Source organism: Paenibacillus sp. FSL R7-0026 (assembly GCF_038004485.1).
Lineage (GTDB): Bacteria > Bacillota > Bacilli > Paenibacillales > Paenibacillaceae > Paenibacillus > Paenibacillus xylanexedens_A.
The window spans coordinates 57672-115342 of sequence record NZ_JBBORG010000003.1 but is presented as its reverse complement, the minus strand read 5'-3'; the positions used below and the strand labels follow the sequence as shown (position 1 = coordinate 115342).

Sequence of the window (57671 nt, the reverse complement as noted above, 5' to 3'; positions counted from 1 at the left end):
TGTTGACTGTAAGCTTAATAGGTTCGGGAAACGAAGCAGTTGCAGCGGCAAGCACTCCGAAGCAAGTAGAGGTGTTGCTTAATACCGTTAAAATGAAGTTTCCAGATGCGAAGCCATTCCAGGATGGCCAAGAGTAAGTAGCTTGGATCTCTTCCAATATGGAAAGTTCGTAGAGAATTATGATTACACGAAGTTCAAGCTTTCTTCAGCAGATTATATTCTTTTAAGAGATGGAGATTTGGACGAGTACGGTGTGGCCATCATCAATCCATTCAAGTAAGGAGCTATGTTCTGAATGAAAAGACCATCAGTTCGACACTCCCCTATCGAATGGGGAAATGATCCAACTATTTCCGAAATGGCCACCCTTTTTTCAATGAGCTATCTGCAGGTTGCCAAGAAGCAATGTACGTTCTTCCGGCACATGATCAACCGGCACTCGATAAGCAACATGTTGAAGTAAGTAACCAGGATAACCGATAAATAAGGAGAGAACACAATTCATGAAAAAAATCTTAGTTACTCTTATTGCCGGGCTTACCGCTGTACCACTAATAATGGGAGGGTCATCCATACAAACAGCCACATCGTTTAAAGACGTTCCAAGCAATCACTGGGCTAAAACATCCATTGATTCAGCTATATCAAAAGGATACTTCAAAGGATATAGCAATGGGACATTCAAACCATCTGCTTCAGTTACACGTTCTGAATTTGCTTCGTTGCTTGCACGTGTGTCTAAAGCAGATCCCAACGTCGACAAATCCAATATATTTAACGATTTATCCAATCATTGGAGCAAAAAGGAAGTTGATCGTGCAGTTTCTCTGGGATTCATAAATCCTGCAGACTATCCAAATGGTTTTAAACCAAATACTCCTATTACCCGCGAAGAAATGGCTAAGTGGATTAGTTCCGGATTAGCAGCCGCCGATACTGACTTCAAAAAAGCATTGGAAGATACTAAAACAACGCTTGTACCAGTTAAGGAATCATTCTCTCCAGGGATTTCAGAAGCTAAAGCTCCATACATCTCAGTGGTTATCGGAACAGGAGTGATGACTGGATATCCAGATAACTCATTCGGGATGACCAAAACAACCACTCGCGCAGAAGCTTCTGTAATATTGCTGAGAATCGCAAATATGGAAGGTAAAAAGGCTTCTTCATTTTCTGATCTGAATGAGATTAGAGCCGTTGGGACAACTAAATCTAATTTGAGTCAAGTGACACCTTTTTCAACAGCAAATGATAAAACATATGCAGTGATTTCTGGGAAAACAAAAACATTATCAAATGGTGCGGGTAAAGTAGCCTTGCATCGAACCATCTATATTAATACTACTAATTGGACTAACAAAAAGAGCGTTTATGCACCGTTCTTTGTATCGGAAGAAAATAAAGATTTCTACATAGAAAACACTAATGTCATTCCGGTATTCCATGAGATTATTGTCTACCCTAAAGCGAAAAATTTTAGTTCTGATCATATCAGGACTGGACTTACTACTGCTTTGAGTGGTCAAAGGATTGCTCCTTCTTCACTACCTGAAAAATACGGTTACTTAACGCTACCAGTGTATAACACTGAACAGTTCTTTGCTAAGTATAGTGCTACTAATGGCGTGAAGTTATGGATAAAAGAAAATAAGAACGTAGATCGAGAAGGGTTAATTGGTATGTACTATATGGATGATGGATCTGCTTTGTCTCTATACAATAAATAAAAAGAGACGGTATTAATGAAATTAACAAAATGATTAACTGCCTTATCTATTCTACTGTTTAGTATCTCCATCTCAAGAATTGCACATGCCGATTTTGGTACTGATCCGGCTTATCCGTATCCTACAACGAACATTGAAAACTTGGTTCCAACTGATGCGGAAGGTAAATCCAAAGGCAGACAAAAAATAAAAGTTAAAATTGAAGGAATGGGTACACCTCGGCCCGAGATTGTCTGGACTCAAGGTGATTATGAAATTTGGCAGGCTACTGGGGTGAATTTCCGAAACTTTTGTATTTGAATTGCAAAGCTTTTATTCTTTAGATCTTCAAATTTCAGCTTACTATTTGCAAGTTTGTTTGATATTTTGGATGTTTTTAGACCTATGCGAAGAAAAAGATACTGGGAAGTGAAAGTGAGCAGAAGTACATATGGGAAGCAGAGGGAGTTAGATCATGAAGAAACTGTTATTAGCAGTATTAGCAAGTATGTTGACTGTAAGCATGATAGATACGGGAAACGAAGCAGTTGCAGCTGCAAGCACTCCGAAGCAAGTAGAGGTATTGCTGAATACCGTTAAAATGAAATTTCCAGATGCGAAACCATTCCAGGATGGCCAAGGTAGTGTCATGGTTCCGATCCGCTTTGTATCTGAAGCCCTTAGTGCAAAGGTGACGTACTCCAAAGAAGGCAAAGTTTCCAAGGTTGGGATGATCAGCAAAGATCATCAAGTGGACATGACGATCGGGCATACTTCAGCCCTCGTCGATGGCCTGAAGAAAGACTATGGCTCGCAAATCCTTATAAAGCAAAACCGGACTTTCGTTCCCCTACGTCTGGTGAGTGAAGGTCTTGGCCAGAAGGTAGAGTGGGACAAGATTGGCCGCTGGGTCTGGATCGGGAACAAAGACTTCCGTAGTACGGATGATAAGGCGTTTAAGTTAACCAAGTTAAGTGATTTTAAAGCATATACACAAAGTGAAGAATTCTTAAAAAATATGAAGCTTGAGAAATATAAGAATATTAAGATCATCAAGGAAAGTGATCTCCCCATCAAGTTAGGTGACGGACAAATTGTATATGACATTAACAAGACTAAAGATTCAATATTGGGCGATGGCGTTCAAATCCGTAGTAGCCAGAGAGGGAACTCAATTACATTTTTAGTGAAGAACAGCTATGCTCGTGGTCGTGGGGTAGTAGATGCTGCTTTTATCAATAATGACGATAAGACTGGTATGAATTTTTATCCCGTACTCAGCAGATTGGATAAATTTAGAAACGGTGAGTATCTGGATAACTACGAAGGATGGAAAAATTTCAAAATGAAACAAGCAGACTATATTCTTTTGCGTGATGGCGATTTGGACGAGTACGCCGTAGCCATTATCAATCCATTCAAGTAAGTGAAGTGATTCGATGAAAAAGACCATCAGTTCAAATACTGACAAGTCGATTAGCTAGTTTCGTAAAATGGGAAGACGAGAGGAGAAACACCATGAACGCAAGCAAACGCAGCAAAAATAACAAGCCGAATCGGGGAATCCGTCGGAGATCGGGGCGCAGGTGGGGAACCTGTTTGCTCGCCGCGGTCTTGGCACTAACGGTCGTTGTACCGATTTATCCGGCAGAACGCGCATCGGCGGCATCGACTACGACGGTCTCGCAAGGAGGATTCACGCAGGATCAACTTGACGGATTGGCTTATCTGAACGAGATTCGGGCGAAGGTAGGCGTAGGCCCATTGGAGCTGGATGCGAGATTGACGCAGGCGTCGCAGGCGCACGCGGCTTATTACAATACCACCCGCTTCGAAGGAGTGACGGCCCATCGGGAGGAACCGGGTACGTCAGGATTTACGGGAGTGACGCCGGGAGATCGGGGCAAAGCAGCCGGATGGCCAAACACTTCGGTAGCTGAAGTCATGTCTTATAATAATGCAACAACACGCGAAGCGATCGATTCCTGGCTAAGCACTGCTTATCATCGCGCAATTATATTGGACGACAAATATATATCGGTTGGCATCGGGTTGCAAGGTGGTACTGCGGTCATGAACCCGGCCTATGTGAAATTCGAAAAGAATGGTCCGGAAGCCAAAGTGTATCCGTATGACGGCATGAAAGGAGCCGACGTTGGATTCTACGGAAACGAGACTCCAAATCCGCTTGTCCGCTTCGGTGTTGAACACTCGGGTGGCATTATATCGGCTGCGGCAGGCTTCGCCATCGATTCGTTCGAAGCGAGCATCGTGGACTCGCAAGGGCAAGAAGTCCCGTACAACAGTGAACTGAAAGGAGATACGGTGTTCTTGTATCCGAAGGATGTGTTGGACGGATACAGCGTCTATAAGGTGAAACTCAATTATACGTTGTATAAGGAGACGCAGCTTCACAGTAAGACCTGGTCGTTCACGACAGGAAAAGGGCGTACCTTAAAGGGCTTATCTGCCCAATACGACGAATTGGTGCTGAATCCGGGAAACAAGTTGCCGATTCAGATCAAGGCATCTTACGATGATGGCACATTCGGAACCCCGAAAACGGCGGTCACCTACTCCAGCAGTTCGCCTGCCGGTCTGAAAGTCTCGGCGGACGGCACACTCAGTGGAGTTAAGCCCGGCAGTTACAAGGTGACGCTCAGCTCTGGGGCGGTTAGAGGAACGGTACCAGTGCGGGTATTTGAGAGCCTCAAGAGCAAGAGCTATCCAGCAACTGATCCGACCAAGGTCAAAGATATCGCAGGACGCGCCGATCAAGCGGCAATCGAGTGGGCGCTTTGTTCGGGCATCGCTGGAGCGGACGCAAACGGCAAATTCCGCCCGGAAGATTCCGTGAGCGAAGCGCAGTTCCTCATCATGCTGCTGCGCACCTACAAAGTCGATGACGAATCGTACGCTTCCAAGAAGAAGAAGCATTGGGCGGAAGGCGCCTACAAAGTGGCCACGGCCCGCAACCTGCTGCTGTTCAGTACAAGTCCGGGCAAAAGCGACTTCCGGGACAAGCCAATTAACCGTTATCGCGCGGCTGGCCTGATCGCGTCGGCGGACGGCGTGAATTTCGATTTTTCGAACGCGGAGAACTACGTGCTAGCTCATAATTACATGCGCGGGACCGAAGGCAATCAGAGCTGGATGTTCGGTTCCAACGATATCGTTACTCGGGCGCAGGCGGCGGTGATATTGATGCAATTGCAGTCCGGCATGAAGCAATTCGTCGGCGCACCGAAGTCGGTCACATCCGAGAAGAAGTTACCTGAACGTCTGTTTCCGGAAGTGTATATCAAACCAGCGCTCAGCAGCAAGACGCTGATCGTCGAATTCCACACGAACGGCACGCTGTCGGTGGAAGGACAATTCGCGGATCAGGCGAACAAGCAGTTGGAGATTCAGATTGATCAACACAAGGATAAAGTGCAAAGTGGGAAGATGCTAGAGAAAACTCCAGTGCAGACCGATTCGTCGGGGCGATTCTCTATTTCGGCCAAAGGCATGTATGGCGACGAGATCCTGAATGTATTCCTAAGAACGGAAGGTACGATCTATGCTATCGCGGTCAAAAGAGGCACTATGAACGCATCGGATTATTCAAGCTAAGAAAAAAGTCCCCACGAACGTGTTCGCAAACTCAACATCATAAGACGAAGCAGCCTCCGATCCGGTTTGGAGGCTGCTTCGTGTCTAGAAAATCCGACTTGGAGCATAATGAAAGAGCGTAGGCAGTGAGGGCAAAGAGAGTAATAAAATATGGATCTCAGCTACTATATGTCGAGGGACAAAAACATTGTCCCATTGTTTTGCTTTAAAACCTCTCGAGTAATCCTTTCTAACAGAAATAGAACGGGAAATTGAGTAAGAACATATTATAAACCAATTGGTTTTCAGGATCTTTCCCCAGGTCCATCCTGAATCGACTCCCTACCTTAAAAAAAGGAATAGCTATTCCCTATTTCCTTTTTATTGTACGAACTCAATAATGTTTTCAAACCCATCAATATAAGTACTCTTCCTTCTCCATGAATCAGTTATCCTCAAATTCAATTCAAAACCTCACCAGCAGTTTGTAAGAGTGTAAGAGGGAATCATTATGATTTTTGGCCGAACGCGCCTTCAGTTTGTTGAGTTGCAGAATGCTCTTGATACCAGTATATGTTAGCGTGAACCCGTCAACGTGCCTTTGGATATGTTAGGATATAGGGAGTACAACATATCTTGTCAAAGCCCATGGACTGGACTTTATTCTGGAGGAGATAGCGGCGAACAAGTACGGTGAAGTCACGGTTTGTGCAATTCATTTCATAATGAATGGTGCAGAAACCCATCCACTCTCTGCTTGGAAGAAATCAGTGCTCGGAGAGGCGACATAACAATTACTCTGTAAGCAGTGACTAAGATAAGAATAAAAATTATGCTATCCTTGCGATTGAAGTTTTGAAGAGCAAACCTGAATTATCAAAGGACAAGCTAGGTTTGTGGGGAGAGGTGATGAAGTGGGAACAACTGTCTCACGACTCACAGATGGATGTTGTATTAGCATTGTGAAATAACCATATGATAGATCGGAGTAAATAAGTGAACTTCTTAGAAAAATGGCTACATATCATTCGCAATTGCTCATTTGATAACACCTACAAAATGGCTTGGGCTAAAGCGATTACTGAAATTGCCGTAGAGCAAGAAGAAGTATTTCCAATGGAAGAAGTAAATCTAGTTGAAATCCAGTTAAGAAATATCGCAGAAAAGGTACTTCGCTATTATTTTGAGCAAACCATATTCTTTGCTCTTCAGCAAAGTTCAAATCCTGTAAAGCCACCTGTTATGGTGACCATTGCAAAGCAGCTGATAACGGATTATCAGGCTCGTACAGGCTCACTGAAGCCAGTTAAATGGTTTAGGTCTAATATAGAGTCCATATGCAGTTTAGAGTATGAGAAAGCTGTTTCTTCAACAGTGAAAGCACTAAAATCGGATGTAAGTTACCGCTTCTTACATGTGGAAGGAAAAGAAGTAGAAGGTGTTTATCAATATCAACAGAAAGCGGATAGTCTACTCATGCAAAGAGAGGATTTACTTACGCTTAAGAGGAAATACCTCATAGTGTTTGATGCCATCAATTATCGATGGACGCAAATGTTAGAAAACTTCAATCACTCGCCCAGATTGTCAAAGAAAGTACGGATCATTGACGAAGATCAGATACGCCGAAAACCGCTTGGTAAATTTGCGGAGTTAATTGAAGCTGAGAACATAGAGTGTCGTTGCTTTTTATGCGGTGAAATAATAGAAGCTGAAACACCTGCGATTGATCATGTCATCCCATGGTCGTACTTGTACTCGGATGATCTTTGGAATTTGGTATTTGCACATCAATCTTGTAACAGTAGTAAATCTAATGTGATACCGAGTGAGGACATGATTCTTCGACTAGAAGCAAGAAACCAAGTACTTCTAGATCGTTTGAAAGAGAATAAGAAGCTTAATAAACATGTTTCTGATCTGGAACTAGCTATAGAAAGTAATCTTGTACGAAAGTTTTGGATTTCATGCCAAGGCTAAAGAACATTAGGAGGACATTGGGATGATGACATATAACAAGCTTGTGCGTGATAAGATACCTCAAATTATTGAAGCAGACGGTAAGGAATGTAAGATGAGAGTTCTTAATGATGAAGAATATACGGTTGCTCTAAAGACGAAGCTACAAGAAGAACTGAACGAGTTCCTTGATGCGAAAGAAAGAACGGAGCAGATCGAGGAATTGGCCGATTTGTTAGAGGTAGTCTATAGTTTTGCTCGTAGTCAAGGTACTACGATGGAGGAACTAGAGTATATTCGCAAAACTAAACACGATGAGCGTGGAGGGTTTGAGAAAAGGTTTATGCTATTAACAACTAATTAAATTATATAATTGCCTAAGCATGAGGGATAACTCTATAAGCTTGATCCTAACGAAACAAATTATCAGAATTCAAGTGGTATTCATTATTTCCATGAATACAGCTGACGGAGGAAATTGAGATGAAAGAGAGTCCTATTGAATCGATGCTTCAGTATTCGAAACACGAGGCAATCCGCTGGCTCGAGAAGAAGATCGAGTTTTACAATAGTGGAAATTTGAGCAACAAGAATTGGCCGGAACTGGAATTTGACCAGATGCGTAGAGATTGGGGAGTCGACTTACTTCTGCTCCGATGGCTTCAAGGTTCCGTTATTTCAAGAGATCCGCGCCATCGGTCTGAGTTGGAACGTCTGCTTGAAGATTATAATACACAATATCCTGAAGCAAATTTACAATTGGACTCACTTCTTAGTCACGGAGTGGTAAGAGTTGTGTGGGACTCCTTCAGTGTGTCACGTAGTATCATTTCCAACCGGAAAATTCCTGATGTAACCACTTCACATTTGACGAATTTTCTTGAGCAGATTTCTAAGGTTCAATATTCCAGTCAAAGTACAATTAACCTATTTAATCCGGAATCAAGTTTAAATGCACACCGTTCCTATTATAGCCAAACGCCGGAGCTTACATGGTTTTTGGAGCAGGAGGTTTTGATCCCACATCAAGAGGGTTATGCAGTTAACCCTAGTTCGGGTCTAATTAGATATTTCGACGATTTTCTCTTATCTCGTATGTGGGAAGAAAAGATAGTAGGCCCTATCGATTTCAATGAGAGGCTGAACTGGTGGATTCGTTATGTCAATTTGATTGGATTTTCAACGGATTTGCTGAAGAGTTTTTCTCAAATAGGCCGAGAAGATTTGGTGCAGGCGTCTATTAATCGGATTCTACAGGAAGAGGATTTAATAGGTTGGGAGAAAGAACGAAACATATGGGTGAGCCAAAGAATTGACGATTATTCTGATCCTAGCTGGTGCCAATATGTTGACCAAATACCTCTCCCAGATGGTGAAATCGATAAACTATTCTGGTATGAAAGTACAGATGAGGCTGCTATTCATATACACCATCCACGCCAAACGCTGATAATGCTATTTAATTGGATTGTGAAGAGTGAGTCGTTTGAGGAGTTTAGATCGGATCGTCCTAAAATGCGAGAATTGCTCACTCATTTGGAAAATCGCCCTTTCCTTTATCACATGTTGAGTCATATCGATCCTGTGGCAATCCCCGTAATCCTCACTGATCCGGATTTGGCGTCAATAGGCATGGTGCTTCTGGCTAAGTGGGAATCGCACGACGGGAGATATAAGTATTTGGGATCGGAAAAAGAAACTCGGCAACCAGCGCTAAGCATTTGGTCTAATGCAATACCTTATTTTTCCCTTTCTATTCGTATGCTTCATCAACAGCCTGATCAAGTGGCTCGAATTCTCGAAAAAGTACTGACCTGGTTTGAAATCGAGATAAGGAGAAAAAGGAACGCAGAGGCAAAGCAGAAGCTCAACGCAAAATACGAAATTTTAAAGGATAGTCTGCAAAGGAAATTCTTGAATCGGGACACTTGGACCTGGGATACAGCTATTTTCACGCATTGGACGGATATCCTCCTGGCAAAAACGGAAAAATTGGATGTTTCTTTAGCACATCCTTCCATACCTCAATTACTATGGATAGGGCAATTGAGCATGTTGTGTGATTTAGCTGAGAACGTGGATAAAATCATGAGCAGATTGATTGAATACTACAAGGAAGCCTATCAAACATGCCGCGACGAATGGACTTGGAGCACGAAAGTCGACAGAACATTGAGAGCTAAAGGATGGCTGTACGTATTAAAATGGGCCGCTGCTCAAACTGATAATGGAAACCCGGAACATTTGATTAAATTGTTGAATCCTTTCTCTGTCTCATCACTTGCGACTCAGCAACCTCATAACGATGAACTCAAGTGGAACCGATCTGTTAGCACTGCTATTTCCGTCCATTTAAATCTCTTGACTGAATGGGTTCGAACGGCCAAAAAAGTGTTGGATGATAGAGGTACAAAAGAAGTTAATAAAGCTTTTGTTGAAACACTTGTGGAAGTTATAAAGCCACATCACGGTGTTTTATTCAATCCCTTCAGCCATTCTCTAGGTGATAATGTGGTCTATTTTAGTCAACCTGCGGATGTGGTAATTTCAGTGGGAGAAGCTCTAAATTTTTTGCCAGATAGTCTGCGCGAATCAACACTGAGCAAACTGATCGAAGCGGGCAGTAATATGGGCTTGTTGGCGAAGCTTTACAACCATTTGGAAAGAGAGCGAGACAAGTATCCTGTTATGAAAGCAATCCGCAAATTGAAGGATGAGACTCGGAAAGAAGAATATCCATGGATCAATCAAATCCAGGTGGAAGTCACAGAACTTCTCAATACGAGAAATCCTGAATTAGCCGAGATTGCACAGAAAGAGCTCGATCAAATATACATCATAAAGAAGCGTAGGCCAATCCTAGAAGATGACTGGGTACTTCGGGAGCAGCTCCGAATATATTTGGTTAAAAGAGAGTATGAGAAAATACAGAATTACGATCCATACAAAGAAGATTCCGAACCAAGACGTGACCTCATTAAATTTTACCAGGCGTTATCTTTTTTAGATTCGGATCCACCGACTACAGGCACCGCAATCAAAATTCTTCGTGGGCTACTGAATAAAAATCCGTTGAATGTATCCTATATGGTTAATCTGTATTATGCTTGCGTGTTGGCAACTATTCTAGCATATGAAAATGACACTGAATCTTACCCCCGCATGATTGAGGAAGCGGATGAGGTTTTGCGGGAATTTAGAAGTTTGCCCAAAACGCTTGCTGAGTCATATTTTTCTTACGTACAGACTATCCGATTGATGTTCTACCGAACCGTTCAAGATTCTAGCCGTTTCTGGGAGATATATTATTCACTTCCAGAGCAAGATAAGTATTCCTTTCCCATTGGAATATATGCCGTAGAGATGAAGATGGAAGAGAAAAGTTGGGAGGATGCATTACTGGTTTTGGAGGAGTTGAGGGAGTGGCATGGTCTGTTCGAGCAATATGATCAACTAAAAGAGGGCATTAAGTCGCAAGGACCTGTTGAGATGCTAGCCACTCCCAGAGTTGAGCTAATGTCGATGTTTAATCAATGGCAATACATTGGACAAGCTTTTCGAAATCTGAGTCATTTGTCTCCAGAAGACCAAGTTAACGCCATGAAACTTGGAAGCGATGTACGTCTAACAGAGTTCATACTGGAAAACACACTGGATGTCTGTCGTGAAGTACAGAAGTATTCTCCTATCATTACTCCATCTGAGGAAAAACAGGCTGAGGAAGATCGTTACACGGATTTGTTCGTGTTACTTTTCAATCAGAGGATGAGAAGCTTGAACTGGAAGGCGGTTTCTCAATCCCGAGGCGGATATACTGGAAAGCCTATGGGCGACCGAGGCGGAATAGGGGAGCGAGATATTGTTATTCAAAACGGAAATCAACAAGAGTTGATGATAATCGAGGCATTAAATTTATCAACTGCTGATAGGAAAAGCATCAATAGGCATTCCCAGAAAATTTTTGGTTACGATATTAACCGGAGCTACTCTTATTTGATAATTGTTTGGGGATTTAGCAGTAATGCTGATCAGCTCTGGAATAGTTATCGTGAAATTATCCGTTCTCAGACTGATGAACCATTTTCCCTAATTGAAACTGGAGAGGCAAAAGAATATTATCCGCAGCTCAATTTCAATGGTGTAAGAGCCTTTTATTCGATACATAATACTGACTTTGAGGAAGTGAGGGCAAACGTGGTCCACCTATATGTTGATATCAAGTCGGAGAAGTTGAGGGAGATTTCTAGGATTGCTCGTAAGTAAGACAATATCCAAGTATACTTTCCATCTGAGCCGGAAGATGCCGGCCGGCAATCATCAGACTGAGAGAGCTTCTAAAAAACTGTTGAGTAACCGAGGGACAAGAACATAGTACCATTGAAGTCGCTATTGTAGCGGCTTTTTTATTTTATCGGTACAAGTTCTTGTCCCAAGCCAAGGACAAGAACTTGTACCGATTACCGTATTGGACAAGAACATGCTCCCATTTCCCGATTAGGTAAACATCTAAGTGTAGAAGTGCTTCTCTTTTGAGCGATTAACAGATAACAGTATGATTAAGAGACTAGCTTCAACGCTATGAGGTATTTCTACTGGAACTGTAATCCCATTTGAAATAGAAACAAGTTCGTTAACAAGCACTTTAGCAAAGAAAAGGAAGCTGAATGTGATTTTGGATCAAGGGAGGGAAAAATATTTGAATATCGAACTTAGTGCTGATTTCATGTGCTTGTTATTTAATTGGAAATTTATAAGTTTGTGTGGAATGTATTTAATATATTTAGAAACATATGTGCTATAATAATAGCGCCAAACATGAATTTGACGCACTTTTATTTTGGATTGATTTTAATGGATGAAGTAGACTCCTTATAGGCGAACTCCCCTCTTCAAAATAACCTTTTATTTAAATTAATAGTATTAAATAGAGGTTCCGTTTTTTTGAAATCGTTCAACGAAAATTTTCATCTAAATTAATGTTTAAACGAGATCGGAGTGAGCGAAATGCGTAACCGATATGAACTCGAAGATTTATATAGCGAACAAATTCGGGCTTTTCGAATTTATCTAAAACAATCCGGATATACGGCATCAACTCAGAAAGAGTATATGAGAGAAAGCCTGATCTTTTTAGACTCGTTAAATGGATCGTTACCCCAAGATGCAGGGAAATTGCACATTATGGAGTTTCTAAGTGACAAGCAAGGTTCTGCTGGTGATAAAACACGTAATCGATCTCTTTCTGCCATTCGAACATTCTATATGGCACTGATTGATTTCGAACTTGCATCGAAAAATCCGGCTGCTGAAGTGAAAAAGTCTAAAACCGAAAAAAATAAGAAACCGATCTACCTGGAGGAAGAGGATCTATCCGAGAGCCTTAAATATATTGAGGGACGCTATAAGAACAGGAACACTGCGATATTTTTACTTATGGCCTATTGTGGATTGCGAGTAGGGGAAGTTCATAGGTTGAATTTAAAAGATTTGAAAAAAACTAGAGGAACAATCGAGGTGTTTGGAAAAGGGCGAAAGTGGAATGAGATACCTGTACCAGACGTATTACTGAAATATCTACTCGAGGTAGAAAAGGAGAGGATTTCTCCATACAGACTTCAGGAAGAAGCATTTTTTGTATCTCAGAAAGGGCGAAGACTCTCCATAAGGCAGATACAGAAAATCGTCAATCTCACATTTGAAGCATTCAAGAAAGGCAATCCAAATGTTAATGATATGAAACTTTCATGTCATAAATTAAGGCACTCTTTTGCTACCATGTTATTGAAAAATGATGTAGATATACGAGTTGTGAAGGAACTGATGGGGCATTCTTCGATTGAAACAACCATGATTTATACGCACGTTAATGATGAACAAAAGAAAAGGGCTATGGCTACTGTAAATGTTCCCTTAAACACTATTGGTGAATACAAACCTTATGCTGGCCAGGCATAAATAGGTCGATGCCTGCACGAAATTTGCTTTGAACGCTTTGATTTTTGGTACAATGGAAGTGTATAGAGAATGGAGTTGCTGTTATGGAACTGCTTGATCCCAGAGTAGATTTTGTCTTCAAACGTATCTTTGGCAGTGAGAATAATAAAGATGTTTTACTGGCCTTTCTGAATTGAGTCCTTACTGAAGTGGGAGATCTACCACTTACAGAGATCATTTAAACAGGTGCGAATGCCAAGCTCACATGATTTCCCTGGGGGATTCGCACCTCGAATTCTGTCGAAAAGCTCTAATTCATGACCTTTTGGCAATGAAATATAGCACGAAAACTAGAGGTCATGATTGTATAGTAGTAAAAATGCTGAAAATACGTTAATATCTGTTTATGAAGCATAGTTATTACGTCACTTTTCGCTGTCGCACTCTGTATGGAGTGCGTGGATTGAAATTATCTCGGGTCCTGGTCAGCACTATGTGCCGCTGGTCGCACTCTGTATGGAGTGCGTGGATTGAAATTCTGTCGACTTTCTGCCCAAATTTCTCCATTGTGAAGTCGCACTCTGTATGATTGATGTCGGGGGACAAGAATATATTCCCATTGTGGTCGCCATTTGAGCGACTTTTCTATATTTCGGTACAAGTTCGTGTCCCGAAAAAGGGTAAGAATATTGTTCAGTTCATAGTCGCCTAACAGGGCGTCTTTTTTATTTTATATGTACTAGTTCTTGTCTCAACTACAGGAAAAGAACAAATTCAGATTAGGAATTCCATGATATCTAAGTGTGAATAGTGCTCTATTTTAAGTAACTTACAATTTTAAGTTGGAATTCAGGCTGAAACTAACGTATAGTGCCAGCAATTTAGGAGAACGCTACAGAGCAAACCATTCTGAATTTTCCAGCGTAACACGAGAAGTTTGTCGATGTAATCAAAACCAACTCTGGAAAATGTAATGGGAACATACCAACAAATTTTTCATTAAAACTTTATAACTTCTAGAGGGGAGATTTAAAATGAAAAAAATCAAAGTCGAGCGAATTGCTAAGGTCGTCATTTATCCTGCAATTGGGATTGCCCGTGTAGGAGATAGTCCTGACGATTACTTCTTAGGACCTGAGATGCCAAATCAGAATATAATGGATCCCTCAGATTATCGGGACAAGTCCGGTCGGATCAAACGGCAAGCAGCAAGGTTCAGAATATATGGATTGAATGAGCAAGGGGAAATCATTAAAGAGCTTACTGACGAAGAAGCGAACATTGAGTGGCGCGTACACGTAGCAAATAAGAAATCTGCCTGGTATAAATTTGATCTTGCTTTTGACATTCCTGATGCACAAACAATTTCTAGTGAAAAACGCAATTCAAAGTATGTTCTTGAGGATCGAAAAAAGCTGGTGATTGATCCTGGAGAAAGGTGGATTTCCGGGGTAAATATAAACAATCATGGCGGAGAAAATGCTTACGCTTTTGACACTGGAAGTTTTGTCGGAAAGTCAGTTTATTTAGGAGAATTACGAACAGACGAGGCCGGACGCTTAATCTTTCTTGGCGGCCGCGGGATGTCTTCACCAATTCTCGATGAACCTTTGAGCGACTTTGCTAACAACGAAAATTGGCACGATGATATTAGCGACGGTTCAGTCGATGCGAAAGTGACTATCGATGGTATCACTCACGAAGCACAAGGTGCTTGGGTTATTACAGCTCCTCCTAATTATGCACCTAATGTGCAGTCACTTGTCACAGGTTACGACCTACTATTAGAAACTTCAATATCAATGAATCCAAGTAATGCTCCTTCTCGCCCCGAATTCCACACCCATATATTACCTATTTTTAAACGAATGAGTGATTATCAATGGGTAAATGCTGGTTTTGCATTGGAATTTGGATGGGGGAACTTCACAGATTTCTCAGACCCTCGCATAATTGAGAAGTTAAAAGATAAAAGCGTACGCAATCTACCTACACGTCAAGCTTTATTCAGAAGATTTAGAAGCCAGCCGTATAATTATTTACAAGCAGATAGCTGGCCACGTATTTATGGTGATGCTATGACTCTTAATGATTTGAATTCAAACGATCCAAGAGAAATGATGGCGCTTCTCGGCACCCAGCATCAATGGTTAAAGCAATGGGCAGAAGGTGACTTTGATATTAACGAAGAACTTTCGAGGATAAAAAAGTGGGAGGATCTTTCACCTTCAGAGCAAGCTTTAGGATTAACTCGTGCAGCACTGGAGGAAACTACTGGTGGGCCATTCCACCCTGGTGCGGAATTTACATGGAATATGAGGATTCCACTTATGTATGATGCACCATTTAGACTGAAGCGCCGTGCGTTTGATCAGATGGAATGGGGAGACTTGCTTGCAGCCGATGAAGTTCTTGCAAAAGACGGTCCACTTGATGGAAGCTGTCCAGGCGATATTACTAGATGGATGGCAGTGCCATGGCAAACAGATACGGCTAGTTGTTTGTCTTCTTACAAGATGTACACTGGCGAGTATTTACCGACATTTTGGCCTGCGCGTGTTCCAAATGATGTAATGACAGAAGAGCAATATGAGCGAATGATGGATAAGTCGGCTTCGGTTCCAGAAAGACTAGGTGCCTTGAATCCTAGAATAAGACCACGGTGGTTGAGAGATATCGTCTACAACGACAAAATTCCACCAGCTAATCTTGAATTCGAAGATGCAATAAAGAAATTCACGGAGCAGTGGTCGAAAATTGGTATCGTTGTGCAGCGTGATGGTCCAAGTGAAGACCTTTTTCCCAAGACACTGTGGGTCGAGACTGGCCGAAGGATCGAATCGGATGGTAGGGATCGATAATGATTCAGTCTAGCGATGAACTAGATGTACTGGTAATCGGTGGCGGCCCTGCAGGATTAGCAACTGCATTACGTTTACAACAGTATAGGTTGAAAGTTCAGGTGATCACCAAGAGAAAACAACATCGAGAACTGGTTGGGGATCATTTATCAGCCGAAACTTCGCGAGTGCTACAGCAGCTTGGATGCTGGAATAAATTCCTTGAAGCTGGACATTTAAAATCGAGTGGTACAAGATCAATATGGGGCAGCAACCTTATCGAATTCTCTGATGCAATCAATAGTCCCTCTGGCAAAGGTTGGTATATTGACCGCTTACGATTTGAACGTATGCTCGAGGATCAGGTGAAAGAGCAAAGCATCAAGATGTTCAACGGTAAATTAATCGATGTCACATCTGATTCTAAAGGATGGATTGTACAAACCGATGAGGCAATTAGACATGTTCGCATGGTAATCGATGCCAGTGGTAAAACATCTGCTTTTGCTCGCAAATTAGGCATCCCAAGAATTACAGAAGATCAACAGATTGCCCATTGTACCCTATACAAGTCTGAGAAACCGGCTGAAATTTACTCCATGATAGAAGCTACGGAGTCTGGATGGTGGTATTCATCCTACTTACCAGGCGGTTTACTTTCAGTCATTCTGGTAACGGATGCTTTTGCATCATCCCCTTGGTTATTGCATAAAAGTTCTGAATGGTTAGAAGATACCCTGTCCGCAACTTTACACACTTCTGCTCGTATTCGTCAACACTGTGGCGATGAAAGGAAAATTCTATCGCAAAACATTGTTCATCTATCAAGTGGCAGATTAGAAGTTTCAGCAGGGAAAGATTGGATCGCGGTTGGGGATTCTGCGGTATGTTATGATCCCATAGCCGCCCATGGAATATCGCAGGCACTTGTAACGGGGCGCGATGCTGCTGATGCTGCTGTTGACGCCTTGTCAGGGGACATGAATAGACTGAGTCAATACACCAAAAGGCTAGATTATTCGTACGCGTATTACACCAATCAAAGGAAAAAGCTTTACTCTGTTGAGAAACGCTGGCCTAAGTCTGTGTATTGGATAAATCGACAAAGAACAGAAAGAGACAGCTGAATAGTTACCTCTTTTAATATCTCAGAACAAGATCATTATTCTATTCAATTCGCTATTATAGCGGATTTTTTGTTTTAAGGAACCAAGTTCTTGTCCTCTAAGTTGAGGACAAGAACGTTGTACCATTGCTGAAACAGTTTCAGGCGGATACACCACGAACGAAGCTGACCACCGACATTACCTTTATTCGTGCTGGAGAACATTTCGTGTATCTTTCTGTCATTCAGGATTTATAAAATAACGAAATTGTAGCGTGGCATCTTTCTGAACGAAATGACCTTGCTTTCGCTCATGAAACGCTGGATAGACTCCGTCAGCACGTGAACCTTCGTAGCGTAATACTCCACTCGGATCAAGGATTTCAATATACCTCGAAGCAATTTAACCGTAAACTGAGACAACTCGGCATGTTAGGGAGTCACTCTAGGCGTGGAAATTTTCTAAACAATGCCTGTATCGAGTCCTTATTCTCTCATTAAAAAAACCGAGACGATATACTTGAATAAGGCGGCAGACATAGCAGAGCTCGAACAGCTAGTGAGCCAATACATATGGCTTTACAACTAAAACCGATTTCAGAAAAAACTAAACGACCGTTCTCCGGTAGAATACCGTGAAACGGTCGCAGCTTAATTTTGTCTTTTTTGTACTGTCTACTTGACAGGGGTATGACCACATAACTTGACGGATTTTTTATTTGGAAATTATCTCATAACCCTTATTTCAATAATTTACGTAAGTACAAGAGCCTGATTAACTTAATAGTTGGAATTCCCAATCTTTGTCTATGAGTTTCAAAGGCTTGTTTACTCCGAAGTGTCATATCACGAACTTCTTTTAAAGAGAGTTCTCTCTTGATCTTAATAGTATTGGCGATATACGCTTCATCATTGAAGGGATTTCTTACACTACCTACAGGCTCAATCTCAAGATATCGAAGTTTAAAAGGATCATCGAACATACCTGGGTAACCCCAGATTACTGAAGGATCATTTTTAACGAAATGAAATCCCTGGCTTCCTCTATATACAACTTCTAATTCATTCAGCTTTAACCCTCCTTCTTTAACTGAGTAATCCTCTGAAACTGCTTTAATAAACATTTGTTATTCCTCCATTCTATTCATAGCTTGTTTATTACCCTCATCTTATATGAATTCTATACATCTTTAATAGCAGTTTAATGTCGTAGAATGTCTGAGAGGAAAAGTGAATTATATGATCGTTATTGAGGGACAAGAACATGTTGCTATTGCCTATAGATCTATATCTAAATTAAAAAGCGATATATGTAAGACCTCAATATTCAGCATAGCGCAGGACAGTTTTACATTTTTTGTGAAACAAATGACTCGATTTGAAATAAACACGGGGTAGAAAGTTAGTAAGAGGGGGAATAGAACCGGAGGATCGTGCCGTAGCATTTTTATACTTAATGCGCGAGAATTATTCTACTGGTCAGATCGTTGTCGTGGATGGCGGTTCTACTCTCTTTTAAGTTTCTTATAGATGTATGGGGAAAATAAAGTATTAGACCGGAGTTGTAGATCTGACGCGGTTTGCCGTTTTGAAACGCATACATACTTTAAATCCTCTTGCTTCCACCTCTATTTTTCTATTCAATTATGCGTTAATTAGGTTCTGGTTTCTTTTCCACTATAAATTATAATCCAAGCAGGTGAACAGGGAGGAAGTATTACGGTCTTTCTCTGAACAGATCACAATCGGGACAATACATGATTTCAGGTCAGAAATAGATTCTCCGTTCAGGAATAATTTGATTTTGTGGTTACATGATGACTCCTCCAAGTTAGGTTTTTACTTTTATTGCCCAATTTCAGAGTCGTTAGAGAGATAATCAATCGTAGAAAATAGCATTTTTGCAAATGACGGAGCAGCATTGATCTTGACGCTGATTGTCCTTGCATACAACCCTTATGCTCGCCAGGCACAAATAGGTTGATGCCTGCATGAAATTTGCTTTGAACGCTTTGATTTTTGGTATAATGGAAGTGTATATAGAAAGAAGTTGCTGTTATGGAATTGCTTGATCCAGAGTAGACTTTGTCTTCAAACGTATCTTTGGCAGTGAAAATAACAAAGACGTATTACTTACCTTTCTGAATCGAGTCCTTACTACAGTGGGAGATATACACTTACAGAGATCATTTTAACAGGTGCGAATGCCAAGCTCACATGATTTCCCTGGGGGATTCGCACCTCGAATCTTGTCGAAAAGATCTAATTCATGACCTTTTGGCAATGAAATATAGCTCTAAAACTAGAGGTAATCATTGTATAGTAGTAGAAATGCTGAAAATACGTTAATATCTGTTTATGAAGCTTAGTTATTACGTAACTTTTCGCTGTCGCACTCTGTATGGAGTGCGTGGATTGAAATAGATCCATTTCAAGGGTTCGTGCTAAAATTTCATTGTCGCACTCTGTATGGAGTGCGTGGATTGAAATGCATTAATGGTGATGTCCTCAACATACGTACTGTTGTCGCACTCTGTATGGAGTGCGTGAATTTAAGGTGGTCTTGAAAACTGGTTGTTATTTCTGAAGGATATGGATACTACACATTGGGAGGTGCTGAGGATGAATGAACCAGGATTAGAGAAGGCTATGGATACCTTGCAATTTTTGAGCCAGGATTCCGAAGCACGTCGCTTGTATGAAGCGCGTCAGAAATATTTGCATGATGAAGCGTCGATGCTAGAAGGAGCTCGAAAAGCGGGTATCAAATCAGGTATCACAGAAGTGGCCAAAAATATGTTGGATTTGAATTTGGATATATCAACGATTGCCAAGGCAACTGGATTGACTGAACAGGAAATCATTCAATTGAAAAGATAAGCCCTTTTTATAAGTCGCTAAATTAGCGGCTTTTTTTATTTCAATAACTGATCGGTTCACTCTTCTAAATTATCTTATAGAAGAGAATGGTATATCGGGACAAATAAGACCACTTCATGTATGAAGTGGTCCCACTCAGTTATAGTATTTTGATCGTTTAAAAGCTGAATTGACTTTACTGACTACATGTAATACTAGCAAGATCTGACGTAAGGATAGAAACATGAATAAAGGTGATGTTTCCAAATACGTCTACCGGGCCAGGTAACCATCCAGTGATAGTTGCAGCACTAGCTGAGGTAAGATAAATACTTCTCTGCGATTGAGGATTCCCAAATTTAGATGTCATTGTATTCCAATTGAACATACAAATTGCTACGTAAGGGTTTGTTGATGTACTAGAAGTATTTGAAGTAAAGTTATTAGAAAAGGGTTGGAGAGCAGCTGCTGGTTTTTTTAAGACTGCATTGAAATCGGAGTAATTCTGACTTAAAAAATTTTTAAGCTGTTGAATTGTATAGACCGATGTACTAGGAGAAGTCACGTCCTCAGGGAGTTCATCATCGCGGGGGTTTAACTGAAAAAATGTCATAAGTACACACACCTTCATTATTTATTATTGTTTGTGTTATATATAATGATTTTATAAATAATTGTGTGCCTGCCCATGATTATGTTTAACTAAATAATTTTCTTATTACAAGTAAATTTATAATCAGAAATGTACTGTGAATCTTAAAGTGGTCCAGGAGGCGTACTTTTTCCGTTCGTCGTCTTCTCTATATAGAAGATGACAAATGTGTGATATAATAGATTTTCGAACCTGCATTACACCGTTTCGTAAGGCGGGAAAAATTCGTCATCTTCTATAAGTGAAAAATGAGGGACCTACAAATGACTCAAATGTTCGATTCATTCTTAAAGCACCTAGATGAGAAAGGACTAGATCCCAAGACGATCGCGAACTACAAAGCAAGCTGGAGTAAATTCTCAAAATGGTTATTGCAAGTCGATCCGGATCTGAAAGATTCAGGTTCAGCCATTCAAAGAGACATCGCAAATTACAAGCGGTATATGCAAGAAGCTGGAGGAAGGGGTGGGAAGCCAGCAACGGAGTCAACGATGCAACTGACATTTGTTCATCTTAACTCGATCTTCAGGTATTTTCATGAGCAAGGGATGATACCCACGAATCCAGTTGATCCGATACGAAAGCCGAAGGCTGCGAGACGTAAACCCAAATGGCATTCCAGGAATGAACAGAATGCCATAATGCGTGAAGTCCGGAGGAGTAATAGCAAGAGGGATAATGCAATATTCACTGTCTTTTTTCATGTTGGGTTACGTGTTCATGAGCTCTGTGACCTTTTGCGTGATGAACTGGTCATGAATCAACGTTCGGGTAGTGTCTATGTACGTGGTAAAGGATTCAGGGATCGGGAGCTGCCGTTGAATGCAGATGCTCGATATGCCTTGGAAAGTTACTTGGCTGATCGGAAGGATACTAGCCCTTATGTATTCACATCTGAGCGTTCAGCCAAAATGTCTGTTCGTGCAGTCCAACATATCGTGGAAAAGTATCGGAAGCGAACGGGGATTAAAAATCTGACTTGTCACAGCATGAGGCATACTTTTGGCCATGAACTTGCTACAGGTAACCCACCGGTTCCGCTGGATCAGGTGGCCATGTTAATGGGACACTTCAAAGAAACCGGTGATCCCAATATTCAAATGACTATGATTTATACAACACCAGGATTCAAGGATCTTACTGCAGCTGTGGAGTCGATCAGCTGGACATGATTGGTAAATTAAATTATTCCTAGAAGATAATGGGGGTTAAAAAGTGTCTGATAAAGACTCTGTAAAGAAGAAATTTCTAAGTGAAATCCCAGGTGCAGTTGAAGATTGGAATGAACATATTTTGGAACATGCCAATGAAGACGAAAAACTAGAACACCAAAAAATTTTAGATGAACAGGAGGAACACGGAAATGTAACAAATTATAATTTAGGACGCGACCTTTGGTACAGCAATGAATATTTTCTGGAATGTCAAATTAAGGACTTATTAGGCTATGTGGAAGATGATGAAGTACTATACGAAGAGTTGAGAAATATTTATGTTGGTTTAACTGCTAAACGAGATCCTAATGCAATGGCAATGAACATAGATGTGGAGTTTGCAGGATATTTGATAACCATAAATATTGGAATGGAGATGGGTCTTCATCTCATTTCCGATTTCATTTCACAATATTTGTATTTTAGGCAGATTGATGACAAGAGCGAAAGAGAAAAACTAGTTCTAGAAATGATAGATCTATTTTTTTGTTTAGTAAATGATGATTATTTTGCTGAACACATTGATAAATTTTTAAAAGAAAGCCATAGTGATATTGATTTAGAATCGTCAAGAAAGGTAATAGCCTCACATTTATTTGAGGGAGGTATGAAATTTGTTTTAGGCCATGAAATTGGTCATCATATATTACGTCATACCACCTTAGATAAAAGATATATTGTATCAAAATTTATTCCAGAATTAAATGCTAGTCCAGAGCAATTAGACGAATTTGCAGCTGATAATTTTGGATTCGATCTATTAATTCGTGGCATGAAAGAGATTAATTCTCATTTTTTATTTGCTCCATTAATTGTAATACTAATGCTAGCTATACGTGATGACTGTCCCGAGAAATCTAGTAAGGAACATCCTTCACTAAGAGATAGATATCTAAATCTTCTAAGCAAGATTTCTGAGGTTGATAAGAACTTAGCAACGCGCTTTCAAGAGATCCTAAATGAGATAGCTTCTTGGATACGAAATAGCTACAATGATCAGTTTGTGCACTGGAAAACAGAATGGTGGAAAGGTACATATTGAAGATGAGTGCTGTATCAGCGCTTTGTAGCAATAAGTGTGGAAGCGAATATTCGCTTCCACTTTCTTTTTGTATTCTTAATGGAGAAAGAGAAGTTTACTTGTGAGTTGCTGCAGAAGCAATGATGCACTAAATAAAACTATCGATTTCTCTAAGCATTCATTAATAAATCTTCATGATTAAGATTGCTGATGATTCTGTCTCCTTACTGTATATCATTTTTGTTTATTTTAAACGTTGATTAAATTCAACAAAAATGATATATTTTAAAAAAACATATTTGGAGTGATTTTATGGCAGTTTCACTTATTCAGTTTCTACAAAATTATAGAAAAGAGCACGGTTTGACCCTCAGAGGTTTAGAAACTAAAATCCGTTCTCGATATACTTACTCACATCTTGCAAAGGTTGAACAGGGAAGAGTGACTATAACAAGGGACTTTCTTAAGGTGTTATCTGAAGAATTGGATGTATCACTATATTATTTATTAACTTGTTATTACTCTATGAGCGATGTAGTGAATCTAGATTTTTTCGATGAAGATCCAACATATAATTACAATCGTTCTTACGATGAAATAAAAGAATTGCTAAAAAATTATCACATAATCTCAACAAATAATTACCAAAAGTTTAAAGAAAACCAAGAGAAATTTATTTCCGATGAAGGAAATTTAACTAGGTTTCTCGATGAAATGTCTGTTGAGACTAATATTGTTTCTAATCGATTGAAACAAATAATAATTCATAGACAGCCAACTAGTTTAGATGAAGCCGAATTAATTACATTTAAGTTAAATCAACCATTCTATGAATTATTCTCTATTCAAGGGCTCTCTTATTATGATAAAAACGATGTCAATGTTGCTATGACAATCCATAAATATATAGAACGAAATAGAAACAAGAAACTTCATCATTTAACTACCAAAAATGAATTATTGGCTGTGACTGCTGAAGAAGAAGTATATTTATTAGAATGTTTGAAATTATACCGTCAGTTAGGTTTAAAGTCATACAATTCTTTGTAATTACATCTCTGTGACCTTTTGCTTGATGAACTTTTCATAAACCAGCGTTCAGGTAGTGTGTATGTACGGGGTACAGGATATAGGGATCGGGAGCTGCCATTAAATGCAGATGCTCGAAATACCTTAGAAGGTTACCTGGCTGATCGGAAGGATACTAGCCATTATGTATTCACATCTCAGCGTTCTGCTAAAATGTCCGTTCGTGCAATCCAACATATAGTAGAGAATATTTTGGTAGGTAGAGGGAGATCACTTCGAAGGTCTCTAGAGGAAATGTAATATTTTCTTGTAGAGACTTTCGAAGTAAGCTGTAGTTAATTTATTTACATATAGGAGTTGGATTGCTATGGTTTCAGTTACGCAGAGAGTAAGCAATGTTAAACAGCCTAGAGGAGGCTACCTACGGCCCAGAGACTTTGAGGAGACAGTGTTGAGTGACGGGATTGAGTTACAGCCAGAAGAAAACATTCACGCAGGCTTAGTAGGTTTAGCTGTTGACTATTTGACCAGATATTTGTCCGGGTCTTTTGCAGAGGAAGCCTTTGGGATGACTCTGAGTGGTTCATTTCTGGTAGACGAAGAGGATGTGGCAAGATCTCTTGTACAAGAAATTAAAGGTTTAGACGATCAGTCTATACGTAATGCCTGCAAACTTGTAGGGTATGATGTGTGTGTTCGTGCTGGCACATCCGTGTATAAACCTGTTGAAGAGATTTGTGCTGACGATGAAACGGTGAGTAATATTCGTACAATGGTAAGTAGAAGTCTTGCTTTTTGGGAAGAGTTTGGACCAATTGTTAAAGATAGTTTTACGTTCGAATTCGGATACACTGAAGAGGTCAGTACGGGGGATGGAGATTATTTGACAGAGGACACTTTGTGGGACTTCAAAGTATCTAAGAAGGGACCAACCAATAAGCACACCTTACAGCTTTTGATGTACTATATTTTGGGCCACCGCTCTATTCATAAGGAGTTTCAGAAGGTACGTCGTTTAGGAATTTACAACCCTAGACTTAATATCGTTTACCTGCTAGATGTGGACAAGATCGCTCCGGAAGTGTTGGAAGCTGTAACTAAGGATGTTTTGGTAGCAATTTAGATTTACAGAGAAAGATGGCGGTGTGGTTACATTGCCTGAAGCGTATTTTGCGGGTGCGCTTCCGGGAGTGTAGCGACACTCCATGAGCGTCTTGTCTTGGTTTTGGGTAGTAGTAAGGTTATGTTGGCTCTTAGAGAGATCTTGACTTGGTCGGCGGAAGTTGCTTTCGAGGTTTGACCAAGGAATAACAACCAACACTCCCTTGACATGAGTAGTGTATTTTGATAATAATGTTCTTGTAAGAACATTATTATCTATATTCCCCTCCACGATGTTGGTTGTGGCGATTCTCTGATCGTTTATACGAAACCGCCGTTACCTTATGGTAATTGTGCTTGAAGGGCCTCCTTTTAGGAGGCCCTTATTCTATTTATTAGACAATTATATATTGTAAACTAAAGGAAGAAATTAGCCGATATAATTAAGGTAATTACAAAAGGCTAACAAATACCACATATACCCTGGGAGGTAACATGAAAGACAAGCTTAAAGGATTAATTATCGGAATGGCCATTGGCACAGTGGTCACTAGCGCAACGACATATGCTGCTGGTGGTAAAATGATTGAAGTCTTCTATAGTGTCAATGACATTAAAGTGGACCACATCTCAAAAATGCCTAAAGGCGATTTAAAACCCTTTTTATATAATGGGAGTACATTTGTGCCTTTGGCCTTTATGAGTGATGCATTAGGACAGCCTGTGAAATGGGATGCCAAGAATAAAACGGTCTTAATCGGAGAGGATCAAGAAGAAACGGTTCTATATCCTGGGAAAGACATCAAACCGATAAATACTCAATCTGCACTGGGGATCTATAATACCTTTGAAGTTGTCTATGACGGAGCGACTGTTACAGATAACATCGGAAATGAGTATTCTAACTACCATACATATCGCTTTTCATCCAATCCGGACAATTGGATTTACGACGAATATTATCTCAATGGCCAATATAGCGAATTCAAAGCTACAGCAGGTTTGTTTGAAAAATTCAAAAATTCACGCGATACTCTTACACTCATCATCACGTTGGACGGGAAGGAAGCATATTCTCGTGATTTTAAGGCAGGAGATCCCCCTGTTGAAATCAATGTTAATTTAAAAAATGCTTCAAAAATGAAGATTCAAGTATCAAATGGCGAAGGTACCGAAATGTCTGCTTTAGGTCTGTTTAATGGATATTTTACGAAGTAAGCAATCTAGAACAAATACAAATTCTACTCTCCGGAGTTCAAAGGCAGGTCAAGCAGAACCGTGTTGAAACGAGAAGACCTCACTAAACGTGCTCTTTCATGTATTGGATGGCTTAAAAACTATGTTGAACTAAATAATGTGAATAGTCTGACGGACATCAATAAATACTGTGAGGATTTCCTTGTTCCGATTCTTAACAGAACTTATGGCCTGAAATTGATTAATTTGAATCAAATTGAAGTGAATTTTCCAGCCGTTGATCTGGGGGATTATCATTCACGTATTTGCTATCAGGTCAGTTCAACTGTTGAAGTGAAAAAAATAGAGGAAACGCTAGACACATACGACTCAACCGGTCTATATAGTAGTTTTGACGAGATCTATCTATTTATGCTGGGTACTAAGAAAAAATATAGGAAAGAACTGAAGTATGATAACTTTTCCTTTAATTACAATAGAAATATCAAAGATTTCGCCGATTTATCGCGTGATATACTCAGCAAAGAAATCGATGAACTTAAAGAAATTGTTGAACTAATGGAAACTGAAATGTCTGGGAACAACAACATTGATGATCAGATAAAACTCATGATAGATGATGAGTTGAACTCGAATTATTCAATTTTGTTTAGACAAGCGATACAATACCAAGGACATAAAATCAGATTCAGAGATGTAATCAATTCGATCTCCCCTGAAGAATTTGGAACTGAGAAGTTATATTTTATGCTCAATCTTATGAGATTGAAAACAACTGTTTATGATAAACATGAGCAACTACTAATCGAGAACCCATCCGATTATACAAGGGAACTAATCGAAATCTACAAACAGTTTAAAAAGCTAAACGCATATCAAGATTTGTTTCATATGAGGAGAGATGAATATAGAGAGCTAGTTAGAGTTCTCAAGCCCATCTTAAATAGGGTTATTGTTAAGTTCCCAAGTGAGCGTCTGACTATGGGATGGCAGGATTAACCTAATGGTGGTCAATGTCAAAAGGATAGGGGTGAGTTTGGTGAATAATCACGGGACCGGGCACTAAACTGAAGTTTTATTAATAACGTTAGCGTTACCTGGTGTGAACCACATTTCATTACGTCAAAAAAAGAAGGTCGGTCTCAAGCCGGCCTTCTTTTTGTTTTTGGAGACATTTTCATATTGTTCCAAAGGGGGATTCAGTATGTCAAAACCTGATAATGAGCATTCGTTTATGGATGAGATCGCACAGTATGAAGAAGATAATCCGATCGATTTCAATTTAATTAGTCGAGAGATACTTAAACAGGCTGAAAAGAGTGTTAGATCTAGCCGGCAAACATATCGATACAATAATCAATTGAAAAATATTACTCATAATGAAGTCAGAAATTACGTAGCGAAGAAATTGAAAAAGTTGTTCTCACTAACATTAGTTGAGGTTGAATCTACACTGGTGAATGGTAGGATAGATATATTAGCATTAGATCATAACAATAGATATGTAGGGATTGAAATCAAAAAGATGGCAAATGTGGCCGAGCTTCGTCAATTTCAGCAGTATCAAAAAGAATTGAATGAGAAATACGGGCCTGATAGTAAGCTAATTGTTCTAGCTTCAGGATTTACTCCAGGTCTATTAGAGTTCGATTTGAGTGGAACTCATCTCTGGAGATACGAAATCTGGTGGAAGATCCAAACGTATAAAACTAAAGAGGATAAATATCTGATTGATGAATTGCGTGTTCAAAAATTAGAAGAGGCTGGAGGGTTAATTAATAGGCTATTTGAAGATAAGATATGGTTGAAGAAGAAGCTCCAGTTCAATGATCAAGGAAACAGGCAGAGAAGATAGTAAAATGGGTACCTGTCAATAGCTTCAGAAATGTTAATATGCCCTTTTATGTGTCCGGGATATAGAGGGGTGTAGATACTATGACTAGAATCAACGAGAAGGTTGAGTAATCAGCTATTTAGCCATCTTAGATGATCTTTATGTTAAATCATTTGTCGTATATACACTAATTCATCTTATAAGGGAGAGGGTTTAGGTGGAAATAGCCAAGTTAGCCAATCAAGACATTCATATTTTAAAGGAATGGTCTAACTTAAGGAGCAAAGGGCATTCAATCGATTCAGCGGTAAACACCCTCGAGCAGAATTATAGAATACACTCTCAAAAAAATGGATTTAGGTGCAAGTGCTGTGATCAAGAAGTAACTATGGTACTACGTAAAGGTTCTCCTCATTTTCGACATCAAGGAGAGCGATGCCCAAGTGCAAATAATTATAAGACGTATATCAAACGTGTTAATAATTACGAGACAAAGGATATTCATAGTGTCGGTCGTAGTATTCTAAGAGTTTATCTGGAAGGACAGTTAAGAATTAAAGGGGTTACTGTTGAAGATGGCTACATGTATCGAACATTGCTAACAATAGTCCCAGACTTTATTCTAACGTTTCCAGACGGCCGGCAATGGGCTCTTGATTACGTGACAGGTAAGAAGCAAGACGACACTTATCGGAATTACATTAATAAAAGGACGAATACATACAAGGAGTTTGGATTCAATCCAGTTTATCTTATAGACTCATCGTGGATAGCTGAACACCCCGACCACTCTATGGTTACGCTCTATTTAGCAGAAGATCAAATGAGGGCAAGCAGTTCTAAAGATCGAATGTGGACTAACTTTATCCAAGAGTACTATGATAGCTTTGGGGAAGAGTTTGTACATCGTGAATTATTTGGCACTTCAAGTATCAAGAGACTTGATCCAGAACTAAAAATATATAGTCTTGCCTACGTCAATCCTAACGAAGGTTTAGGTTGGATTCAACGAATAATCCCCTATTCGAAGAAATTCGGTTATCATGTGCACAGCTCCACATTATCATTAGAACAACTGACTTCGTTATCTGCAGATATGGATGAGTTTCAATGGTGGGATGAGAATGAAGACCAGGTTATGATTGATACATTGAATCAGCTAAGTGCGGTATTTGAAGATGAGTACGAAATACCCCATAACGAGCCTGAATTCCCAACGGTTTCAATTGATAACATTCAGGCTACGGCTATAGAAAGTATTAATGGTTCTAATAGGTATGAAATAGCCAATGCTTCTTCTTCAGCACAAACCATTTTGGAGTTAATTAATGAAAATATGGATGTGACGATGGCCAGCGACCTGGTAGAAATCATTCTCAAATCACAAATGAGTAGAGAAGACCTTGACTTAATTAGAGCTAAAGCCCGGTCAGTAATGGGGAAGTTAAGTGAACACAGAAATCTCCCTTGGGAATTAAGAGAGGTTTTAATTGAAATTGCTCTGATTACTTGATAAGTAACTCTTTTTTTGACCATCATACCAGGAGGGAACACCATTTCTGTGACACGGATGGATTACTATAGACTTGATGTCTTTGATAAGAAAGTTGCCGAACATGCTTCTCAATATAATTCGTTGTTTGATGAGGAGAAGATAAAGCGGTTGAGAGAAAGTAGAAATCGTTGCATACATCCACAAGCTAGACTAGGCCCTCACAATTCAGAGAATGTTATCTCGAGAAGAACTATTTCAACTCAATTAAACGACATACAGCTTTTAGCGGGAATTTTTTTAGAGCATTCGGTTATTGAGGGTAAATCCAAAGTAATTGATGAAGATGTTTCTTCGTTTCATCAACCAATGTAATTTAGTGCGGTATACAAATTATATTTGGTTTGGAATGGATTATTTTAAATCAATCTTAATCTATAGGCATGTAGCAAATTACTATTATCATCTTTGGAGGTCTAATGAATACTAAGCGTTATCTAACTTTATTTATGGTATTATTGTTACTTTTCTCAGGGGTAATGACGCCTTGGGACAATGTTTACGGCAGTGCCGTTAATTCGAATGCTGAGACAAAAGATAAAACTAACCTCCAGTGGATCCCTCACAATTATAGGATAAATGGAACAGGAAAACCTATAGTCAGGGAAACGACAGTCGATTATACTACAGGTTTATTTACGAATGAGGATACTGTACTAGACTTCATAGACACCTCTTCTGAATATTATTTCAAGTACATTAGCGGGATGAACACGAAAAACCCTTTAATCACTTATGCGATATTGAAGGGCGGAGCTACAGAAAAACTTTTAAAATATGATAGCCAGAAGAAAGTTGTTACTACCCTCGCAGATCGAAATATTAACGATGGAACGATTGACGAAGTTTACCCAGATGCAGGGATGTACGTCGTAGAGAAGGGAAGAAGAGAATACCTCGTTTATTCTTTAGCTACCAATAAACTGATACATAAAGCAAAAGAAAGACCCATGGAACACTCAAATATTTTTGTAACAAACTACTTGTACCACAATTACTTTGAGCCAGAGTTGTCCATTGGAGCATTATATGTGGAAGCAGGTACGTACTATGATGCAAAGAATGGATATGTTTCTTACCCAGGAGAATATCCTTACGAGATCAAGCCTAATGGAAAAATAGTAAAACTCCATACAACTAGAGAAAACGCCTCAAATGATTATGTTGACAAGAGAAAGTTGAATGACACGGTTGTTCTTCTTCAGACAAAAGTAAAAAGGAAGTTCAAACACGAACTCATTATTAACGGATGAAAAAAGACCATCTTTGAGACAGACTCGAGCCGACCAAATTATGCCTTTGCCGTCGCTCAATCAAGTCCAAATGGTAAGTATGTCGTACTCTGGGTGAACTTCATCGAAAACAATCGATCGGTCAAAGGAAAAGACGAATATCGGATTTTTGATACCCAGACTGGGAAACGGGTTCAAACCATACCGATCAATACGACTGTATCATCTTCTGCCATTAATTACGGGGTCAGTTGGATGGCGGGTACGGATCATATCTTTCATCTGGTCTTTTAAACCAAGGTGCCTATCGTGTCACGGGGACCGATCTAATGACACCTCGAAGATATGGTAAAGTTGTTGACGATTTTACTGAACCTTATTATAGCTTTTCACTGAATGATTACTTGAGTATAAATGATCCTATTCCAGTGAGTTTTGAGGGGGAATACCTGAAGTATAGTGGTCAGGGGACGTTCCGTCATACTGATCTAACTACGTACACACCTGTTTCGGAATTAATGCCTCTCTTAGGTGGAGCCATTAGCAATAAAGACGGTAAGATTACCCTTACTTATCAAGAGAAGTCGTTTAATCTGGATCCCAAAAAACAAATCGTTTGGAAGAACCGCACCTATTATCCAATTAGAGATGTTCTAACTGGCGTGGGTTTAAAACTTTTGACTAAATCTAACAAACTAGCTTCCGAAGAGTGGAGAGAACTTTAGATTGTGAAGTAGTTATCAAAGCGTATGTCGGAGGACTAGAACATAGTCTCTTTGAAGTTGGTAATTTGGGGGCTTTGTTATTTTATTGTTACAAGTTCGTGTCCCAAGCCAAGGACAAGAACTTGTAACGATTACTGAAATGGACAAGAACATAAACATGAGGGGAGAAACACAATGAAAGCAAGCAAACGCAGAATGAACGGCAAGCCAAATCGGGGGATCGGCCGGAGATCGGGGCGCAAGTGGGCAACTGTCTGCTCGCAGCGGTCCTGGCCCTAACGGTCATCGTACCGGCTTATCCGGCAGAACGCGCATCGGCGGCATCGGTTACGACGCAAGGAGGGTTCACGCAGAATCAACTCGATGGATTGGCTTATCTGAACGAGATTCGGGCGAAGGTAGGCATAGGGCCGTTGGAGCTGGATGCGAGATTGACGCAAGCGTCGCAGGCTCAAGCGGCTTATTACAATACCACCCACTTCGAAGGATTGTCGGCCCATAGGGAGAAGCCGGGTACGCCAGGATTTACGGGAGTGACGCCCGGAGACCGGGCTCTTGCTTTTAAGGCTCTCGAATACCCGCACAGGCATCGTTCCTGAACTGAACGAGTTCCTTGAAGCGAAAGAGAGAAACGAGCAGATCGAGGAATTAGTCGATTTGTTAGAGGTAGTCTATAGTTTTGCTCATAGTCAAGGTACTACGATGGAGGAACTAGAGTATATTCGCAAACTAAACACGATGAGCGTGGAGGGTTTGAGGAAAGAGTTATGCTATTAACAACTAATTAAATAGATTATTCATGTTACTAAAGAGCAGAAATAAGATTTAATTCAAGACTGACTCGATTAGAGTCCTGCAACTCCAATGAGAATTATTAATGTATCAAGCGCGTACTAGCATCTAGCAATAAAGCGACTCTACAAAATGAGTCAATTTTCATTATTCAAAGATATAAGGAAAGAGCCAAAGATTGATGAGAAAAGAGGACAACTTGCTATCTTGGCATATGCCTCTAGTATCCGGTGTACAACTGATCCTTCAGCAAGTTAATGGAGTCAAATAACATCTCACGCATGGCACGTAGCCTTTGCTGTACGTCTGGCCAACGTGATGCACCAAACTCATTACACCGTCATTACACGCGCGCCATGAGATGCATGTGGTTCGAAGTTCTGGAAGCCAATCTTTCAGGCGAATCAAATCATTTCATTAAATAGCACAAGTACAAATCACAGTAGAAGATGTTCCTGATGGGGCGATTTTTTTGATTGGAGGAACAGTGAATCGTAATCGGAAAAGAAACGAGCTCCGTAGAGAAAACGGACATGGACGAGACTCATCTGGATCTGCAGCAACCGTCAGTGAAGCCCTAACCATCGCAATCCTTGTATTTTTCACATAGAAGGTTTACATTCAAATGGTTGAAAATAATGGAAGAGGAGTTTGACATAATGGTAAAACTTTCAGAACAAGAACCGAAATTCAAAAATAAAACAATGTTTATTCTTAAATTCACAAAAAAAGAATACGCAGAGTCTCTGCAAAACGGAGATCTCTATATGAACAATTTTAAATGGTTTATAGAGCAAGAGAAAAATACTGGCGAGAGGGGACAAGGAGATGTTCTTGAATCGTCACTTAATATTAACAAGATAGAGTATACATTGCTGCACCAGGAAACAAATGAAATCATATATGAAGGTACAGCAGAAAATTTGAATATGACATTCGATGATTTGATTTACCAGCCTGTTTTCAGTGCTACTAGTTTAGATGGGGAGTTATTGGAGATCGAAAAAGAGGATGAAGAGTCTTACTATACCAAATTAGTTTTCACCGAGGAACAAAAAACAGCGTTTACTGAAATATTTAAAGCTGATCACGTTCTAGTCGTACCATTTGATGTTTTTTCAGCTAAGATAACGAACTATGCTGAAGAGAATAAAATAGCGCTTATAGGTAAGAAAGTTATTTATGATGATTATAGTATTAACAACTCTGCGCGTATGAAATCTTTTGAAAAACTAGATAAAGATGTTTTCTTTTGGAAGGATAACGCTCTATCATATCAAAATGAGTATAGAGTTGTAGTCTTAAATGACGTTGAGACTCCGTTCGTACCTAACATTGGAGATCTCTCGGCTAATTCAAAAATTTATACCACAGATGAAATATTTAGTGGCGAGTTTCGTTTAATCATTCGTAAAAACGCGATAATATAAAATACGAACTGACCCTTGTCACGGGACAAGATCATTGTTCCATTCAAATCCCTTGATGTGGACGTATCTCGGGCTGAGTACGGAGAGGTTCGAGGGAGAATGCCCTTTTGAAACTTTGCCTTCGGAGTAGTCAATAAAAAAGACGCAGTCCATTTCAAAACTGCGTCCGGGTCTTGCACGTGTTGGCGGTAAAGATTAGAGGTATGGTTCTCTCCAATTCATGGTAGAAGAGAGTATACAGTTTCGTGTTTGCTCGACAAGAAAGAGCTAAACTAAGAAGCTTTCTTAAACAGCATTAAGTAGTTCCATTATTATTGGCTAAAGCTACAAAAACTAAATTTAATGTATAGAGGAAATCTCATGGCAAATTTAACTAGCATTGCAAAAGCTTTTTTACATTACTGTAAAAGAAAAGATTCAAATGAAATGAGTTATATAGGGGACGTGCCGCTAAAAAATCTGATAGATAGTTTATCTACTCATCCGAATTTTGCTGGCCGTATAGCTTTAGACCTGACAGAGAACTATCTATGTGGATATGCTCAAGAACCTGCTATCAAAGAGAAGGAACGATTTGATAATGATGACGCAGCGGTTTTGCTAGAGTCATTGTCGCAATATCTTGAAAAAAATCGTATCGATAACTGGATTCTAATTCCTCTGAGGCATGCCCATCTTTCTTCATCAGTCCGTTATAAAAATTTCATTTTCTTGTCTGGTAGTCTTGAAGAAAAGGCTGACACCTTAAGGAAAATAGGTAAAAACTCAAGAATGCAAACTCAACATATTATGAATAACATTATACGTAAATCACCTGGTTTTTTTGAACACCCAATATTAGCAATCCGGATAAAGGATCACAATGAAAGTGTACATCAGGATGTGCATAATCAGGCTTTCTATTGTATCACCTTTCTTCAAGCCATCTACTGGGGTCAAATTTATCCAGCATACCGATATCCACAGTTTGCACGCAGGTTCTCGGATAAGAAAACTGATCATATGATGCTATTTGGCGAAAATAATTGGCAACATAGCACAATCCCTTTTAGAATCGATGCCACCTGCAACTTGAATCTGGATTGGTTACTTGAAAAAAAACACATTAAATTGTTTGATTCTCTCTATCAAAGTTTTTTGAGTAACACAAGATCAAACAAACTACGGGCGAAATTTCGTACCGGTTTCAGATTTTTCAAAAAGGCCATTGAATCTGAAGAAAGAGGCGATTACTTTGAGAGACTAGGTTTACCGGTAATGAACTTGGTTATTGCGTCAGAGACAGTACTCTTACCTGTAAGAGCGCCAAAACGTTTTCAATTGTCCTTCTTAATGCCAGGTTTAACTAAATTAACTGATTTAAATGAATCAGACAGCGCTCTCATAACAAGTGAAATGTATACCTTAAGATCAGAGTATGTCCATGGGGGGACGGAAGTCTATCATGATTTTGATGATGGGTTCGGGCCTGGTGAACTAACTACGAAGTATACGCAGTATAAGCGTATGGTCGCTAGAGTATTGATCAAATATCCGTACTATGAAAAACTTGTAGTAAAACGTTCTGCTACCAGAGAAGTATATCTAAATGAATGGCATGCATACCTGCGGAGAAAGATAGATGGAAGTAGATCCATTAATCCGGAACTGTGGGATAATATTAAACCAAAAAAGAAGAAATGTCCTGAGTGTGATTCCCCAATAACTTGTTAAGTCGCAGCATTCACATTAAATGTGTGAATGCTGCTTTTTGTATTTGCAGCGTAAGCCGGTTACATTAGACAATAAAGACACAATTACATACATATGTACAAAATCCCAACTTTGTGTAAATGTATTCAACGATTTTAGGGCTGGTGGGAATTCAAGTATCCATCCCTACGTGTTTGCCATTCAATTGTAGCCCCCAGCCAAATGCTCCTTTTCGAGTTGCTGAGACCTGGCAAGTTACATATTGATATGCTTTTATTTTTTGATTACATCTTTTGGTCTTGCATTTAAATAATATGGTGCATCACTGTTGTATTGAACTATGCCCTCTAACCCCTGTTGTTTTACTCCTAAGAAAAGCTGGAGGCCATCATCATATAAAGGTGTTATGGATATTGTCTCAGATGGGTTTAACACCGTCTGAAGAAGTTCACGCCTCTTATCAAATGTCATCGTCGTTACCGACTGGCCATCGACCCATAAAACTTCCCATATCGGAAAGTGAGCTTTTAGTGTTTTACAGATTGATTTGACGGCGGTAGATTTTTTCGTGTGAAAACGGGTCATTGCATCTTCCCACCAGATCTTCGGTGGCTGATCTGCAGGCTGAGTAACATCAAAAGCGATGCATTCTCCATCCAAGATGGCTGTTTTAACTGATAATTTTATTTCTTGAAGCTCCGGGAAACGTTCATTTATTTCAGTCCCATGTCTTCTATATGCACGTACACTACCATTATCGTAATGAATTAATATCCTAAATCCGTCCCACTTAATGCTGGAACTTCCAATCATTTTTAATTTCACCAGGTACTAATGGCTGTAAAAACATTGGTTTGAATGGTTTATTTAGCACAAGCAAAAACCTCCGCCCTAACCTTAGCATGCGGAGTATAAGTGTATCTATATGAGATTATTGGGATGAATGAGAATTATGAACAGTCATATGTCCTAACGTATGTCTCCACTGGAACAAAGTAATTATTTCCTTTGTGGGGATTGCATAGGGTCTGCCGGCGGATTAATAGATTTTAAGTAGATCGAAGTACAGTTCGTAAATATCGGCTGAAGGCAACTCTCTTAAACAACCCTCGTAAGAATTACAAATCCTAACGAAAAGGTTTGTTCAATCTCTTTTTAGATTAAATTAGCATGATCATAGAGGACGGACATGTCCAGCGTTAATACCTGCGTTCAGATTCCCATACAAAGCCCTCACCGAATTTTCGTCTAATACTGCGGTTTCCCATTTGGACGTCATAGCTTCAAATAAATAAGAAAAATGTGTTTCTACATGATCAATTTGTTTCTTATAATCATAAAAAGATTGATAACTACTTATATATCTGAGATAAGTTTCAAATAGAAATGCATCATCAAAATATGTATCAACTATAAAACAATAGGTTGAATCATTAGGGAAAAAGTATTTATTCATCTTGTTCAATAAATCAAACTGCTTTTCCTCTAATTGAAACCAATTCTTGGGTAAGAGTTTTCTTTTTTCAGGATTGGTTTTATCATACCTATGTTCATTGGATAATTTAGACATATATTTCCCTACAATTACGACCAAAACATCAGAAATTCGAAGCCCAACATGATTAGTAGAATCTTCATTTTCTTTTATTGATGGAAAATTTAATTTTTCGAACGGTTCTATTGGTATACCTTCATCAAGAATCAGTTCTGTTGACTGTATATTAAATTTATTGGCAAGGTTCATTTCTGTAATCCACAAATCAATGTCAAACGACACCTTGTTCCAATCAAATGATGCTTGCTCAAAAGGTTTATCTTTAATGAAGTGCTTTGTTTTTCTAATTACTTGGATTATTTCGCTATAACTCTCTATTTGTTTCCCCATTCTCCTTATATGCTGGTTCGTTTTGATAAAAGCTCCCATGTGTTTCTGGATTTCTGTAAGAACTTCTCTATTTCCTATATCTGGATTAAAAATAGATTGAATTACAACCTCACTAGCTTCATTCTCCATATATTTCACAAGAGCATATTTTAAAAGCCGTGCTGATTCAATATAGTTTCTTTCTTCTATGAAAAGAATCCAATTTTTCAATCTATTGTCTACAACTAGAGACATTTTATTTATTGAAAATAGTAAATTATTAACATTATTCTCAAGGAGTAAGTCGAACAAGGAACTATAAAAATCTAGTTCACGATTTTTAAGACTAGCGATACCATGATTAAAATTTTTGTCCAAAATATCTTTTCCTTTTAATTCTCTATCGTCAGAAAATTTTCTGTAGGACATGTATTTGTCTTCTAACATCTTATATTCACTTTCAATATTAAGGAGGTTTTTCTCATTTATCTTAATTAAGTCAGCAACATAAATATACATGTTGTCATTTCCTAACTTGATTTTCTTCTCTTCATCATAAGGTGTCGTAATCCTAATTGTTTCTTGCGGCCCTTTTTCATCAATATATAAGTAGTCCAATTTTTTCATCCTTTCACTTCTGATTTGAATTTTTTTACATTTATTAACTATAAAGAATTATAGCAGTATTATCCAGAGATTCTTAATTAATTATCTGCATTAACTACATTTGTTAGGTGAAATTTTGTTTACTCTCTTAGCTTATTATTCCATATAGTCCAGGAGGTATCGTAATAAATTCCTCACTTCAACGTCCAGGTTCAGATGAAAATGGGCCGGCATCTAACTTGTATGTCGCTCCTAGTACTCACGGTACCGAAATTCAAACGCTCCAAAGACTGCAAATACTCTGCCTTCATTGTTGTGCCTGGGATTAATAACCTTCAGATCAGTTTACGGTGATACATGATAAACGGTTTTCATGTAGTAATCATCCTCTCGTTATCTTGTTTTTACTTGATCCTGAGATGGGAATTTAAAGTCATCATGATGATAGGCTTCCTAGCAACGTTTTTCCCTAAATATTAGACTTTGACTATCTTTGATCTATTGAATATAATGACATACCACATTTTGGTTGTCAAGGAAGATATTTTAACCTTTAAGTATAAGTAGATGCATGTAAAACAGCCTAAAAACCTACTCTATATCTTCTTCAATAGCTCCTTTTGACTATTTAGACATATATACTTTTAAATTATATGGAAATATTTTTAAGAATATGGTAAATTATTTCCATCACTAACATCTGCTAACAAGGGATAGGTGTACATAATCTAAAATTGGGAGGAATAAAATTGAAAAGATTCAAAAAGAGTTTATTAGCTTTTTCTGTAGTAGCCGCATTAACGTCGGTTTCGTCCGTTTCAGCCTTTGCAGCTGAATCTCCATCACGATCTGCAATTATCGTGGACTCATCTCTTCCTGAAATCACACCATTTACCGAGTACTTACCTATAACTGAAGGTAAACTAACTAGTGCAGGAAATTCTTGGAATCAGAAGGCTGGATATGATTATGCCAGAGTGTATATTTCCAATACACAATCCCAAACTCTAAATGTATATATCTCATATAATCTAAATGGGAATAAACAAAATATCTGGACTGGGACAGTTAGTGCGAATAGCTCTAAGACTATTCTTGTTACTCACGCAAGTGGACAAACTTTTAACGTAGATTATAATACTGCTAATGGTACAGTAAGTGGAAGCATTGAAGTACGTGCGTCTGACGTGCCATTCGGCTAAAGTTCCTTTAATAATCCATTTAGTAAGGGTTTCGTCTCAAAAAAGCAGACTTCCAAGATAATTATTGGGAGTCTGCTTGATGAGAATTAACTCTTATTTTTGCTATGTGGATAAATTGTGCTTCCAAATTCGACAAAACAAGATGGCCTATGGTTTGGCCAGCCGGTTGCATTATGAGAGAAACATTGAAGTTCAATCAACCAACAAACTATTTTTGAATTCCAACTGCACCTCGAATTTTTTTCCGGAGCTAATAAGAAGAGAGTACTTATTTTCTTGTATTTCTTTTTCCATATTGTTGAATATGATACCATAACAACTTTTTCATAAATTATTCCGGTTCCGGTCTGTTCATAATTTACTGAGACTATCTCTTTAAACTTATCATCTAATAGCTGATCTAAGATTCGTTGGTGAGTCTTCATGTTAGAGGATTTTTATTGTCCATAATTCTTACTTGATGTTTTTATGTATCGCTTTAACTGCTTATAGAACTCTTCGCGCGTACCGGCTAGGATAATTAGAACAGTTTGCCCTCATCATCTTGTTCAATGACATAAGCGATCTCATAAATATATGTCGTAACCATAAACACCAGCTAAATCCCCAGTTTTTGTTTCGCCAGCTTCAAAGGGATTTAGCTGTATATCCATAAAGGCTTCTTTAAACTTTTTCTTTAATTCCTTATCCTTCAGCTTTTTGATGAAGGTTTTTGTTGGCCGAGAAGGTATAAGATCAAATGTCATCGTCGTCATCGTCTCCGAAAAGGTCATCAATTGTAGTTCTTTCACCCTTAATCTTGGTTTCTTCAATTAATAACTTAACAGCTTTACCAAGTTGGCCTTTTCTATTCTTGAATTCGGCTAACAATTCAGTTCCTGTGTACCCTTCACTAATCAAGTCGTTTAAAATGTTTTCGGAAAAATCATCATAATTTTCGCGTGATGGTCTAATAACCATATGATTACCGTAGAGTTCCAAAAGGACTTCTTCGCCTATTTCTAAAACGTCATAGAATTCCTTTGGAATACTAATTTGTCGTTTACTTGAAACAGCTATTCGTTTTACCTTCTTAGGATATGACATGGTACTACTCTCCAATTCCCTCTGGGCTATTACCATATGTCTATTCCCTCCTAACTTATATTTATACCAAGTTTCTGTAGAAATTTTAATTATTTATTTCCTTTTTCTTGGTTTCTTGGTTTCTTTGTCTCTATATCTTAAAACATGTAAATCTTACGAAACAAGGTTTACTTCACTGCATAACGAATTCTCTCTTATCTCTTTATAAGTCCCCATTCAAACTTACTGTCGCTTTTGCTTCCTCCAATCTGGTCCGACCAACAAATCACGGTTTTAGGCTCCAGCAAAAGCAATCCAGGATCAGTACATGGTCGCATAGCTTAAATTCTGCCTGTGATTCATTAAGGCCTGAAGCACGGGCTGCTCGTTCTGCAAGCTCATCCTCACTTGATATCTCATTTTAACCGATATGAATATTTATATTAGTATAATCATGATAATCACCCTGGCGGGCAAATATGTTCACCACAACATGATACGAAAACCTTTGGTTATTACTAAACTTCTTGGCGATAACCGTTTTTTGTAAATATGTGTTGGTCTCCTCATTGCAGAAACATCTACTAGAAACAATCAAAAATAGCAGCCACCAGCGTCTGCTATCTAGCTTCCAGTTTCAAACATACCGTAATTGTGTGCAATTGAATGACTGTATTAAACTGTAGTCCTCTTCATTGCTATAAGAAAGCTCCCCTCGAATCCTAGAGTTTTTACAGTATATATTCTAAGGGTTGCACTTCAAAAGTGTATCAAGGTATAAAATTAAGGAGGTAACCCCAACAGCTACTCATAGTCTCAACTACTACTCTATATTGATTACCATCCCTCTAATCTTATTCAGGTAAACCCTTAACTAACCCGCTTTAAATTACAATTTTTGAATGAATAATCCATTTGAATTTCATTTTTAGCGAAAAGAAAGTCGGAGAACCTACATATTCAACTTTTAATTAGAAAGACTCTCAATATTCTTAAAGAGATTGTACTGAGGAGTACGCAGCAAATTATTAAGAGATATAAATGCTGGATTATAACTTGATTTTACAGCATGTTTCTCTGAGGTTGTTAATTCACTCCATAGTGTAGGATTAAAAAGCAAACTTCTTCTAGCATATAGCGTTACAGTATTATTTAGAAAACTAATTTGATCTTTTAAATTTAGACCTTCAAACTGTGAAATGAAATTAGAAAAAACTGAATTGTCTATATTAAACCAATTAAAAACAACATAAGTTTTTTCGTTTTGCGGAAAAATATTGAGTGTAATCATTTTACTATCATCTATATCATCTGCTATTTCATTATTTTTGATATCATAGAATGGAAATATAGCTGATGAGACAGCTATTTGTGCTTTACCTTTATAAATGAAACTTTTAGAAATGATATCAGAATGATTATTATTAATTATCATTTTATTATACTTATTTTGATATTCATTCAATTTATTTTTTTGCTTATTCAACATAGAAAGAGTACCGCTAACTTTCTCATGTACTCTTTTACTTTCTAAAAATAGTTTTTGATTAGCCTTAATTGATTCATCCAGTTGATGATATTCAAAACAAAATGCTCTATAAGAAAACAAAAAATTTTGTTGAACATCTTCTGGATAAAAGTCGAAATTATCAATGGGTTGAAATAAATCATCATGTTTTTTACAAAAACCAAAGAACACCGACGCACGTTTAATATCGATACCCTTAATTTTTATACTGAGCATTTGTTGGTTGTTGTATCCCAAATATATTTTCTTCACTTTTCCATCCAGTTGTAAATTATCCAAAATTCTCTTCCTGGCTATTGAATGGGCTCCTATCACCTGTTCATTCTTACATTCAGCATTATTAGGATGCAAACATTGTCTTACAATCTTATCCTTATTAAACATATGTACTATAGCCTCTGGTTCAGTAATTCTTGTGTCAAGATACTTTACAAACTCTTTTTCATTTAGGTTACAACATTTTTTATATTTTAAACCTGATTTACAAGGACACATTTGATTTCTACCAATTCCCACTTTTCAATCACACCGATCCACCATTTATTTGAAATATCTTCTTATGCTTTTAAACTCATTATATATTCGCTATAAATCTACTTTTTTTCATATCCTTGGTAGCCATTTGCTCTCGTGTATCATCAGCTAAATTATACCACGTCCTTACTATAAAAGTTTTTATGGTATTTCTTCGTGTCCAACTACAATAGTAGTAGAATGTTATGCTTATCCGATCAAAGCCCTTCTTGTTGCATAAGAAGAGCTTTACTTGGTCTAACAATTTAGATAATTAAGTGGGGTTGCATTTGTAAATCAGTAAAAACACGTTTCATCGGCTAGGGACACGATTATCTGGGCATATCAGTAATATCAACGTTCATATATTCAGTAAGCATTAAGGTTACATCCACTTTTACTTTGCTCCACAATAGCGTCATTTTATGAAGGTAACCTTTTACGGAATAATCTACCGTTAAACTCAGCTCAGATCTCTTTTCATCTATGATTCTAATTTGATGTTCCTTTAAAATTTGTTTTGAATTGTACATTTCTAAAGCAATTTTCTTTTGGGTACCATCCAAGTAGTCAATATACACAGATTTCATCTTAAAGTTTGAAGCATATATTTTATGCTTATCGACCTCCAGAGCACCTAAAAGATAGGGGAGCTCTACCAGCCTCTTCACGAGTGCAAGTTCCTCAGAAGTCTGTCTCACCATGAACGCCTCCTTCTTCTAGTTTTACAGCTACCAATTGATCTAAATCGACCCATTCAAATCCATTATCGATTTCAATTTTAATTTTCTTTCCATAGGTACTGACTGTAGTGACGATCCCATGTATATACCGATTGCCTGCCTCATTAAATACTTCAATGGTGGATTGCAACGTATAATTAAGCGACATATCTATATTCTGAGCAATAATTTCCCACTCATCTTCATGGATTATGGGTCTAACTTGATAATGAATTTGAGTACGATGCTGTATAATTCGTTCTTTATGTTGTGGAAGCATCATGCGGCTTAATTCCCATAATCCATTGGCCTCCAGTTTTTTGCTCATTTGTAATGCCCCCCAATTTTAGATGCTCGATCGATCGCTTGACCCGCAGCCGTAATCGAGCTCGCTCGTAGAATGGCAATGTCGCCAAAACGATCCTTAATATCGTCCCTCACCTGATCAATTGCCCGTTTCTGCTCTTGATCATTAAAGAATGATAGTTGGTATGTATCCGCATTGGATAATTGAGAAAGGGATACACCTACACGGCGTATAGGTTGCCCATCCCAGTGTTGATGAAATATGCGTTTGGCTATCTTGCATACATCAACGGTTATGTTTGTTGGATCAGACAGTTTCACCTGTCTGTGAAAACCCTTGGGTGGTCGAAATCCGCCCCAGATATACTCACGGAAACGACACTACCCATCAGTCCCTTTTTACGGGCTCTTCTGCACACTTCTGTACAGATATCGAGGATAACTACTTCGATCTCCCAAGCCTCTGTGAAATCTCTTGGCAGTGTCATTCCGTTTCCAATATCCTTTTGTGTACTGTGCGTGTTGACGGTTACCGGTGAATTATCGATTCCATTTGCGACTCTCCAGATGACTTCTCCATTAACCCCCCACTTACTTCTTAGTTTGGAAAGAGGCGTATTCGCCAGTTCTCTAATGGTTCGGATGCCCATCTTCCACAGATGTTTTTCCATTCTAGAGCCTATCCCCCACATATCGCGGATGGGCTTATCTCCAATGTGGAGGTGTAATTCCTCTTTCATTAAGTGGAAAATGTCCCCCTCTGCTTTTTTAGCGATCATATCGCAGCACAATTTACTGATGATTTTGTTTTCGCCAATGCCAGCCCTTGCATAAACGCCTGTTTCATTATAGATTTTGTCTTGAATTTGCTTCGCCAAATCGATTGGATCATTACCAAATAGATGCATAGATCCTGTAAAATCAGCGAATAATTCGTCTATACTGTACGGTTCAACTAGATCGGTGAACTCCTCTATAATGGACATGATTTGAGTGGATACTTCGATGTATTCTTGCATGTGAGGTTTTACAATGATTAGTTCAGGGCACTTCTGAAGAGACTGCCAGAGTGGTTCCTCGGTAGACACCCCCTTAGATTTGGCTAATGGACAAGCGGCAAGAATTATTCCAGAACGTCTTGCTGGATCTCCCGCAACAGCGAGTGGTCTATTTTTGTATTGAGGCATTTTCGTCTTTTCGACTGAAGCATAAAAGCTCTGCATATCAATGAGCATAATGGTTCGTTGCTTAGGCAACATTGAAATCACCCCTGTACTTTTAAGAACGTATGTTTGTATTTATACTATAAACCGAACATACGTTCTTTATGCAAGAGGTAAATATTTATATTAGGCATACAACGAAAGTGATGGATTCAAATCATAGTAAGTCACACTAGCCTATCCATCAGCGGTTAAAATTCAAAGTTGAGCTACCCATACCGTGTTTCTTACTCAAGCCGTTATTGGGTTACATTATCTACTCGGTATTTATTCATGTGATACAATATAATAAATGAGAAAGGAGCAGACCATCTAATGCCTAACATTACATTAGATCTGGCACACTTGGAGTTCATAAAGTCGATACTCCCTGAGAAATCTTCATCAGGCATTGGTAAGCAAGCTATTAAAATAATTGATGAAGCAATTAAGTCATTCCACAAAGCAAATGAATGTTTAGAATACGATTGGTTTTTCAATCAGGAGAATGACAAAAAACAGTTGAAAGATTTTGTAGAGCTACCAACACAGATCAAAACAATGAAAGTAAACGAGTTTTTTGGAAGCTTTGAAGAACATGTGTACATAAGAGTGATCAGTGCACTACAAAGAAGAGGTTACAACGACATGAATCAACTCATGGATCTTACTATTTACCAAATTTCATGTATTCGTAACCTAGGGGATCGAAGCCAACTAGCAATCCTACGAGCACTAAAATCGAAAGAAAAAGAGCTACTATAAGCGGGAATCTTCTGTAATATCTGAGAATGGACAAAAGGAAGACACATCGAGGTCCTGATGTGTCTTCCTTTTCAACAATCTCCAGGCTTAATAAAAATGAGTAGTTTAAACTTTATATCGCACGACGAATTGTAATATGAAGTGCGACACCTACTGGAATTAAATAAAAAATGGCCCATGGCCGGATTCGTGTAGAATGAAGTCACCACAACACCATTCACACAAGGAGAATCCAACCATGAGCTACAGACATCTTAGCATAATCGAACGTAGCAAGCTAGAAGTCCTCCACAGACAAGGTAGAAGCTCAAGAGCCATTGCGAAAGAACTGAGTAGGCATCCATCGACGATTTGTCGTGAGTTAGATCGTGTGACTTCATCACATCCGTATCAGGCAGAACAAGCTCAGAATGCTTATGAGGAGCGTCGTAAGACTTCGGTCTCTCCAGGGAATTGGTCCGATGCCTTGGCTGCTTCACTGGAGGAAAAATTGGAGGCAACGTGGTCTCCGGAACAAATCACCGAACGTTTCCGCATCGAAGGGCGATGCCCTATTTCAACGTTTTTCCCAGTCTATTGAAATCATCGTAGGTACATCGGACCTTACAGTAAAATTAGCACCGCACACATTTCACGTTCCACGAAAACGAAATAGTACAATGTTCTTGTCCATAGACAGAAACGCCACGGAAAAAATGGGCTCCTATATTATAAATCTATGGACAGCATTTTCATTGGTAGCTCTTTATCGTTCGTAAAATATTGGCTAACAAAAGATAATCATTAGATACTTTAAACAGTAAGATATCTAGAACTTTTTTGATTAACGTAACGAATACTGTTAATCCCAGCACGAGAGCTATTAACAAAACAAATCCTATATTAGACCATTTTCCCTCTAGTATTGATTTGATTAACAACGGCCAGCCAGGTAAAGATAAAGTGATGAGGATTGCAAAGGGTAACCATTGTCTCTTTCGAATCCTTTCACTTTCCTCAGTATAGTATGAAATTAAATAATCAATGTACTTTGTGTCGGTTATGCTTATTCCCTTTTTGTGAAAGTATTTGAGAATGGCATCACACTGGATGGAATAGAGTATTTGCATATTAAAGTTAATTATGGATGTTGATTTGAATAGTGTTTTGAATGAGAATTTGTGCCTTAAGAACTTGTGACGGTCACTATATGTTCTTTTTACATAGCGATCTGAACAAATTCCTGTGGCTGGAATTGAAAAATATCCCATCAAGAAGAGTCCAGCAAAGATTGGACCATGGTGCTTAGGGGTTTCCACCATCCCCACGATTAAAATCGTGCTGTAAGATACATAGACAATAAACATCAGTAAAAAGACAATACTTGTCCATTCCCAAACATGTGCCCATCCACTCATTAATTTTTTCCGTCTAGTATTTTTTTGTAATTCTTTATACAACTCTTGCTTTAAAAGCTGATCCTTAATTGAATTTCTTGGTTCATTTTTCATCGGATCTTCTTGATTTTTCACTTGCCTTATGTATCTATACATTGGCATATACATCCCCCCTATATGTGATATCGGTTCCTACATTGGGAGTTGTTAACAGAAATTTATTATTATTGAATTATGCGTTCTAACCTTACGCGTAACAGTATTCACAGCTGCCTTGTCTTGGTTTTTTAGCTCACTTAGCTAAGCGGAACGTTAAAAAGAACTAGCTTACCTTGGCATTTTATACAAGAAACTTTAGCTTTTATTTATAATAAAGAAACAAACCCTTCCAGTATGCTTTCAATGCGATCTCTATGCCCCATATACGAATACAAATCACTATAAACTGCGTTAGCAAAGTGTTAGCAACAGGGTCCACACCTCATTATGCTAAAATCAAATCAACTAAATCCTCTATTATTAGGTTATAGTCAAAGTGTATAATGTATCTTAGGGGTGTGAGAGTATTGCAAAAAGAAGGAACAGTACGCTTATCAATAGCTGCCATCATGTTTGGAATATCTACGTTTATGCCTAATTGGTGGGCAACAAGACCACATTAAGCCCCTTTGTAGTTCCGGTAAGGTTGTAGCAGGTAAGTGCGGCAAGACATGGCTACTACTCAAAGATCAGCCTAATCCAAAGCAAAGTTAGCGAAGTCCGATGAATGGGCTGTTTTAATCGTGTACATAGATAGTCAGTACAAATGTATATCATATAACCTAGGCTATTGACCATGGAGTAACTGATGTAGAGATATCAGTGGAGAACAACAAAGTCGATGGGACGGTCATTTGAAAAAAATACAGCTTGCTCTCTAACTGAAGCTATTTTAAGAAAAATAAGATACATATACGTTGCCCTTCAAAACTAGCGTCTAGCCCACCGAATTGCTATTCAATGCCTTATAGTCCAACTGTCCGTTGAACAATCTAAGCACCCGGTGTATGCTATCGAGGTAAGATTAAAGAAGAATTGGAGCGTAAGCTCGTACCATAGGCAACATGGTGTTCCCTGCCGTGGGGACCATAATCTCCGTCTTTACCGACCTTTTTCTACCCTTCCGCTTAAGTAAGATGTCTCTGATGTTTCCCACATCAGGGCTTTTTTTGTGCGAGGATACATCTTTCTATGACACTGACACTCGAAGAATTAGTTATTCGATTGGACATATTAATGATTTCAGACATAAGCTTACAAGTGCCTAAGTGGCGTTATGAACAGTACTTTCTCCCTTATATGTTTACATATGAACTGGAGAATCATGATTCAATTAAGCTGAGATAGCTTTAGGACAAGAATACATATGGTTCTCAATATAAAAAATGTCCGGAGGTCGGCAAGATGAATATGCCGACCTCCGGACACAAGATTAATTGTCCAAGCGTTACAAGCGTTCGTCGGACGCTTGGTTTAAGTAGTCTAACACTTTTTGTCGGGGGACACGGCGAGCAGTTTTCATAACGTTCAAGACTGACATACTTAATCCCCTCCCATTTTGAACTCGGCCGTAACGAACTGCTTTCTCTTTTAGTCTGCGATAGCTTTGTCGGGTTGTTTCGGCACGAGCAAGCATTAGATGTTTACGCTCATTGGTTTGAGGGTGCATCCAGTTCGCCATTTCAGGCGTTGTATGAACGACGATCGGAGCTTTATCCTTATTGGGGTTGCTCGTGTCATTCGCCTCCATGCTTCGAAGTGATTTCGAATTCAGATTGTTCATTTTCATTGATACAAACTGACTCGTATTCGAGATTCTCTCCATTTATTATAGCAAAAATTCGGTTGGCGTGAATAATACCTTTGACTACAATACCATACCATCTTTGGCTTACGAATGATTCGGCGACTGTTTTAGAAAAGCTCCAGCTGGACAGTGTCCGGTGGTCGTTAATCGGAAGCAACATTCCGGCGTGAACGTCACCCCACCATTTAGGTTGCTCGTTCCACCCGAATCCCCTGTATACAACCAAGGAATCGACTTTTTTGGCACGCAGTAGGTTTTGTGTGACTTCATATATCGCATTTACGGATTCAATTTCGGTTTGATCCAAAACGGGAATATGAACGACTTCCTTGTCATAATGACGGTGCGGAATCTGTATAAGTTCAGCCACTTGTTTTTCCATTGCCCGTGATTTGGGAGAATTAGCATCTATGGCCCACTCTGTACGTAATGTAATGGACTTATCAACGACGTCGTCCGAAAAATGGTACATTCTCTGGGTTAGAAACTCCTCGAAATACTCCCCGTATAAGCCGTTGGTCAGATATTCAATTCCCTCAATACCTTCAATTGTTTGTTGTATCAATGCTTTTTGGTCGTACATCGTACTAACCCCCTATTTTTCGTTTGACTGATTGTCTTATATTTAAAAGCAATTTTTTACGCTGTAGGAGCGCAGATTGAACATTCATAGCGGATACGCATGAAGAAGGACAAAATGACGGATTATAGACTGTTGGTAGAAGATCGAGGTCTCTTACCTGGTTGGAACTAAGCTGGGCTTGTCCGACTTCTGGTAAGCATCCTGGATCGGTAAAACAAAGTAAGATGTCTTTCTCTTTTAGGTATGTATCTTATTTATCGGGGGCAATCTTTGCCCCATTGTTGAAGATAATTGCTGTTGTAATGGTTTGGTGAATTGGTCGCATTTTTAGCGATCTCCTTTGGGGAAATATGGACGATGATCGAAATACACGTTAATCGATAAATCTCTCAATATGGTGAGGGATAATTCCAACCCGATCATGCAACCCATCTCTAAATATTCTATTGCGCCGGCCTTATCGGCGATTTCGTACGGTTCTTCCGATGAGTATCGGTCTTAGAAAAAGGTTTTGCAGTGGGACTTCTCTAGGTATACTTTTTTCGAGAATGAGGCTGGATTGTTCGTGTCCGAAGGACACCACCTTTAGGATAAAATTTTCGATGGGGATTGATTTTTTTGTGAGGGTTTGATACTTCCTTTTTCAAATATTTAATTCTTTCTATTGTGAATTTTTCATATTTTTATTTTCTCACATTAGTGAAAATGTAATTATGTTAAAGCAAACGCTGTGAATGGGGCCTGCTTCTGAACTCTCCAATCACCCCGCATGTCCATCTATGGGCATGATTAGGATGTTGTCCAACTGCAGTAAGGAAGGATTCATGAGACCGCTATGCCCTTTTGCTCCGTGAAGGGTTTAAATGGCGAGGGACAGTAGCGTGGAGCTCCTAAGCTGACTGTGGTGCGATATCTCTTTGCTGCTTTTAAACCAGCATCAGCCCAATCGTTCTTTAGACCATCAGATCTTCTGCCGCTTCCCGGATCGGCTGTATTTGGGCAAAACCAAAAACACCTAAGTGGAAAAACTCTACCTAGGCGTTTTTGGATTCCTAACTTAGGAATTATTTGATAATTTCCCCACCCCAAATGATGAGGATTTGAATCAGCATTTGTCGTCCCTCACGAGACCTTAGAAAATCTCGCATTCGAAGACATACACCCATCAAGCCTGTCCACATATAGCGGACGAAAGATTTGAATCTCTTCATTGCAACCCCTCCTTCCTTCTGCACACAACCAATATAAGTAAGTCAGCAGTGAATTTATCAGTAGAGCGTAAAACGTAAACAGCTTGTCTATTGATTCAGATAAGATATAATAAGCAATCCATCTGAAGTTATTAGCAAGACATATCGAATCCCTAGAGGATCAGGCAGGCTGTTTATGTCCCTACTTCTCTCATTCCGGCTGCTCACTCTTGTATAAAAAGGCAAAAGGTTATTTCAGGGTTTTAAAATCGAAGCAGGAGGAAACAAAAATCGGCTTTTTCTTCGCATTTTATCATAAGTTGTTTTATCCGGATTTATAACGGGGTTTTACTGATCGATGCTCTGTAAAAGATCCATTGGTTACAGCCAATCACGCTTGGTTTGTTAAACCAATCAGAAAAAGACGAACCCATATTGAATAATTTCAAATTATATATTGCGTAACGTTACGCAATATGATATTATGAGTATCAACTAAGGTATCCTTTGTAGAGAGCAAGAGTTTGATGGGATTCAAACTCTTGCTCTCACATCCCTACAAAATTGCGTTTAGTTATATTTCGTTACGTAACGTAACATATAAAAAATATACATTAAAAGGGGAAATAACTATGGCATGTGTTACTAATATCAATAACTTTGTAACTGGGTCCGTCACATACAACGGTACACGATATGATCTTCTTCCGTTAGCTCAATGGGTTTCTTATCAAAGTTGGAGAAAAAGTGGTGGCCTTAACGGTCTTCCTGTATCCCTAATTCTTGCACAATGGGGATTTGAGCATTCCTGGAGCACTTCATCTGTGCAGAACTCATACAATTTTGCTTACCAAGATGGTACCTGTGGGGCAACCTCCGGGGTATACGACCCTAATAACTCCACTCCAGGTAAACGTCTGAAATTCACCAACATGCTGGACGGTATTCGCTCTTATGCTAGATTGATTATCGAAGGGTACATCCATGTTCGTTACGCTTATTCCGGCAACGGCGGAAATAGTTTAGGTGCAAGCGAAGCTGCAAAAGCTTTAAGTGCTGGCTATTGGACAGGTTATAAAGGCAACGCAACGACTTATTGCACAAATTCTTCGTATGCTGTTAACAGCGTAAGCACAAGACGTCTTTGGGCTACTGCCGGATACTCTGGAATGGATACAACCATTACTAGCTCCAATAATACTTGCTTAAACACTCTGCACTATATTCAGAAAACTGATCCAAATGTATACGGGTTGTCGAATATTTACTAAACCAAGCCTGATTACAGGATAAAAAAACTCTTCCACTTTTAAAGCGGAAGAGTTTCTTTTAGTCAGCTATCAACTGCTTTTTACTTAAATCAAGTTTGTAATTTAAGTCGTTTGTATCTTCGTCAGGGGTTCCAGCACCAGTGGCTGGATGAACAACTAAGGCATCACTTTCAACACTTAGTGTTGGTTCAGATTCGGAATAAAGAAGCGTCTTAGATACCTGTCCCTCTTTTACTATTTCTAAAGGGAATGCGTCACCACTTTGTTTATCGATCGCAAATACATACCCTTCCAATCCATGCCCCGTTTTGTATTGTGGGGTAAGGACGTAAACATCCGCATCTTTAAAATCCACCTTTTCAAAGGTTATTTTTTTGTCACTGGGCTGGACAAATAGATACGCCGGCAATTCCAATAAAACTTTATCCTGACCATCGTATCTATAGATGACAGAATAATTACTCTGGAAGGTCTGGTCTCCCTCTTCTCCCTGTGTACTTGATACGTTTAAGTGTCCTCTCTCTTCCTTACCATTTGAAATCATTATCAGTGTTCCCTTATCAGTTTGTTGTTCAGCTCGGATCGCCGGGTCTTCATTAACTAAATCGATGGTAATTGAATCGGTGAGATCAGATTTAGAGAAAATGCTAGCAATATCACCTGACTTTTGTTCTGAGGTCGATGAATTGTTAGTCGTTTCTTGATTGGTGTTATTTACTGGTGTAGTGGTTCCATTGTCTTCTTGATTGTTACAGGCTACGAGTAAACTAAACAATAAAACCGATGAGGCTAAAAGCAAAGTATGTTTGTTAATAATAATCTCCCGCTTTCGTGTATAGACTTCTTCTTACATTATACAGATGTATTTATCCAAAAAGTTTAAAAAATGTATTTCTTTATTGAAAATTACGTAATATATTATTTAGAATTTTTTTCTTTGATCACATCACTCCAATACCAAATAATTTCCTATTCTTATATGTAAACGGGATTAAATAAAAAATGTTGCTGTGTTCTATATTACAAAATAGTTAACGATCAAAATTCCATATAATAAATATCTATTTGAATTGGAGGAAGAAAATCTCGCTTTTACATTCCATAAATATCTTTAGCCATTATTCTCTAATAAATTTCATACAATTTGTAATGTTGCGTCATATTTCATCATGATTGCATATTCAATTTGCTAAGGAAGTCTAACGTGATTTGTCGTGATCAGCTACTTAAAGTATTCAAGCCTATCCATTTAACTGTTCTTTCCTACGCCAATTATGTGTGTGTTGAATTTGATTTCGCACAGCAACATTGTAATTTATGAATTTTATGACATATTATTGAAATTATTTACATTATATGATACTATTAAGTTGTCTTAAAACTTACATTTCCAAAGGGGCGTGTGAATATGAAAAATAAAATTTAGGAATAATTCAGCTTAGTATAATTATTCTTGAGAATTCATAAAACTATTCCTAAACGAGAAGATGATCGATTCAACAAGATGTGATATTTTTTATGATTAATTGTGAAAAATATCACAAACAGAAGAACGATGACCAACGTCTTTAATTAATATCAACCTATATTTAAAGGAGATGTTTACGTTGCAAAATATTAAAAAAATTTCAATATCTACTTTAGCTACACTAATGATGATTTTAACACCTACGCAAGCAATATTCGCTGATGAAGCTGTTACAACTAACACAGTTCAGCCACAGGAAATGCAACTCTCAAACAGTATCACTTTACAGGGAACAGAATGGGGATATGTTGGAGGCCAAACCGTTCCTATTTACATGAATGGGGAAATAAAAGTTGTACTAAATGGAGTTTATGGTGATATATGTAACGTATATGCTGTTGGTGAGTATAATAGCAAAAAATACTTAGGCCAACTAAATCGTAAGGATTCCTTAAAAGCTACGCTATATGGTTACTACAAGATTGAGTTAGACTACGCTGTTCCACCTTTATCACCGGGACCTGCTAGTTTCTATGTCATCTATTAGTATCTCTGATTTGATGATCCATTCATAATTTGTATATTCTATCAAGCCTAGTTCTTCATTGTTGTTTATTAATAGCGGCTATATAACCAAATCAATGATTCTCCAATCTATACTGTTTAAATTTAATAAACAGAAGGATGGAATAGAGAAGCGACTGGCTCAGCTTGATAAGACGAAATATGATGGTAAGAAGGTTTAAACAAAAGTTTCTAAAACTATTCTCCAGGATGAAAAAGATCAAGGATGATACTTACCCTTGCCTTAAAACCAAATAGCGAATTAATAATGATGCAGCAATAAGATGGATTGATGATAAAACATCAATCCATCTTATTGTTTCTTAAGCCATTCGAGTGTATAAAACGCACACAACAAAAACCACCCGCTATGCGGATGGATCAAGGTTTTGATCACTAAAGTCATTCCAATATAATTATACCTTTAACCTTTGTATGTCTAGTATAGATCAGTCAACAGATTCATCCTCCCAAGACTTTTCATTCCTAGGAGGTAGCTCATAGGCTATGTTAAATTTTTTTTATAGATGCCGTTATTGATGCATTAGACGCCTACCGTAATCTCCATTTGGACCAAGACTACCAGAATAAGTCACTACAAATTACATATATTTTTCAGATCCAGTTAGGCTTACGGATTTAGCAGCATTTTCTGATCTTTTCGATGTACCACTTCCTGTATTTGGGCACTAGCAATCAAAGCAAAGGAAGAAAAACTAATATTACATATGCCCTTCTAGAGCACTGTTTAAATTTAATTTTAAAAATGCGTGTGGAGAATTAATTTCATATACGGATACGGAGGGGAATGAGATTGCAAGAGGTTTCAGAGACGTGATTTCTCGCTTGATGAATTAACTTAATTCTAGACATACAACTACATGGTATCTCTTTTACTATATTGATTTATTTGAGGTTGAGAGTAAGCTTTCCATTATAGGTATCAAAACTTACAGTATCTCTCGTCCATTCTGGAGCAGAGTAATTAAAAATATCTTTCTGAGAAAGATATAAGTCGTGTGGTTCTTCTATATAAACTTCCTTAGTAGTTAACTCAGTTAAGAACAAACCCCAAAATTTCGTTTGGTAAACATGATACTGTGTAATGCCTTGGTCTAATAGGTTAGATCGATATTCAACTATAACTTCGCCATAGTTTCCAGGAGCATCTAGCTGTTCGTAACTGTATGGATTAAATACTGGGGCAAAAGAATTTTTAATCAGAAGAAGAAAAGAAAAAATAATTAGAATAACAAACAGAACTCGCTTTCTTCCTTTACTTTTGTAGACCAACCCAAAAAATAAAATTATGTGTACTACAATAGGAATTATAAAATTGCTTTTTTTAAATATCGTAATATCGTAGTTTACGGTATAAGAAAATAACCAAAGTATATCCATAAATATTATCATTAAAATAAAAATATTTCGAAGTTTCACGACGGAATTATTCATATTTATTACCCATTCCTTTCGCTTCAGCGCCTAATGAGACCATTTCTAATTCTAAAAATATACATCACGAGATATTCCTGACGGAACTGGGTCAGCATCATACGACATTTGCTTTGAAGAAACGTTTGGGCATTTGGAACTAGATAAGGTGGTTTCTGATCGCAGAAAAAATAAGGGTTATATGGAAAATTTTTATTGAAAAGAAAATACGTCTGTATCACCGTAAATGAAATGCCAGATTTAACGGCCTATTAATGAAGATCACCTCTGGTGTAATCTTCTGCTCATTATCTTATTCAAGCGTTTCGAGCTGCTATGGTAGACCGTTGGCAAGGTTTCTTCTGCTACGGGAACATGGAACAAACATACGACGTTTCAGTAGACTTATACCTTCCAACTACTGCAAAAATCCGCCGATTTTCAGCTCTTTAATCATCTTTTTAATTCCTAATAAACAACAATAACCCCCCAATAAAACACTACGTATCATAACCACATGTTATATAATGTAAAAAAAAGGAACACACGTTTGGTTCAATAGATAAACCAAGTACAATAACGGTATTCAATTTAAAAGGGGGTTCCTCATCTTATGTTAGATTTAAAAGAACAAATGCTCCAGATTTCGTCCCCAGATGTAAAGCAACATATTGAAGGGATCATGGATGCAAGTCCAACCTCGCGATTTGATTTTCATGTAACAACAGAATTACCCAATGTTTATGTTTATCTAATCGAAGACAATTCATTGGAAGATTACTCTAGTTTCCATGTATTTTCATATGACTATGTTGGTCAAGATTATTCCTTTCACTGTTTTCCTGTTAAGCAAATGCATAGAATGCACGAATTTATTTTGAAGACTAATCTTGATTAGTCTTCTTTTCATTTATTACACGTTCATATTCTTCTTCGATGGTTTTAGATAGCAGTTCTGTTGCTGTCATATTCAGCTTTTTTGCAGCTGCAGCTAATTGTGCCTTAATATACACGGGGACGTCATAATGAAATTTAACTTTATTTCCATATGCCATGGATCTATCCTTCCTCTCCTATAATTTCTTGATATTTATTCTCAATAATACGAATCAATAACTGAGTCGCGGATATTTCCTGTAGTGCAGCCGCCTCAATTAGTTTCTCCTTTATTTCAGGCTGAAACTCATAAGGTAATTTTAGTTTGGGTTCAACCATACGACCATCTAATGTCTTTTCTGCATCCAAGGCAAGTTTTACTAAAGAATCTAACGTTGAATCATTAGATGCTTCTCTCCCATACTTGGGTAATACACGTTTTAAATAGTTTTTTAAAGCTTTCTGATTTTCCTCCGGTATCTCTATACCTAAACGCTCGCCATTTATGTTGATATCACAATCAACCATCAATCCAAATAAGTTAATACTGTATTTCATATTTACCCTCCTTTTGAACTATGCACATTATATAGCGATTCGTGACCCCTCACAATATTACATCATCTCATTGTATGTAACTAATTTTCATTTAAATTCAGGTTTATACCTAGTGATACCGAAAAAATGGCATGGCCTTTATCTTTATAATAACTATTAAACTGTGTAGCAGCTAATACTATCAACTGTGATTAAGATAAGCCCGTAACTTTGGATAATTTTCATAAATCTGTTCTTTCTTTTCGTGGAGATAAACAGTGGGCCGATTGGGCAGTTCTCTTAATTCATTCGCTTTAATGGTTAGACATTTCATCAGAATAGTACTCAACCTTCTACACACTAGGACAGGAAGGTATTAAATGACATTCAATGTTGTCTGTTATCTACACCGAGTTCTACGCAGTTCTGCCGGTTTCGGAAAACTCAATTGTAGCAGTAGAGATCCAGATTTGCTGCTGGGTACCTATACCCGTTCAGCACAGATATGAAATTGAACCGTCATTTTTAGCATTCCTCAAGTCTAACATATCAAGATCAGCCATGATCTTATTGATTTCTTGAAGATCTTCAATTTTCACCCTGAGTACTGTCGTATGCATCCTTTCGTCTGCCACCAGAAGTATTGAGCGCTAGACATACATCAGGAAAGATCACGATTAAGGCATCTCTTATTGATGTTGATCGATTAGTTATGAAAAAAACACCGAGCAAATTACTCTGCTCGGTGTTTGAGTAGATTCTATTTATTTAAAACAGTAAGCATTCTGTAGATCATCACGGCTGCTTCAGCACGAGTGACTTCACGTTTAGGATAGAAGAAGTTATTTTGACCTTCTATGATCTTATGAGATTTCAGCAAGTATACAGAAGAATACGCCCAAGAAGCAATATCTTTATCATCCTTGAAGATCCGCTCACCCACAGTTGGTTGGAAGTTGTTCTTCTTCAATATGTTAGCGATCATCACGGCTGCTTGCTCTCTTAGAATGAATACATCGGGACGATAAGTTCCGTCGGTGAGTCCCTTGGTTACTCCGGAATCCAAAGCGGTCAACAGTTCTTCAGCGTACCAAGCATTTTCGTCGAAATCCTTGAAAGCTTGTACATAAGTACCTGTATTTTCGTAACGCAATGCGCGTTTCGTCATGATGGCAAACTCTGCACGTGTAATCTTTTTATTTGGACCAAATGTCCCGTCCGCATAACCTTTCAGTATCCCAGCGGCTGTTAAATGTTTAATGGATTCTTCCGCAAAGTTTCCAGA

The 57671-nt window shown here is 38.5% G+C and carries 49 protein-coding genes and 5 pseudogenes (2 of these 54 cut by a window edge); 37 read left to right on the top strand and 17 right to left on the bottom strand.

Features of this window, described 5'->3' with window-relative positions:
* From MKY44_RS31125 to MKY44_RS31610, 13 genes and pseudogenes are all read left to right on the top strand, one after another.
* Positions 1–137, top strand: partial view of a hypothetical protein gene (locus MKY44_RS31125; protein ID WP_341010435.1) — the 3' portion only. It extends 31 nt beyond the left edge of the window; only the last 137 of its 168 coding nucleotides appear in the window; its start codon lies beyond the left edge, outside the window; it ends in the stop codon at positions 135–137.
* 366 nt (positions 138–503) lie between these two features.
* Positions 504–1727, top strand: coding sequence for an S-layer homology domain-containing protein (locus MKY44_RS31120; RefSeq protein WP_341010433.1), 1224 nt, complete (start codon positions 504–506; stop codon positions 1725–1727).
* 454 nt (positions 1728–2181) lie between these two features.
* The gene (locus MKY44_RS31115) at positions 2182–3132 is read left to right on the top strand and encodes a copper amine oxidase N-terminal domain-containing protein (protein ID WP_341010431.1); all 951 of its coding nucleotides are present in this window, start codon (positions 2182–2184) and stop codon (positions 3130–3132) included.
* Between the two features lie 92 nt (positions 3133–3224).
* Positions 3225–5321, top strand: a complete 2097-nt coding sequence (locus MKY44_RS31110; protein WP_341010429.1) for a CAP and S-layer homology domain-containing protein — start codon at positions 3225–3227, stop codon at positions 5319–5321.
* An 810-nt stretch (positions 5322–6131) separates the two neighbouring features.
* Positions 6132–6266: pseudogene (locus MKY44_RS31615) on the top strand (DUF6979 family protein); the annotation flags it as partial.
* Positions 6267–6296: 30 nt separating this feature from the next.
* Entirely contained in the window at positions 6297–7280 is a 984-nt protein-coding gene (locus tag MKY44_RS31105; RefSeq protein WP_341010427.1) for an HNH endonuclease, read from the top strand.
* 22 nt (positions 7281–7302) lie between these two features.
* Positions 7303–7623 (top strand): nucleoside triphosphate pyrophosphohydrolase, encoded by a 321-nt coding sequence (locus tag MKY44_RS31100; RefSeq protein ID WP_341010426.1) that lies wholly within the window; start codon positions 7303–7305, stop codon positions 7621–7623.
* Positions 7624–7742: 119 nt separating this feature from the next.
* Positions 7743–11522, top strand: coding sequence for a hypothetical protein (locus MKY44_RS31095; RefSeq protein ID WP_341010424.1), 3780 nt, complete (start codon positions 7743–7745; stop codon positions 11520–11522).
* 741 nt (positions 11523–12263) lie between these two features.
* Positions 12264–13214 carry a tyrosine-type recombinase/integrase gene (locus MKY44_RS31090; RefSeq protein ID WP_341010422.1) on the top strand — a complete coding sequence of 317 codons (951 nt, stop codon included), beginning with the start codon at positions 12264–12266 and terminating at the stop codon, positions 13212–13214.
* Positions 13215–13297: 83 nt separating this feature from the next.
* A pseudogene (locus MKY44_RS31085) lies at positions 13298–13387 on the top strand (PD-(D/E)XK nuclease family transposase); the annotation flags it as partial.
* An 840-nt stretch (positions 13388–14227) separates the two neighbouring features.
* Positions 14228–16054, top strand: coding sequence for a LodA/GoxA family CTQ-dependent oxidase (locus MKY44_RS31080; protein WP_341010421.1), 1827 nt, complete (start codon positions 14228–14230; stop codon positions 16052–16054).
* Complete coding sequence (locus MKY44_RS31075) at positions 16054–17160, top strand: NAD(P)/FAD-dependent oxidoreductase (RefSeq protein ID WP_341010419.1); 1107 nt, start codon at positions 16054–16056, stop codon at positions 17158–17160. The genes MKY44_RS31080 and MKY44_RS31075 overlap by 1 nt, the downstream gene beginning before the upstream one ends.
* A 245-nt stretch (positions 17161–17405) precedes the next feature.
* Positions 17406–17639: a DDE-type integrase/transposase/recombinase gene (locus MKY44_RS31610; protein ID WP_445670712.1), complete on the top strand. Its 234-nt coding sequence runs from the start codon at positions 17406–17408 to the stop codon at positions 17637–17639.
* 239 nt (positions 17640–17878) lie between these two features.
* On the opposite strand, the gene MKY44_RS31070 is transcribed toward MKY44_RS31610, so the two are convergent.
* The gene (locus MKY44_RS31070) at positions 17879–18262 is read right to left on the bottom strand and encodes a DUF7666 domain-containing protein (protein ID WP_341010417.1); all 384 of its coding nucleotides are present in this window, start codon (positions 18260–18262) and stop codon (positions 17879–17881) included.
* A 934-nt stretch (positions 18263–19196) separates the two neighbouring features.
* On the opposite strand from MKY44_RS31070, the pseudogene MKY44_RS31605 reads away from it, so the two are divergent.
* Both MKY44_RS31605 and MKY44_RS31060 read left to right on the top strand, forming a co-directional pair.
* Positions 19197–19309 (top strand): annotated as a pseudogene (locus tag MKY44_RS31605) (PD-(D/E)XK nuclease family transposase); the annotation flags it as partial.
* A gap of 451 nt (positions 19310–19760) precedes the next feature.
* A complete protein-coding gene (locus tag MKY44_RS31060) occupies positions 19761–20018 on the top strand; it encodes an Rpn family recombination-promoting nuclease/putative transposase (protein ID WP_445670709.1) in 258 nt (85 codons plus the stop codon).
* A gap of 175 nt (positions 20019–20193) precedes the next feature.
* Here MKY44_RS31060 and MKY44_RS31055 read toward each other — a convergent pair whose 3' ends face one another.
* Complete coding sequence (locus tag MKY44_RS31055) at positions 20194–20610, bottom strand: hypothetical protein (RefSeq protein WP_341010415.1); 417 nt, start codon at positions 20608–20610, stop codon at positions 20194–20196.
* Positions 20611–20912: 302 nt separating this feature from the next.
* Here MKY44_RS31055 and MKY44_RS31050 point away from each other — a divergent pair, with 302 nt between their 5' ends.
* The 16 genes from MKY44_RS31050 (at position 20913) to MKY44_RS30980 (ending at position 35489) form a co-directional block, all read left to right on the top strand.
* On the top strand, positions 20913–21821 hold the full coding sequence (locus MKY44_RS31050) for a tyrosine-type recombinase/integrase (RefSeq protein ID WP_341010414.1): 909 nt from the start codon (positions 20913–20915) through the stop codon (positions 21819–21821).
* 43 nt (positions 21822–21864) lie between these two features.
* A complete protein-coding gene (locus tag MKY44_RS31045) occupies positions 21865–22905 on the top strand; it encodes a hypothetical protein (protein WP_341010412.1) in 1041 nt (346 codons plus the stop codon).
* Between the two features lie 291 nt (positions 22906–23196).
* Positions 23197–23934, top strand: coding sequence for a helix-turn-helix domain-containing protein (locus MKY44_RS31040; protein WP_341010410.1), 738 nt, complete (start codon positions 23197–23199; stop codon positions 23932–23934).
* 18 nt (positions 23935–23952) lie between these two features.
* A complete protein-coding gene (locus tag MKY44_RS31600) occupies positions 23953–24213 on the top strand; it encodes a tyrosine-type recombinase/integrase (protein WP_445670708.1) in 261 nt (86 codons plus the stop codon).
* Between the two features lie 148 nt (positions 24214–24361).
* The gene (locus MKY44_RS31035) at positions 24362–25036 is read left to right on the top strand and encodes a hypothetical protein (protein ID WP_341010535.1); all 675 of its coding nucleotides are present in this window, start codon (positions 24362–24364) and stop codon (positions 25034–25036) included.
* A gap of 473 nt (positions 25037–25509) precedes the next feature.
* The gene (locus MKY44_RS31030) at positions 25510–26232 is read left to right on the top strand and encodes a stalk domain-containing protein (RefSeq protein WP_341010409.1); all 723 of its coding nucleotides are present in this window, start codon (positions 25510–25512) and stop codon (positions 26230–26232) included.
* A 63-nt stretch (positions 26233–26295) separates the two neighbouring features.
* The gene (locus MKY44_RS31025; protein ID WP_341010407.1) at positions 26296–27210 is read left to right on the top strand and encodes an SMEK domain-containing protein; all 915 of its coding nucleotides are present in this window, start codon (positions 26296–26298) and stop codon (positions 27208–27210) included.
* Positions 27211–27415: 205 nt separating this feature from the next.
* Positions 27416–28066, top strand: a complete 651-nt coding sequence (locus tag MKY44_RS31020; protein ID WP_341010406.1) for an endonuclease NucS domain-containing protein — start codon at positions 27416–27418, stop codon at positions 28064–28066.
* A gap of 196 nt (positions 28067–28262) precedes the next feature.
* Complete coding sequence (locus tag MKY44_RS31015) at positions 28263–29558, top strand: hypothetical protein (protein ID WP_341010404.1); 1296 nt, start codon at positions 28263–28265, stop codon at positions 29556–29558.
* Positions 29559–29606: 48 nt separating this feature from the next.
* The gene (locus MKY44_RS31010; RefSeq protein WP_341010403.1) at positions 29607–29912 is read left to right on the top strand and encodes a hypothetical protein; all 306 of its coding nucleotides are present in this window, start codon (positions 29607–29609) and stop codon (positions 29910–29912) included.
* 104 nt (positions 29913–30016) lie between these two features.
* The gene (locus MKY44_RS31005) at positions 30017–30850 is read left to right on the top strand and encodes a hypothetical protein (RefSeq protein WP_341010401.1); all 834 of its coding nucleotides are present in this window, start codon (positions 30017–30019) and stop codon (positions 30848–30850) included.
* Between the two features lie 93 nt (positions 30851–30943).
* A complete protein-coding gene (locus tag MKY44_RS31000) occupies positions 30944–31123 on the top strand; it encodes a hypothetical protein (RefSeq protein ID WP_341010399.1) in 180 nt (59 codons plus the stop codon).
* 35 nt (positions 31124–31158) lie between these two features.
* Positions 31159–31554 carry a hypothetical protein gene (locus MKY44_RS30995; RefSeq protein WP_341010397.1) on the top strand — a complete coding sequence of 132 codons (396 nt, stop codon included), beginning with the start codon at positions 31159–31161 and terminating at the stop codon, positions 31552–31554.
* Between the two features lie 242 nt (positions 31555–31796).
* The gene (locus tag MKY44_RS30990; RefSeq protein ID WP_341010396.1) at positions 31797–32153 is read left to right on the top strand and encodes a CAP domain-containing protein; all 357 of its coding nucleotides are present in this window, start codon (positions 31797–31799) and stop codon (positions 32151–32153) included.
* Positions 32154–33005: 852 nt separating this feature from the next.
* Entirely contained in the window at positions 33006–33776 is a 771-nt protein-coding gene (locus tag MKY44_RS30985; protein ID WP_341010394.1) for a hypothetical protein, read from the top strand.
* Between the two features lie 360 nt (positions 33777–34136).
* A complete protein-coding gene (locus MKY44_RS30980) occupies positions 34137–35489 on the top strand; it encodes a hypothetical protein (protein ID WP_341010393.1) in 1353 nt (450 codons plus the stop codon).
* 252 nt (positions 35490–35741) lie between these two features.
* Here the strand turns inward: MKY44_RS30980 and MKY44_RS30975 are convergent, their stop codons facing one another.
* Both MKY44_RS30975 and MKY44_RS30970 read right to left on the bottom strand, forming a co-directional pair.
* Entirely contained in the window at positions 35742–36281 is a 540-nt protein-coding gene (locus MKY44_RS30975; protein ID WP_341010392.1) for an ATP-dependent DNA ligase, read from the bottom strand.
* 361 nt (positions 36282–36642) lie between these two features.
* Positions 36643–37959, bottom strand: coding sequence for a hypothetical protein (locus MKY44_RS30970; RefSeq protein WP_341010390.1), 1317 nt, complete (start codon positions 37957–37959; stop codon positions 36643–36645).
* A 728-nt stretch (positions 37960–38687) separates the two neighbouring features.
* Between MKY44_RS30970 and MKY44_RS30965 the strand changes: the two genes are divergently transcribed.
* Positions 38688–39140 carry a hypothetical protein gene (locus tag MKY44_RS30965; protein WP_341010389.1) on the top strand — a complete coding sequence of 151 codons (453 nt, stop codon included), beginning with the start codon at positions 38688–38690 and terminating at the stop codon, positions 39138–39140.
* A gap of 566 nt (positions 39141–39706) precedes the next feature.
* Here MKY44_RS30965 and MKY44_RS30960 read toward each other — a convergent pair.
* The 6 genes and pseudogenes from MKY44_RS30960 to MKY44_RS30935 all read right to left on the bottom strand — a co-directional run bounded on the left by MKY44_RS30960 (position 39707) and on the right by MKY44_RS30935 (position 44533).
* Positions 39707–39886 (bottom strand): type II toxin-antitoxin system RelE/ParE family toxin, encoded by a 180-nt coding sequence (locus tag MKY44_RS30960; protein ID WP_341010387.1) that lies wholly within the window; start codon positions 39884–39886, stop codon positions 39707–39709.
* Positions 39876–40262, bottom strand: coding sequence for a hypothetical protein (locus tag MKY44_RS30955; protein ID WP_341010386.1), 387 nt, complete (start codon positions 40260–40262; stop codon positions 39876–39878). The genes MKY44_RS30960 and MKY44_RS30955 overlap by 11 nt, the downstream gene beginning before the upstream one ends.
* A 910-nt stretch (positions 40263–41172) precedes the next feature.
* Positions 41173–42249: an SEC-C domain-containing protein gene (locus MKY44_RS30950; RefSeq protein WP_341010383.1), complete on the bottom strand. Its 1077-nt coding sequence runs from the start codon at positions 42247–42249 to the stop codon at positions 41173–41175.
* 329 nt (positions 42250–42578) lie between these two features.
* The gene (locus tag MKY44_RS30945; protein WP_341010382.1) at positions 42579–42950 is read right to left on the bottom strand and encodes a hypothetical protein; all 372 of its coding nucleotides are present in this window, start codon (positions 42948–42950) and stop codon (positions 42579–42581) included.
* Positions 42931–43296: a YolD-like family protein gene (locus tag MKY44_RS30940; RefSeq protein WP_341010381.1), complete on the bottom strand. Its 366-nt coding sequence runs from the start codon at positions 43294–43296 to the stop codon at positions 42931–42933. Before MKY44_RS30940 ends, MKY44_RS30945 begins: the two co-directional genes overlap by 20 nt.
* Positions 43293–44533 (bottom strand): annotated as a pseudogene (locus tag MKY44_RS30935) (DNA polymerase IV). The gene MKY44_RS30940 and the pseudogene MKY44_RS30935 overlap by 4 nt, the downstream one beginning before the upstream one ends.
* Positions 44534–44812: 279 nt before the next feature.
* Here MKY44_RS30935 and MKY44_RS30930 point away from each other — a divergent pair.
* Entirely contained in the window at positions 44813–45241 is a 429-nt protein-coding gene (locus MKY44_RS30930; protein WP_341010379.1) for a hypothetical protein, read from the top strand.
* Positions 45242–45479: 238 nt separating this feature from the next.
* Positions 45480–45800 (top strand): annotated as a pseudogene (locus MKY44_RS30925) (transposase); the annotation flags it as partial.
* Between the two features lie 172 nt (positions 45801–45972).
* Here the strand turns inward: MKY44_RS30925 and MKY44_RS30920 are convergent.
* Together MKY44_RS30920 and MKY44_RS30915 are read right to left on the bottom strand one after the other, a co-directional pair.
* Entirely contained in the window at positions 45973–46779 is an 807-nt protein-coding gene (locus MKY44_RS30920) for a hypothetical protein (protein WP_341010376.1), read from the bottom strand.
* A gap of 1613 nt (positions 46780–48392) precedes the next feature.
* Entirely contained in the window at positions 48393–49046 is a 654-nt protein-coding gene (locus MKY44_RS30915; RefSeq protein WP_341010374.1) for a hypothetical protein, read from the bottom strand.
* 1717 nt (positions 49047–50763) lie between these two features.
* Between MKY44_RS30915 and MKY44_RS30910 the strand changes: the two genes are divergently transcribed.
* Positions 50764–51507, top strand: coding sequence for a hypothetical protein (locus MKY44_RS30910; protein WP_341010373.1), 744 nt, complete (start codon positions 50764–50766; stop codon positions 51505–51507).
* A gap of 58 nt (positions 51508–51565) precedes the next feature.
* Here MKY44_RS30910 and MKY44_RS30905 read toward each other — a convergent pair whose 3' ends face one another.
* Complete coding sequence (locus MKY44_RS30905) at positions 51566–52282, bottom strand: hypothetical protein (RefSeq protein ID WP_341010372.1); 717 nt, start codon at positions 52280–52282, stop codon at positions 51566–51568.
* 832 nt (positions 52283–53114) lie between these two features.
* Between MKY44_RS30905 and MKY44_RS30900 the strand changes: the two genes are divergently transcribed.
* Positions 53115–53522, top strand: a complete 408-nt coding sequence (locus tag MKY44_RS30900; RefSeq protein WP_341010370.1) for a hypothetical protein — start codon at positions 53115–53117, stop codon at positions 53520–53522.
* 923 nt (positions 53523–54445) lie between these two features.
* Here the strand turns inward: MKY44_RS30900 and MKY44_RS30895 are convergent.
* Positions 54446–54994 carry a hypothetical protein gene (locus tag MKY44_RS30895; RefSeq protein ID WP_341010369.1) on the bottom strand — a complete coding sequence of 183 codons (549 nt, stop codon included), beginning with the start codon at positions 54992–54994 and terminating at the stop codon, positions 54446–54448.
* A 592-nt stretch (positions 54995–55586) separates the two neighbouring features.
* Here MKY44_RS30895 and MKY44_RS30890 point away from each other — a divergent pair.
* Entirely contained in the window at positions 55587–55871 is a 285-nt protein-coding gene (locus tag MKY44_RS30890) for a hypothetical protein (protein WP_341010367.1), read from the top strand.
* Here MKY44_RS30890 and MKY44_RS30885 read toward each other — a convergent pair.
* From MKY44_RS30885 to MKY44_RS30875, 3 genes are all read right to left on the bottom strand, one after another.
* Positions 55858–56028 (bottom strand): hypothetical protein, encoded by a 171-nt coding sequence (locus MKY44_RS30885; RefSeq protein WP_249913390.1) that lies wholly within the window; start codon positions 56026–56028, stop codon positions 55858–55860. The two genes, MKY44_RS30890 and MKY44_RS30885, sit on opposite strands and share 14 nt — an antisense overlap.
* 4 nt (positions 56029–56032) lie before the next feature.
* Positions 56033–56407, bottom strand: a complete 375-nt coding sequence (locus tag MKY44_RS30880; RefSeq protein WP_341010366.1) for a hypothetical protein — start codon at positions 56405–56407, stop codon at positions 56033–56035.
* A gap of 739 nt (positions 56408–57146) precedes the next feature.
* Positions 57147–57671 carry the 3' end of an S-layer homology domain-containing protein gene (locus tag MKY44_RS30875; RefSeq protein ID WP_341010365.1) on the bottom strand. Its footprint extends 2934 nt past the window's final position, so 525 of the gene's 3459 nt are visible here — the last part of the coding sequence; its start codon lies off the right edge, out of view; the stop codon is at positions 57147–57149.

What these genes read in the sequence shown, in the direction of transcription:
- MKY44_RS31120 (WP_341010433.1), top strand. Translation starts at nt 504, where the DNA reads ATGAAAAAAATCTTAGTTACTCTTATTGCCGGGCTTACCGCTGTACCA.
- MKY44_RS31115 (WP_341010431.1), top strand. Translation starts at nt 2,182, where the DNA reads ATGAAGAAACTGTTATTAGCAGTATTAGCAAGTATGTTGACTGTAAGC.
- MKY44_RS31110 (WP_341010429.1), top strand. Translation starts at nt 3,225, where the DNA reads ATGAACGCAAGCAAACGCAGCAAAAATAACAAGCCGAATCGGGGAATC.
- MKY44_RS31100 (WP_341010426.1), top strand. Translation starts at nt 7,303, where the DNA reads ATGATGACATATAACAAGCTTGTGCGTGATAAGATACCTCAAATTATT.
- MKY44_RS31095 (WP_341010424.1), top strand. Translation starts at nt 7,743, where the DNA reads ATGAAAGAGAGTCCTATTGAATCGATGCTTCAGTATTCGAAACACGAG.
- MKY44_RS31090 (WP_341010422.1), top strand. Translation starts at nt 12,264, where the DNA reads ATGCGTAACCGATATGAACTCGAAGATTTATATAGCGAACAAATTCGG.
- MKY44_RS31080 (WP_341010421.1), top strand. Translation starts at nt 14,228, where the DNA reads ATGAAAAAAATCAAAGTCGAGCGAATTGCTAAGGTCGTCATTTATCCT.
- MKY44_RS31075 (WP_341010419.1), top strand. Translation starts at nt 16,054, where the DNA reads ATGATTCAGTCTAGCGATGAACTAGATGTACTGGTAATCGGTGGCGGC.
- MKY44_RS31070 (WP_341010417.1), bottom strand. Translation starts at nt 18,262, where the DNA reads ATGTTTATTAAAGCAGTTTCAGAGGATTACTCAGTTAAAGAAGGAGGG.
- MKY44_RS31060 (WP_445670709.1), top strand. Translation starts at nt 19,761, where the DNA reads ATGAATGAACCAGGATTAGAGAAGGCTATGGATACCTTGCAATTTTTG.
- MKY44_RS31055 (WP_341010415.1), bottom strand. Translation starts at nt 20,610, where the DNA reads ATGACATTTTTTCAGTTAAACCCCCGCGATGATGAACTCCCTGAGGAC.
- MKY44_RS31050 (WP_341010414.1), top strand. Translation starts at nt 20,913, where the DNA reads ATGACTCAAATGTTCGATTCATTCTTAAAGCACCTAGATGAGAAAGGA.
- MKY44_RS31040 (WP_341010410.1), top strand. Translation starts at nt 23,197, where the DNA reads ATGGCAGTTTCACTTATTCAGTTTCTACAAAATTATAGAAAAGAGCAC.
- MKY44_RS31030 (WP_341010409.1), top strand. Translation starts at nt 25,510, where the DNA reads ATGAAAGACAAGCTTAAAGGATTAATTATCGGAATGGCCATTGGCACA.
- MKY44_RS31020 (WP_341010406.1), top strand. Translation starts at nt 27,416, where the DNA reads ATGTCAAAACCTGATAATGAGCATTCGTTTATGGATGAGATCGCACAG.
- MKY44_RS31005 (WP_341010401.1), top strand. Translation starts at nt 30,017, where the DNA reads ATGAATACTAAGCGTTATCTAACTTTATTTATGGTATTATTGTTACTT.
- MKY44_RS30995 (WP_341010397.1), top strand. Translation starts at nt 31,159, where the DNA reads ATGACACCTCGAAGATATGGTAAAGTTGTTGACGATTTTACTGAACCT.
- MKY44_RS30985 (WP_341010394.1), top strand. Translation starts at nt 33,006, where the DNA reads ATGGTAAAACTTTCAGAACAAGAACCGAAATTCAAAAATAAAACAATG.
- MKY44_RS30980 (WP_341010393.1), top strand. Translation starts at nt 34,137, where the DNA reads ATGGCAAATTTAACTAGCATTGCAAAAGCTTTTTTACATTACTGTAAA.
- MKY44_RS30975 (WP_341010392.1), bottom strand. Translation starts at nt 36,281, where the DNA reads ATGATTGGAAGTTCCAGCATTAAGTGGGACGGATTTAGGATATTAATT.
- MKY44_RS30970 (WP_341010390.1), bottom strand. Translation starts at nt 37,959, where the DNA reads ATGAAAAAATTGGACTACTTATATATTGATGAAAAAGGGCCGCAAGAA.
- MKY44_RS30960 (WP_341010387.1), bottom strand. Translation starts at nt 39,886, where the DNA reads ATGACATTTGATCTTATACCTTCTCGGCCAACAAAAACCTTCATCAAA.
- MKY44_RS30955 (WP_341010386.1), bottom strand. Translation starts at nt 40,262, where the DNA reads ATGGTAATAGCCCAGAGGGAATTGGAGAGTAGTACCATGTCATATCCT.
- MKY44_RS30945 (WP_341010382.1), bottom strand. Translation starts at nt 42,950, where the DNA reads ATGGTGAGACAGACTTCTGAGGAACTTGCACTCGTGAAGAGGCTGGTA.
- MKY44_RS30940 (WP_341010381.1), bottom strand. Translation starts at nt 43,296, where the DNA reads ATGAGCAAAAAACTGGAGGCCAATGGATTATGGGAATTAAGCCGCATG.
- MKY44_RS30930 (WP_341010379.1), top strand. Translation starts at nt 44,813, where the DNA reads ATGCCTAACATTACATTAGATCTGGCACACTTGGAGTTCATAAAGTCG.
- MKY44_RS30920 (WP_341010376.1), bottom strand. Translation starts at nt 46,779, where the DNA reads ATGCCAATGTATAGATACATAAGGCAAGTGAAAAATCAAGAAGATCCG.
- MKY44_RS30915 (WP_341010374.1), bottom strand. Translation starts at nt 49,046, where the DNA reads ATGTACGACCAAAAAGCATTGATACAACAAACAATTGAAGGTATTGAG.
- MKY44_RS30910 (WP_341010373.1), top strand. Translation starts at nt 50,764, where the DNA reads ATGGGATTCAAACTCTTGCTCTCACATCCCTACAAAATTGCGTTTAGT.
- MKY44_RS30895 (WP_341010369.1), bottom strand. Translation starts at nt 54,994, where the DNA reads ATGAATAATTCCGTCGTGAAACTTCGAAATATTTTTATTTTAATGATA.
- MKY44_RS30890 (WP_341010367.1), top strand. Translation starts at nt 55,587, where the DNA reads ATGTTAGATTTAAAAGAACAAATGCTCCAGATTTCGTCCCCAGATGTA.
- MKY44_RS30885 (WP_249913390.1), bottom strand. Translation starts at nt 56,028, where the DNA reads ATGGCATATGGAAATAAAGTTAAATTTCATTATGACGTCCCCGTGTAT.
- MKY44_RS30880 (WP_341010366.1), bottom strand. Translation starts at nt 56,407, where the DNA reads ATGAAATACAGTATTAACTTATTTGGATTGATGGTTGATTGTGATATC.